Genomic DNA, 57,671 nt, shown 5'->3' with positions numbered 1-57,671 from the left:
GGGTTATCCATGCGGATTTGGTCAAACCCGGCTTCGGCCTGCAGTTTTGGCAGGAAGCAGTATTTCTGATCACGCCGTTCAATCAGGCCAAGCTGAACCGCACTGTCGATAAAGAAGCGGATTTGCGGGCAATTGAGCTCAAAAATGCCGACATAGTCCGCCGGATTACGCATGCCGCGATGCAGATGGACGTTTTCGGCCTGCTGGATGTTCTTGATTGCCAGATAAAGTGTTTTGTCAAAGTGGCTGATATCAATTTCCGTTACGCCATCATCAAGCCACATCATGATCAGGCGTGATGCCAGATGGCTGACATTGATCGTCAGGTTGGAATACATCACCGACATGCAATGGTCGCGAAGCGGTCTGATATGGCGGGTGATGGCAAATTGCGGGACGCGTTCAGTGATTTTCTCAATGGTCTTGGCCGGTTTAAAAAGGTCATCAACGCTTTCGGCCTGTTCGACCCGTTTGGCAAGCAGCCGACGATCCAGCCAATTGAACTGATCGCGTGGATTGACTGGATTTCCCAATCGGATGTCCATGTCGGTCTTCTTGAACATCAGGTTGCCTTCGATGATCATTTCCTCGGCCATTTTGGGGCTGAGCCCGCCGCTAAACATGTCGGCTGCCCGCGCCAGCAGGTTCTGATCAACGCGGAGCGGATGGAAGGTGATGTTGGCCGGAAACATCAGGGTCGGCTTGGCAAGGGTTTGGCGCAGATCATCTTCACTGCGTTCCAGAAGGTCCGCCCAACGGCTGAGTTCATCAGTTTTGCCCTTATCAATCAGGGCCGATAGACCGATTTTGAAACCATCAATGCAAAGTCCAAGCAACGCCGCCCCGGTATGATGGGCGCGTCTTGTGTCAGCCGATCTGGAATAGATGCTGTAATCGGGGCGTTTGGGATGCGGTCGCACATCTGTCAGAACCCGACGATCCTTGACCATACCGCCTTCGGGAAAGACGACAACCTTGCCGCCGCGCAGAACTTCCTCGGCCAGAAATGGCAACAGGCGTTGATAATCGTTGGGCACCCCGCCAAGGGCGCGGAGATAACGCGAGAAGGTATTGTCCTGGGCAAAGAACTCGCCCGACGCGATGGACCGGCAATAAACACCGGTTTCAAGCGCGATCAGGAATTGCGGGATAAAGGTTTCAAATCGGGCGAAATGGTTGAACATGAAGATGTCGCCCTGCGACAGGTGGTCGCGTGGGCCGTGCATCTTGATGTTGATGTCGATATTGGCGCGCAACGCCATCATCGCGCGAACGGTCCATTCGCAGGTCTTGGGATTGATGGCGAATTTTTCGCGTTCGATATCGCGGAATGTCTGAACCATGTGCGGCAATATCCCTGCGTGCGATAAGGCGTTGGTTTCTTGGAACGTTTTATCAGTTTCTTATAACGTTTCGATTAAGATAGATATGTGTTGCAATTCCCGGTTTTGGAAGGCGTGCCGACTTCGATTTACCAAGATTTGATGCCAGTAGGGTCTGTCTTTCGTATAATCCCTGACCTATTCGCCGCCCCGGCCTTAAGCGCCGCGCCCTCATCAACTTGACCATCAACGTATCGCCACCCTTTGATTGGAGGCCTTTTGCCCGTTCCTGCCCCGGACCCGGATCAAAAAAAGTCTGATTCTGCTGCTGTCTCTGAACAGGATGGAGCACAAAAATCGATCTTTGCGGATCGCAACTTCCTGCTGTTTCTTGTCGGGCAATGCATCACGACACAAGGATTGTGGATTCAGAAAATTGCCATGTCATGGCTGGCTTGGTCGCTGACCGGATCGGCCTTCTGGACCGGGGTGATTGCCGCTCTTAACTTCGCGCCAGCCTTCTTCCTTGGGCCGATTTTCGGGGTAATGGCTGATCGGGTCGATTTGCGGCGGACAGCCATGCTGCTTAATCTTGGGCAGGCGGGTGTGTCTTTCCTTCTGATGGGGCTTTCCTATGCTGACATGATGACCCTGCCCTGGATGGTGGTGCTGGCAGGTTCGATGGGGATTCTTGGTAGTGCGATGACGCCCATTCGCCTGTCACTGGTGCCGGTGATTGTTCCGCGCGCTTTCATGAACCGCGCGGTGGCTTATGCGGCGATGAATTTCAATATTTCGCGGCTCGTCGGGCCTGCTGTGGGTGGGGTGGTGATTGCCACCTGGGGCACCGGGGCTGCGTTTATGATCAATGCGATCAGCTATCTGCCGATGGTGTTCGTCATCTCGGTCGTGACCATTCATATGGAACGCGCACCCGATGCCAAAAGTCGGCGCATCTGGACGTCTCTTGTTGACGGGGCAAGCTATGCACTGAACCACCGGATGATCCGGTCCGTCCTTGCACTGTCCTGCTTTGTCTCGCTGGTCGGAACCGGCATGGTCGAGCTGATGCCGGTTTTTGCCGAGGCAGTCTATGGCCGGGGGGTTACCGGACTTGGCATGCTGGCATCGAGTGCCGGGATCGGGGCAGTGACATCGACATTTATCCTGTCGCGCATTTCATCGGAAGCCCTTGCCTATCAACGGGTGACCATTGTGGGTGCATTTGCCGCGGCCATTGGCATGACCGGACTTGGATTTGCGCCGTGGTATGAGCTGGCGGTTGTTCTGGTGGCTCTTACGGGCGGCGGTTTGACCCTTGTTGGTGTGGGATCGCAGACAGCCTTGCAACTGACCGTCGATAACCGTCTGCGCGGTCGGGTGATGAGTTTCTGGAGTGCGACCAGCTTTGGCGGTATGGCGCTTGGCGGGACGTTGCTTGGCGCAATTTCCGAGGCTGGTGACATTCAATATACAGCGCGTGGGTCGGGCGTTTTGATTCTGTGTGCCGCCTGTGTCGGGCTTTGGCGGCTTTATCGCATCGGCGCGCTGCCACGTCCGGGTGCGTTGCGGTAAAGGATTATTAAGGCCCGCCATCCTATGGTGATCCATCGTGAGAAGATGGGGATTTCCAGATGCGTTTGCTTGGTATTGTCGGACTGTGTTTGCTGCTTTCGGCCTGCTTTAGCACGGGCAATACCGCAAGTCGCCCAAGTGGCCCGATGCCAAGTGATACCGTCCAGTCGCTTGCCAGCGTCAAAATCCCGACCTCTCCCCTGAATAATTTCGCCCCGACCAACAAGTTCCTGCAATGCGTGCCCTATGCCCGCGAAGTCTCCGGGATTCAGATCTATGGTGATGCCTGGACTTGGTGGGGACAGGCCGGTCAGAAAAACTTCCAGCGTGGCAACCGCCCGCAAGTCGGGGCTGTTCTTGCCCTGCGCAAGACATCGCGTCTGAAACTGGGCCATGTTGCGGTGGTGTCAGCCATCCTTGATGATCGCAAGATCCTTGTGAACCATGCCAATTGGGGCAGCGATTCACGCACACGCGGCAAGGTGCATTACCGCCAGCCGGTCGTGGATGTCTCGCCCAACAATGATTGGTCGCAAGTGCGGATGATGAACACGCTGGGAAGCTTTGGCAGCGTGTATCCGGCGCACGGCTTTATTTATCAGCCCCGCGAAACCGCCGAGGCGAACTAAGCCACCGCTTAAGGTGTCCGAAGCGGCGCCAAACATCCTTCCAATATCCCAAAAGAAAAATGGCGAAGCCCCCACGGATAGAGAGCTTCGCCAATTAAACCCGTGCGGGCGGCACGGGTTCGGGGGTTGAACCCGACAAGCGTGGCTGGAAGATCTTTGACAGGGACAGCATCATTGCGCGGTGCGATTACCGATGTGCATTTCTATGCGACTTTTACGCCGCAGATGTGTGGTCCCAATCCTTCTTCGCGCAGCTTGAATTCAATATTATCTATAAAATAACGTTTTCTATATCAATTACGCCGCGATCTGGCGTTGGAATCAACGCCAAAATGAACCTTCAAGCGCGGATAAGGTCAATTTTTTGAGGGTTTCTTTCTAAATCATTGTTTTAAATGGATAAAAATTATCTATAAAATAAGAAAATTCGCCATGCTGTGGTCGCCTGAGCACGTACTCAGGCCTCGATTCCACCTGAATCGGGTTTGCCTGGCTAACTGAAGCCGCAATCGGGGTGTCTGATCAGGGGGATTGAGACAGGTGGACTTAGTTCTGCGTTTGAGGACGCCCGACCTTGCCGGATTTGTTGCCGATCCATTTGACGTGCCGGGCAAGGGTGGCAGCGGCGACATCAATCTGATTGCTGCGCAGTGCCGCAAGGATGGCACGGTGGTCCTGATCGGTCGGGGCTTCCCATTCCATACGAAAACCCGAAAACAGAAAACGCGCACTTGCGGCATGCAGATCGTCAATCGCAGAAAGCAAGCGTGGCATTCCACAGGGTTCAAGGATCACACGGTGAAACGCCTTGTTGGCTTGTTCCCATGCCTGGACGTCGGCGGCGTTTTCGCCGTCGCGGTTATGCGCCTCTGCTGCGTCAAGAATATCGGGTGTCAGATTGGGGGCGGCGTGGCGAAGGGCTAGGACCTCAAGAGATGCGCGCATTTCTGCCACTTCACGCACTTCGGCAATGTCAAAGCTTGCGACCCTGACCCCGCGGCGCGGTTCACTCACAGCAAGACCTTGTGCTTCCAGGCGGCGGAAAGCCTCGCGGACCGGGACGTGACTGGCGCCGAATTCCTCGGCGAAATGGTCCTGACGCAGTTTCATGCCCGGTTCGAATTCACCGGAAATAATCCGCTCTGCCAAGGCGCGAGTGATACGGCCCGCCACCGTGGTGTCTGTGCTGCTTTTTTTCATGTTTTATAGATAATTTGTGACAATTGATTTGTCGATCAGTTTGATGTGCAACAATGTTGTGCGCTGCAATATAATCTAGAAGTATTGGAGTTTCCGATATCGCCAAAAGAGGCTCGGAGGGTACCATCATGCTGGACCAAACTGCCAAACGTGATTTTCCCGAAATTGACCCGTCATTGCTTCGTACAGATCCAGAAGTTGGTCTTGCACAGGACGAAGCAAAGCGCCGGACCGAGCAGTTTGGTGAAAATCGCCTCCGCGATGATCAGACCAGCCCGCTTAAAAAGCTTTTGTCATTCTTCTGGGGTCCGATCCCGTGGATGATTGAGGTTGCTGCGATCCTGTCAGCCGTGGTGCAGCATTGGTCAGACTTTGCAATCATCATGGTGATGCTGATGCTCAATGCCGGTGTCGGCTTCTGGCAGGAATTCAAGGCGGACAATGCCATTGCCGCTCTTAAACAGCGCCTTGCCCCGGATGCACGGGTTTTGCGCGATGGCGCGTGGTCTGATCTTCCGGCCCTTGAACTGGTGCCGGGTGACATTATTCGCATCAAGCTTGGTGATATCATACCCGCCGATGCAAAACTGTTGGCAGGTGATTATCTGCGTGTTGACCAGTCCGCGCTTACCGGTGAGTCGCTGGCGATTGATATGAAAATCGGGGACGAGGTCTTTTCTGGTGCGGTGGCCCGTCAGGGGCAAATGACGGCCATGGTGACCGCGACCGGCATGGCAACCTACCTTGGTCGGACGGCAAGTCTGGTCAAAAATGCTGGCAAACAATCACATTTTCAGCGTGCAGTGCTGCGCATCGGTAACTTCCTGATCCTGATTACGCTGGGGCTGATCGCGCTGATCATGACCGTCGCCCTGCATCGCGGTGATCCGTTGATGGAAACCTTGTTGTTTGCATTGATCTTGGCCGTCGCGGCTATTCCGGTGGCTTTGCCTGCGGTTCTTTCGGTGACGCTTGCGGTCGGGGCCGAGAAACTGGCGCGCATGAAAGCCATCGTTTCAAGGCTTGTCTCGATCGAGGAACTGGCCGGGATGGATATCCTGTGTTCGGACAAGACCGGCACATTGACGCAAAATCATCTGACGGTCGGAAAACCGGTTTTGATTGATGCCGCAGATGAAGATGAATTGATCCGTGCTGCTGCACTGGCGTCAGAAGCCGACAGTCACGACCCTATCGACAGCGCTGTTTTCACAACCCTTGGCGATCCGGCAAAGCTGGATGGTTTTGACGTCACCACGTTTCGGCAGTTTGATCCGGTCCGCAAACGTGCGGAGGCCGAAGTAAGCCATGGCGGAAAGACCATCTTGGTGGCCAAGGGGGCGCCGCAGGCGGTTTTGGCCCTGCTGTGCGAAGATGAGGCATCTGATATCGAAAGTGTCGCAGCCTATCGCCCGGTGATGGACGCGATCAAAACCATGGCAGAGCACGGATACCGTGCCCTTGGCGTGGCAAGCACGGATGCGGACGGGAATTGGCAGTTTCTTGGCCTGTTGCCGCTATTTGATCCGCCCCGCGAAGATGCGGCATCAACGATTGCCGAGCTGCGCAGCAAAGGCGTTGATATCCGCATGATCACCGGCGATCACGAGGCGATTGGTCGCGAAGTCGCCAGCGAACTTGGGTTGGGCCAGAATATCCTGCCTGCTGACGCGGTGTTTGATCGCAACAATCTGGCACGCGATCCGGTCATGATGGAACAGGCAGACGGTTTTGCCCGGGTCTTCCCCGAACATAAATATGCGATTGTCCGACAGTTTCAGGATCGCGGTCATATTGTTGGCATGACCGGCGACGGTGTGAATGACGCGCCGGCGCTTAAACAGGCCGATATCGGGATCGCGGTTTCAAACTCGACAGATGCGGCGCGCGCGGCGGCGGATCTTGTGCTGACCGCACCAGGTATTTCCGTGATCACCAGTGCGATTGAAGAATCGCGGCGCATTTTTGAACGCATGGGCAGTTACGCAACCTTCCGGATATCAGAGACGATCCGGGTTTTGCTGTTCATGACGATTTCGATCCTTGTGTTTGATTTCTACCCGGTGACGGCGGTGATGATCGTGTTGCTGGCCTTGCTGAATGATTTCCCGATCATGATGATCGCCTATGACAATGCCGATGTTGCCGACGATCCGGTGCGGTGGAACATGGGCAATACATTGACCATGGCATCGCTTTTAGGCGCGATCGGCGTGGTTTCATCATTCACCTTGCTATGGGTTTCTGAAATCTGGTTGCACCTGTCACCTGAAGAGGTTCAGACGCTTGTGTTCCTCAAGCTTCTGGTCGCAGGCCACCTGACGATCTATCTCACCCGCCACAAGGGGTTCTTCTGGCAAAAACCCTATCCGAACATAAAACTGTTTCTGGCAACCGAGGTTACCCAGGTTATCGGGACGCTGGCAGCGGTTTATGGCTGGTTCGTGCCGCCGATTGGCTGGTATCACGCGCTGGTGGTCTGGGGCTATGCCCTTTGCTGGTTTGTCGTAGCGGGCCTGATCAAGGTCTGGGTCTTTCGGCTTTTGACCCATCGACATCACAGCCATCATAGCCATCTGGCACGTGTCGAGGGATCATTGCATCGCGGCCATTAAGGTGTGAAAGCCCTCAAAACAAAAAAGCCGGACTTGTGTGTCCGGCTTTGGTGGATCGTGCTTTTGGCGCTTATTCGGCGGCAACATCGCAATGTTCATCAGGCATGTCGGCAAAGGCATCACGAAGCGCATTCGACCATGCATCCGAAAGCGCGCGAAACCCTTGGTCATCGGCCTCGATCCGGCGGATTTCGGAGAACTGGCAAGCGTCATCGGGCAGAACAGCCAGATCAAGCGGCATGCCAACCGACAGGTTGGAGCGCAGCGTTGAATCCATTGAAAGCAACACGGCCTTGACCCCGTCATGAATCGGTGTGTCCGGGGTGATCACGCGATCAAGGATCGGTTTGCCGTATTTGTGCTCGCCAATCTGAAGATATGGCGTGTCGGATGTGGCTTCGATGAAATTGCCCGCAGCGTAGATAAGAAACAGGCGTTGATCGCCGCCCTTGCGCTGGCCGCCAATCATGATCGTGGCCGCACTGCTTTCATGATGCTGTTCAAGCGTATCATGGTACTTCAGCTGCACCTTCTGCATGGCTTCGCCGACCAGTTCGGCAACGCGAAACATGCTGGGCGCACTCAGAATACAGTCGCCCGCCTTTGTGTCGGGATCGTCGATGGCTTCAAACAGGGTGCTCATGACCGCTTGGGTGATGGCGAGATTGCCTGCCGAAAGTGCGACAATCGCGCGTTCGCCCGGGACTTCCCAGGTAAACATCTTGCGATAGCGGGAAATGTTATCAAGGCCCGCATTGGTCCGCGTGTCCGAAAGGAAAACCAACCCTTCGTTCAGCATCAACCCGACACAGTAGGTCATTTTTTTCGAGTCCGACTATTGTTGTGACTGCGCAATGACGACTGTTACATCCAAATTCTCATTTCCGCCACCAGTATGTACGCCGCGGACCGGTGTTGCGACCTGACCATCAAGTCCTGAGCCCAGCCGGATGTAATAATCGGTCGGGCAGCACTTGTTGGCCGCATCAAATCCGACCCAGCCGAACTCCGGCAGATGCAACTCCGCCCAGGCGTGTGATGCCTCATGCGGTTTGCCTTCATGATCAGCAAACAGATATCCCGATACATAGCGGGCCGGAATACCCAGATGGCGGGCAGCCGAGATCAGAACATGGGCATGATCCTGACAAACACCCTTACCGTCGGCAAGCGCGTCGGCGGCTGTTGTGTGCACGTGGGTTGTGCCTGGTGCAAATTCAATGGCATCGGCAACTGCTTCTGCAAGGCCGTGCGCAAGTTCCAGCATTGCGCCGTCCTTGTGTTTCTTCGCGACCTTGTCGGCAAGCTTGCGAATGGCGGCACTCGATTTGGTCATCGGGGTTGTGCGCAGGAAAACGGCGGGAAAGGCGCGTTCCTTGTGCCCGCGCAAAACGCCTGCGGTATCCGTTGTCTCGACCTCGCCGGTGACGACGATTTCAATCGCCTCGACCGGGCCGTTTGACGTCAGGGTACTGATGACATCGCCGTTGCCATCGGTGAATTCTGCACCAATGTTGCAGCCTTCGGCAGTGATCGACCAGTTCAGGACTTTCTGGCCTTCAAACTCCGCCGGAGTCAGCTTAAGGCTCTGTACCGCGTGATAGGCCGGGCTTTCGTAACGGTAATGAGTTCTGTGTTCGACGGTTAGGCGCATCTTACTGTCCCCCGAAATGATAGGCATCAGCAATGGCGAGCGACAGCAGGCGGTTGCGTCCTTGGAAGTCGGTCAGGAATTCGTGCAACCCGGTCGAAAAGATCTCGTCCATGTCACTTTGCGTCAGCAGGGAATACATATCGACCGCTTGGCGATGGACGCTGTGACGTTGGCCATAATGTCGGGCCAATCGTTCTAGATGCTGGGTAATCTGTTCAGCGCAATGGGCAAGTGATCGCGGGCTGAACGGATTGAGGATCAGGAAATGTGCGATCCTGTGTGGTGAATAGTCATCGCGATAGACCCAGTGGAAGGCACGCAACGACGATGCCGCGCGCAGAACTGTCGTCCATTGATAATTGTCCACACCATCGCCGACCATGCTGGTTTCAGGCAGCAGGACGTAATATTTGACGTCCAGAAGCCGTGCGGTGTTGTCGGCCCGCTCGATAAAGGTGCCAAGACGGATAAAGTCATAGCCGTCATTGCGCAAAATGGTGGAATCAGTCGCCCCTCTGAACAGGGCGCCTTGTTTTTTGACCCAGTCGATGAATTCCGGCAATTCGTTCTTGGCCAGATTGTGCATCGACGGGCGTCTGAGTTCCATCAGGGCATTGTTAAGCGCCTCCCACATTTCTGCGGTGATCGCGGTGCGCATGGCGCGCGCATTTGCCCTGGCATATTCAAAGCAATTGAGAATCGACGACGAATTGTCGCGGTTGAAGATCAGGAAATTGGCGACCTCTTCCTGGCGCAAGGGTGCATCGGGGTCATACCCGGCTGCACAGCCAGACGCGGAAAGAACCGATTCCCATTCAGACCGGTTACCGCTGGCAGCTGCGGGCATCAGCGCCATGCGATAGCCCATTTCCATCAGGCGGGCCATGTTCTCGGCCCGTTCAACATATCTCGACAGCCAGAAAAGGTTTTCTGCGGTACGACTAAGCATCTCTCAACCCTTTCCTTTTAATCGCTCATGATCCAGGTGTCCTTGACCCCGCCGCCCTGCGACGAGTTCACGACAAGTGACCCTTCGCGCATGGCGACCCGGGTCAGTCCACCCGGTGTCAGGCGCACGTTATCGCCGACAAGGCAGAATGGCCTGAAGTCGACATGACGGGGCGCAACGCCGCTTTCAACAAAGGTTGGGCAAGCTGAAAGGGATAATGTCGGTTGGGCAATAAAGTCGCCGGGGTCGGCTTCGATCCGTTTGGCGTAGGCTGCCTGTTCTTCCTTGGTCGATGCCGGACCAACAAGCATACCATAACCACCTGACCCGTGGACTTCCTTGACGACCAGCTCGCCCAGATGTTCGAGAACGTATTTCAGATCATCCGGCTTGCCGCATTTCCAGGTCGGCACGTTATTCAGGATCGGTTCCTGGCCCAGATAGAACCGGATCATATCGGGCACATAGGTATAAACCGCCTTGTCATCGGCAACACCCGCCCCGGGTGCCGAACAGATCGCCACCCCGCCGGAACGATAGACATTCATCAGACCAGGAATGCCCAAAACAGAGTCAGGGCGGAAGCACAGCGGATCAATATAGGAGTCATCAATGCGGCGATAGATCACATCAACCCGTGCCGGGCCGCGCGTGGTGCGCATATAGACCCGGTCTTCGTGCACAAACAGGTCCTGACCTTCGACCAGTTCAACACCCATCTGGTCGGCAAGGAACGAATGTTCATAATACGCACTGTTCATCGCACCCGGGGTCAGGACGACGATATTGGGTTCGCGGTCGCATTTGCGGGGCGCGATGCTCTTAAGCGTCTTGAGCAACATGTCCGGGTAACTTTCGACCGGCTCGATCCGCAGGCTTTTGAAAAGATCCGGGAACATGCGCATCATGATTTCGCGGTTCTCAAGCATATAGGACACGCCCGATGGTGTGCGGCAGTTGTCCTCAAGAACATAGAAATCATCTGGCCCGGTGCGCACAATATCGACCCCGACAATGTGGCTGTATACGTTGCGCGGCGGGTCGATACCGATCACGGCCGGTTCAAACGCGTCGTTGCGAAATACAAGATCGGCCGGGACGATGCCGGCCTTGATGATTTCGGCATTGTGGTAGACGTCATAAAGAAACGCATTCAGCGCACGGGCACGCTGTTTGACGCCGCGATCAAGCTTTCGCCATTCGCCGGATGTGAAAATACGGGGAATGAGATCAAATGGAATAAGCCGTTCGGGGTCTCCACCCTCGCCATAAACCGCAAATGTAATGCCGATCTTGCGGAACAGTGTTTCGGCTTCAAGGCGCTTTTGTTCGAGAACCTCGGGGCCGCTTGCTTCCATCCAGTCAACCAAGGCGCGATAAGGTTCGCGAATCTGGTCGTCCACACTCATCTCGTTGAACATGCAATCTCCCCTTTATTTCTATTTGATTAAAGGGTGCCGGGCAGGGCGGGGTCAAGGATGTTCACGGTTGAAATGACAGATTTTTCAGCAAATTGCTGTTCTGCCGAAAAAATAAACTTGTTGATCAGAGGGTTTGTCCAAAAAAAGGGCGAACATGAAGTTCGCCCGTTTTGATCATGCTTTGGCCGGGCGCAGAACATGGGTGTGGTCGGCGGCATAAAGTCTAGAGTCGGTAAAATCTTTTCGACCGAAAACTTCACCCACCATGATGAGCGCTGTACGCGTGATGCCGCTGCCTTTGACCTTGGCCCGGATATCGCCAAGCGTCCCAAATATGTACTGCTGATCGGGCCATGTTGCGCGATAGGCAATCACAACCGGACAGTCTTCCCCATAATGCGGGATCAGATCGCGCACCACATTGGCCAGATTATTGATCGACAAATGTACGGCAAGTGTCGCGCGTGATTTGCCAAGTTCCTTTAGGCTTTCACCATCGGGCATGGACGAGGACCGCATGGCGGTGCGTGTCAGGATTACGGTTTGGGAAATGTCGGGCAGGGTCAATTCCGCGCCAATTTCGGCAGCGGTTGCGGCATAGGCCGAAACACCCGGCGTGATGTCATAGGGAATGCCAAGATCATCCAGACGACGGATCTGCTCGGCAATTGCGCCATAAATCGACGGATCGCCGGAATGCACGCGTGCAACGTCCTGTCCCTTGGCGTGTGCGGCTTCGATTTCGGCCATGATTTCATCAAGGTTCATCGGCGCGGTATCAACAACATGCGCGCCATCGGGGGCTGCGGTAACGATTTCCTCAGGCACCAGCGATCCGGCATAAAGACAGACCGGGCATTTTTCGATCAGGCGCAAGCCGCGCACGGTGATCAGGTCCGGGGCGCCAGGACCGGCGCCGATAAAATGAACAGTCATTATTCTGCCCCGTCTTTTATGGAGATGTCGTTTTTGGATGTGTCAGTGCTGCTATGGACGGGCGCTTTCGCCGCATCCGGGCCCTTTTTGGCGTAACCGCGCGGGGTATAGACCCATTCGTTCTCGCCGCGCGTAATGTGGCGGCTGTTGCTTGATCCGACCAGAACGGTGGTCAGCATATCGACCATGTCGACTTCTAGTTTCGAAAGCGGAACGACTGTGATTTCCTCGTCCGGGCGCCCCAACTGACGGCCAAGTACCACTGGTGTATCTTCCTGGCGATGTTCAAGCAGGATATCGCGTGCCTTGGCCAGCAAATCACGGCGGCGTTTGGATACCGGGTTATAGAAGGCAATCACGAAATCGCCCTCGGCCGCTGATTTCAGGCGACGCAGGATATCTTCGCGCGGGGTCAAAAGGTCCGAAAGCGAGATCGCACAGAAATCATGGCCCAATGGCGCACCAATCCGCGATGCCGCCGCCTGCAGGGCCGAAATGCCCGGCGACACCTGAACTGCGACCCGGTTCCAGTCCGCGCGGTCTTCGCGATCAAGCAACTCGAACACAAGCGTCGCCAGCGCATAAATCCCGGCATCACCCGACCCGATCAGCGCGACATCCTTGCCAGTCGCGGCGAGTTCAAGCGCATGCCGCGCGCGGGCTTCTTCGGCACCAAGGTCGGAATGATGGCAATCCTTGCCGTCAATCAGCGGCCCCAACAGATCAAGATACATCTGATAACCGACAATATCGGTTGCCCGGCCAATCAGGGCGGTGGCCTCCGGGCTGCGCCAGCCGATCTGACCCGGACCAATGCCAACAATCGAAAGTCTGCCTTGGGCGGTCCCGACTTTCTCGGGGATGATGTCATCCTGAGACAAAGCAACCGCGCAGGTGGATTTTTTGGTCTTGTGTTTGGGCACAATCAGCTTGCCGTTTGGGCCGACCGTTGCCAGTGCCGCACCCTCGGCCACACCATGGCAGCCGGTTTCAGCAAAGACGACGTCTGATGGTGTCACAAGGCGGTCTGCCTCCGCCTCAAGGGTTTTGGCATCAAAGAAACGTGCCGGAACGCCAAGGCGGCGTGCCAGCTCATGGACTGCTGCTTCGTCGGCCTTGAGGTCAATTGATGTCACGCAGGCAATGGCCTTGGGGCTCAGGCACTGACCGGCCAGTGTTTCCATTACCAGATCATAAAGATCATCTACCGGACAGCCGCGTTCACACCCGACCCCAAGGGCCAGAACCGGCGGGTGATAGGTGATCGCGGTTTCAGTACCATCGCTGATCGCGTCTTCATTGGCACCCTCGCGGGCGGTTGCCGTGATCAGGATATTGCCGTCTTCAGACTGGGCAATCGCGCTGTTGGTCAGCCACGCGCTCGAACCTGCTTCGACCTCAATCCGGGCAGATGCACCGGCCAACAGGGCCGCGGTGGCGGGTTTGACGGTTTCGGGCGTACCAAGTGTCCAGCCAGCTGGCGGTTCATCAAGGGCAAGGCCCAGCATGGCATCGCCCGGCGTGGTAATGGCGGCATTGCCACCAAGACGATCAGCCAAATCGCGCGCCAGCCGGTTTCCACCATGATGCCCACCCAAAAGCGGGATGAAATTATCACCGGCTTCATCAACGGCAATCACGGCGGCGTCCTGCCATTTGCCCGCCAGAAGGGGCGCAAGGGCGCGGATCAAAATGCCCGATGCGCAGACGCCAATGATGACATAATCCGATGAAAAAGTTTGTTGCAGATGCGCAATGGTATCATCAAAGGCGACATCGACGTCATTAATCGACACGCGGGTACGCAGGCCGTGTACGGCGGCCCCTTGCAGGCTTGATGCAATCTTGCGTGCGGTCGGAAGGGCGCGCTGGGTCAGACAGATCACTGCTATCGGGGCAATTGGATCGGTCGGCAGTGCCGGATTGTTATTGTTGTTTTGGGCAGTCATCGCCATGCGTCTCCGCGACGGTGGATCAGAATCATGGAAAAATACGGGGCCTTGGCATCGCTCGGCAATTCACCAAGCGGCACCATTTTCTGGGTCTCAAGCGTGGCGCGTTCGATATACCGCGCCCGATCGGTCAGACCAAGTTCATCAATGACCGCACGCACCTTGGCAAAATGACGGCCCAGTTTGATGATCGCAGCGGCATCGGTATCGGCCAGCTGTTTGCGCAGCCGGTCTGCATCAAGTGGGCCTGGAATGACTTGCAAAACATCATTCTTGGCGGCCAGCGGTGCGCCTAGCTGGGCGGCACAGGCCATCATGGAACTGACACCGGGCACGGTTTTGACCGGATGACCGGCTTCTGCCAGTCGGCCAAACAGATACATGAAGCTGCCATAAAAGAACGGATCACCTTCGCACAGCACGGCCACTGTTTTACCATCTGCCAGATGCTTGCCGATTTCGATCGCGGCGGCGTCATAGATCGGGTCCGCCGACTTACCCATTTCAATGCGAATGGCGATTTCAACACGGCCTTTGGGGATATGCGGATCAACGATCTGACGCGCGAGGCTGACGCCGTCTTCAAGGGCGGGATAGGCAATCACATCGGCCTTTTGCAGGATATTATAGGCCTTAAGCGTGATCAGATCGGGTTCGCCCGGTCCGATGCCAAGCCCATAGGCCGTGCCGGCTTCAGGAAGGGGCGTTGCGGGATTTTCCGCACTGCTCATGCTTTTACTCCGAGGTAATGGGTGACCGGCGCCAGATTGCTCCAACCCTTGAAACCGCCGCGGGGAACCAGTCGGGAAACCGACAGGCGCGTCAGGCTGCCACCGTTTTTATTATAAAACCGTAATAATTGTTCTTCGCCTTCAAGCGTGACCGTATTGGCCACCAGCCGACCATGGCGCGGCAACAGATCCCAACAGGTATCGAGCAAGCCATCAATGGTGATCCCGCCGCCGATGAAAATGGCATCTGGTTTTGGCAGGCGATCAGCGAAGGCGAGCGCCTCTTCAATTGATTTTTGCTCTATCGCAAGGGTCGGAACGCCAAGACGAACGGCGTTTTTGCGGATCATGTCACAGCGTTCGACATCACGTTCAATCGCAACTGCCAGACCACCCATACGTATCCATTCAACCGAGACCGACCCGCAACCAGCGCCAAGATCCCACAGAACACCACCGTCAAAGGGCGCAAGTGAGGACAGGGTCTGTGCACGGATTTCCGATTTCGTGATCATGCCATCATGGACAAAGGCGTCATCGGGAAGGCCGGGGCCCTTTGGCAACGGTTTCGCGTTGGGGCCAGCTTCCAGGTCAATCATGATCAGGTTAAGCGGATCAATCGGCTTGATATCGGGCATGGATGTCGCCCGCGACTGCCATGTTTGCGCGGTCTGGGTGGTAATGCGTTCTTCCGGGCCGCCAAGGCGTTCGCAGACCGACATGCGGCTTTGATCAAATCCGGCTTCGCACAACATGACGGCGACCAGCGCCGGGGTCGCGCCATCGGCACTGAGCGCGATCAGTTTGCCATGTGGGCGCAAATGGGCGCGCAGGGTTTCGGGATCACGACCATGCAGCGTGATCACTTCGCATTCCGCCAGCGGCCAGCCAAGCCTGGATGCGGCCAATGAAATGCTTGATGGTGCCGGGATCGCGTAAATTGGTTCGGGTCCGAAATATTTAATCAGCGTATTACCCACGCCGAAATACATCGGATCGCCGCTGGCCAGCACGACCGGGTTTTGATCAAGGCAATCCTCGATCAGCGGCAGATTGGCTTCAAACGGCGTGATCCATTTATTTTGGGTCGCGGTGTTGGAGCCGGGTAGCATGGCAATATGGCGTGCGCCACCAAAGATGATGCTGGCCTTTTCAAGAATGCCCTGCGCCATCGGCGACAATCCGTCATAGCCATCCTCACCAATGCCAATGACCGTGATGCGGCCCTTGATCGGGGATTGTTCATTCATGACGGCCTGCCTTTCACACGACCCGCGGTGCCATCTGGTGTGGTGTCACCACCCTGCGCCATACGGGCGAGTGCGTTAACGGTGGCTGCTGTTACGGCACTGCCGCCAAACCGGCCGCGCAGTGTGACAAAGGGGATGCCGTTGGCATGCGAAATCAGGGCATCCTTGCTTTCAGCGGCCCCTACAAATCCGACCGGCATGCCGATGATCAGGGCAGGCTTGGCCATACGGCCATCCCGGATGGCTTCAAGCAGGTGAAATAACGCGGTTGGCGCATTGCCAATGGCAATTATTGCGCCTTCGATATGATTTACCCAACCCTCAACGGCGGCGGCAGATCGTGTGGTTGCCATATCGTCCGCCAGACTGTGCGTATCGCCGTCATTCAGGGTACACAGTATCCGATTGTTGCTGGGCAGTAGCCGGGAAATGATGCCGTGCCGGACCATTTCAGCGTCGCACAGGACGGGTTTTCCCGCCCGAAAAGCAGTGATTGCAGCCGTGGCGACATCCCCGCCAAAAGTGATCTGATCGGCCATCTCGACCATGCCGCAGGCATGAATGATACGGATGGCGATCGGGCATTCGTCCTCTGAAAAGCGCGCAAGGTTTGCCTCGGCCTCGATGGTGGCAAAGCTTTTAGCGTAGATTTCCTGCGGGTCACGCAGATAGTCGAACATTGCCGCGCCTTTCAGGGGACAGGATCGGCCGGTCAGGAACCGGTCGGCTTTTTCGCATCGTCGTGATCATGGGAATGGCTGTGCCCGTGATCATGACTGTGGTCATGTCCATGGCCGTGATGATGTCCATGAGCGTGGCCGTGGCCATGATGGTGGTGACCATGATCATGGCTGTGTCCATCGGTGCCAATACCCATCACATGATGGTGGTGACCGACCTGTGGGGTGCCAACATCGCCTTCATAGCCAATGATCTGCTCACGATATTTGCAAAGCTGGCAGTTCATGTTGTTGTCGCCGGTATCGATCTCGGTCAGGCGTTCGGCAAAGCTTTCAAGAACCATTGGATGGTCTTTGAGATAACCTGCCTTGATGAATTCGACATCGCCAAATTCAGCGGCAACTTCGTCGGTGTGGGTGTAGATGCGGTCAATCAGAATGCCGGCAAACAGGAAATAGGGGAAAACGACAACGCGCTTGTATCCCAGTTTCATTGCCTCGCGCAGGCCAGCATTGACGCGCGGATGGGCAACGCCGGAATAGCTGATTTCAGTTCGGCCAAAGCCCATGCCTTCCTGCAGCATACGGGCAACCTTATAGACGTTGGAGTTCGCGTCCGGATCATTGGTGCCCCGCCCGACCACCATCAACAGGGTGTCTTCGCGCGAAACGCTGTCATCAGCCCCTTCAAGGGCTTCTTCAATCCGTTGCTTGGCGGCCATCAAAAGTTTGGGGTCAATGGCAAGGTCGCGACCAAACAGAACTTCAATATCCGGGTTTTCGTGGGCAAAATTGTTTACTTCGCTCGGCAGGTCGTTTTTGACGTGACCAGCGGCAAACAGCATGCCCGGCAGGGCATAAATCTTTTTGTGGCCCATCGCTTTGAGCTTTTCAAAGCCGTCTCGCAGGATCGGGTGGGCAAATTCGAGAAAGCCGCTTTCGACATCGTACTCGGCCAGGTGGGTCTGTTTCATCGCTTCAACCATCGCGTTGAACTGTGAAACTGCGCGTTCGTCACGCGAACCATGACCGCAAATCATTACTGCGCCTTTGGGGGACATAAAAGGCTGCTCCTTTGTCTCTCTCTGATGGTGTTGCTCGCACGACATTTTTGCCGTGTGGTACCCGATGCCACCCCCGTTTTCACCGATTGGCCTGCGGAATGCAAGCGGCAGGTACGCCAAGATGATGTGTACGGGGCACGGGCGACGAAAATACTACTTGTTGTGGGCGGGTAATGGCCCAGTATGGAAGATGTTGTAGGGCGGTGGTCAGACTTTCGTTTATTAAGACGGCTGTTGTGTCAGTGATGGCGGGTATCGCGTGATGATGTTCTGCATACGCTGTTTTCGGCAGGCAGATTTGCAAACAGAAGTTATGATGAAATTACAATTTGTATGAAATTTCTTCTAGCAAACCCAAAACAGGTTGGCAAATTCCGTTATCTGGCGGGCACTTACCCTTTAGCCCGTCATTCTGATTGACGCTTAGGCGATCACCGCGCACATTGCCGCCATGGAACCGACATTCACCGATTTTCTGATCCCGGAACCTGCGTTTTTCGGGCCGCTTTTCACAATGCTGGTGCTGGCACTGGTGTTGGATGCGGTGTTTGGTGATTTCCCGTGGTTGTTTTCGCGGATCGGCCATCCGGTGGTCTGGATTGGAAATCTGATTGCATGGTTTGAAAAACGCCTGAACCGCACAGAACGCCGCAATGCCGACCGATTGTTGCGCGGCACGTTGACAAGTCTGGTCGTCATTGCGATTGCGGCCGCTGCTGGTGGTCTTGTGCAGTTTGTGTCCTCACTTGGTGATGTTTTCAGGGCGCCTGAAGTTCTTCTGGTCGCGGTTTTGATCGCACAGAAGGGCCTTTATCAGCACGTCAAAGCCGTTTCTGTTGCGCTTAAGAAGGACGGCATCGCTGGCGGGCGCAAGGCGGTTTCAATGATTGTCGGGCGGAACCCCGACACGCTTGATGAGGCCGGGGTCAGCCGGGCTGCCATTGAAAGCTGTGCGGAAAACTTTTCCGATGGCGTGGTCGCGCCGCTGTTCTGGTATGTGGTTGGCGGGCCGATAGGCATATGCGCCTACAAGGCGATCAATACGCTGGACTCGATGATTGGTCATCGCAACCCTCGCTACCTTTATTTTGGTCGTTTTGCTGCGCGCCTTGATGATGTGGCGAATTTTATCCCGGCTCGGATTGCCGGTGGCGTGATTTGCTTTGCGGCGTTCCTCGGTTCGAAAACCAGTGGCAAGTCGGCGTGGCTGACCATGCTGCGAGATGCCAAAAAGCACAAATCCCCCAATGCCGGATGGCAAGAAGCGGCCTTCGCCGGTGCGCTTGAAATCGCTCTTGCCGGACCGCGCCAATATGGCAGCGAGGTTGTCGATGATCCCTATATTGGCAATGGTCGTCAGGATCTGACAGCACTTGATATCGACCGCGCACTTCGGCTTTTCACAACATCCTGTCTGATCAATGCGGCATGGCCGATTATTCTTAAAGTCGTCTGGGTCGGGCTATGAGTGCCGGGCAATACGCCAGCGACATCCCGTTGGGCTGTGAATTTCTTGACGGCATCCTGCAAAACCCGATCAACCGCCTTATCCTTGACCGGTTTGCCACACTCGGGATCAAAGATTGGTGGCTGACCGCCGGATGCCTTGCCCAGACCATCTGGAACATCAAGGCCAATCGCGCGCCGGATGCGGATATCGCCGACTATGATCTTTTTTATTTCGATCCCGATACGGCATGGCAGGCTGAAGATCGCGTGATCACGCAAGGTAGTGAATTATTTTCCGATATCGCAGTTTCGGTTGAAATCCGCAATCAGGCGCGTGTGCCGATCTGGTATCCGGAAAAGTTCGGTGTTCCCTATGGCGCCGTGCATGCCGCAAGCGACGGCATTGATCGATTTGCCTATCAGACAAGTGCGATTGGTGTGTGCAAAGATGCTGGCAAGGACGGGCTGGATGCCTATCGGATCTATGCGCCATTTGGCCTTTCGGCTGTCATGCAAGGTCGGGTGATCCCGAATACCGTTTTGCCGGTCAAAAAGGTCTATGAGGCCAAGGTCGCACGTTGGCAGAAAATCTGGCCAGATCTGATCATCTCACCTTGGCCAGCTGACGACGGTCAGGGGCAGGACGCTTAGTCGTTAACCTTGTTCATCCGCGCGATGGTCGATGTGGTGGAAAAACCGTCTTCAAGATTGGCCAGAACTACCTTGCCGCCATACGACTGAACGATCTCGGCCCCGACAACCTTGTCGATTGTGTAATCCGCACCCTTGACCAAAATGTCGGGCTTGATCGCCGAGATCAGCTCAATCGGGGTATCTTCACCAAAAATCACCACACCACTGACGGTTTCAAGCGATCCAAGCACAGCTGCACGTGCAGCCTCGGATTGAACCGGGCGGGCTTCACCTTTGAGGCGTTTGACAGACGCATCGGAATTCAATCCAACAATCAGGCGGTCGCAATGCGCGCGCGCTTGCTTCAGCAGGCTGAGGTGGCCTGGATGCAACAGATCAAAACAGCCATTGGTAAAGCCGACCGTATATCCCTTGCGCCGCCAACGTTCAGCGCGATCAACCATGCGATCAAGCGGCATCAGTTTGGCTTCGCCAATCATAAGGTCATGGTGATGCAGGGTCGAAATCAGCTCATCCGGATAAACAACCGCAGTACCGATTTTGCCAACCACAATTCCGGCCGCGACATTGGCGATGCGGGCAGCATCGGCAAGGCTTGAACCCGCTGCCACGGCAGATGCAAGGCAGGCAACCACCGTGTCACCGGCGCCGGAAACATCAAAGACTTCACGGGCTTCGGTTGGCAGATGCAAAGCCTCGCCATCCTGCGTCACCAACGTCATGCCGTCCTGACTGCGGGTAAGCAGGACATTTTCGATACCGCAGTCAGCAATGATCTTGCGTGCTGCGGCGACAGCATCCTCATCACTATTGATGGCGATTCCGGTTGCCGCTTCGGCTTCTGCGCGGTTGGGCGTAACGATCGTCGCCCCACGATAGATGCTGTAATCGTTGCCCTTGGGATCAACGATGATCGGTTTTCCGGCGGTACGTGCGGCTTCAATCGCGGCGGCCACAACATCGGGATGCAAAACGCCCTTGCCATAGTCCGACAGGATGATTGCCGCGACATCGGGTGCCAACTGACCGGCCAAAGCCGAAAGGTTGCTAATGGTCGCAGGTGCGATGTCGCTCGTTGTTTCGTTGTCTGATCGCAACAATTGTTGTCCGCCAGCGATATAGCGGGTTTTGATTGTCGTCGGGCGGTTGCGCTCAGACTGGATATAGGGCTCGACACCACTGTCATTGGCGACATATTCCATGACTTCCCGACCGGGCAGATCATCGCCAACAAGGGACAGGAACTGAACCGACGCGCCAAGGGCCGTGGCATTGCGCGTGACATTACCCGCGCCACCCAGCATCGCGCTTTCGCGTTCAACCCGGATGACTGGAATGGGGGCCTCGGGCGAGATGCGGTTTACAGATCCGTAGACAAACCGATCCAGCATGACATCGCCAATGCAAAGAACCTTGGCATTGGTCAGTTGGTCTACCTGTCGGGCCAGATGGCTAAGATCGGTCATGGTCACAGTTCTTTATTCTGTCAGAGTATTCAGGTGGCTTTGGTGGGGTGCCAGTTATTTTTTCGTCAGGCCAAGCGTGTGTTCAAGGGCACCGACCAGCATCTGGCCAATCTGGATATGCATTTCCTGAATACGGGCGGTGGTGTTGCTGGGCACGATCATCAGCGGGTCACACAGATCGACCATGTCGCCGCCGGTCTTGCCGGTCCAACCGGTTGCAATCAGGCCCATTTCCCTGGCCTTGGCCAGGCCAAGATTGACGTTCTTGCTATTGCCCGATGTCGAAATGCCGATCGCAACATCGTCGGGGTTGCCAAGCGCCTCAATCTGGCGTGAAAACAGGTAATCAAACCCGAAATCGTTACCAATGGCAGTCAGTGCGGAGCTGTCTGTGGTCAGTGCAATCGCCGGAAGGGCACGACGGTCATTGATGTAACGGACGGTGAATTCGGTGGCGATATGCTGGGCGTCTGCGGCAGACCCGCCATTGCCGAAAAACAGCAACTTGTTGCCGTCATTCAGTGCATCGGTGCAAATCTCGACCAGTTCGATAAAGGCATCGCGCGTGGCTTCGCGGGTCTTGTTGACCAGATCAAGATGCTCGTCAAACTCACTGTCGAAAAAGGCTTTGATATCCATGGGTAATTCAGATCCTGCTCGCTAAATCGTCTCAGCCGTGTTTTGCAATCAGATTGCGGAAATATTCGATGGTGGACCCCAATCCGGTCTCAAGACCCACTGTCGGCTCCCATCCATCCAGTGTATTACGTGCGAATGTGATATCGGGTTTGCGTTGTAAGGGGTCATCTGCGGGAAGATCCTTGAAAATCAGCTTCGATTTTGCTCCGGTCATCTCGATCACGCGTTCTGCAAGCTCTCGGATGGTGATTTCATAAGGATTGCCGAGGTTCATCGGTCCTGTGATCGACTTGTCTGTCGCCATCAGTCTTACAAAACCCTCAATCAGATCCGTGTAGAAGCAGAAGGATCGGGTTTGCTCACCATCCCCATAAATCGTAATGTCCTCACCCTGAAGGGCCTGAATGATGAAGTTCGATACCACGCGACCGTCCTGGGGATGCATGCGGGGGCCATAGGTATTGAAAATCCGGGCAACCTTGATTTCAACGCCATTCTGCCGATGGTAATCAAAGAACAGCGTTTCAGCGCAGCGCTTGCCTTCATCATAGCAGGCGCGCGGGCCAATCGGATTGACGTTGCCGCGATAGTCCTCGGTTTGCGGATGAATTTCGGGATCACCGTAAACTTCGCTGGTCGAGGCTTGGAAAATCCGGGCGCCGACGCGTTTGGCAAGACCCAGCATGTTGATCGCACCATGCACGCTTGTTTTCGTCGTTTGGACCGGATCGTGCTGATAGTGGATCGGCGATGCCGGGCAAGCAAGGTTGTATATCTCGTCCACTTCCAGATAGAGCGGGAAGGTCACATCATGACGCATCAGCTCGAAATGCGGATTGTCGAGTAGATGGACGATGTTGTCCTTGGTGCCGGTGAAGAAATTGTCAACGCACAGAACGTCATTGCCTTCATCAAGCAGGCGTTCGCACAGATGAGAACCCAGAAAACCTGCACCACCGGTCACCAAAACGCGCTTGCGTCGCCACATATCGTCTTTAACCCTATCGCTCTGATATCAAAACGGGCTGAAACTAGCAGCTTGGTTGGTGGAAAGCTACGACTTATGTTTTCGCCGACAAGTCTGAAATTGCCCGCGATTCACGTTTGGTTTCAATGTATATGAGTGCTAAATACATAACCTGTTAATGCACGGGCGTTATTGTGGTCTGGGCAGATTAATGGCTGTGATTCCGTCAAAACAATCTTCTGGTTAATGCATTCATGTCTGATAGCTCGATTCCATCGCCCGAAGCCTTCCTCGTTGACTATGTGCGACGCCTTGAGCGGCGCAAGGACGGTGTTGGCGCGATCCATGTGCATTTTTCCAAATTGCTGCCGTTTAATCGGCGTGATCATCATATCCGCACGGCCATCACTGCTTTTGAAGAAATCGTTCCCGAAGTCACCGGGCGCATTTTCACCCTGTCAAATCAGGATCTGATTTTCATCTTTGATGCTGCCGAGATGGACGAGGTGAATGCTGTCATCTTCCGGCTGAAATTCCTGTTTAATGACGATCCGTTGATCAGTGACGGCAAGGATGAAAGTGGTGCACCCGCGACCTTCACCGACTATTACGATGTTGGTCAGCAATATAAGGAATTCCTGCATCTGACCCAGATGTTGGTGCGTTCGAATGCCAATCGCCCAAAAATCGTCAGCAAGGCAGCTGAACGCCACAATGACCATCCTGAACTAAGCGATGATCGCATGCCGCTGACCCCGAAAATTTTGGGGCGTATTGATGAATCCCTGCGGCGGGCGGACCTGTCGAACCTGATGCGCCGTCAGGCGATTTGTGCTGTGGTCGGTGATGCGCACCCGACCCCGGTTTTCCATGAATTGTTCATTTCAATCAAGGATTTGCAGGAAACTCTGCTGCCAGATGTCAATGTGCTGTCAAACCGCTGGCTGTTTCAGCACCTGACAGAAATTCTTGATCGACGCATGCTTTCACTTTTGACCCGGTCCAATGATGCGTCGGTGACAGGGTCGGTGAGTATCAACCTGAACGTCTCGACACTGTTGTCCCCTGACTTTCTGACATTTGACAGTAACGTCAAGGCGGGCCAGCGCGGGACGATCGTTCTTGAATTACAGAAGATCGATATTTTTGCCGATCTCGGCGCATTCTTCTTTGCCCGCGATTTCTGTCGTGATCGTGGCTATCGCATTTGTATTGATGGCATCAGCTATCTGTCGCTGCCCTATATCAACCGCAACAAGCTTGGCGTTGATATGATCAAGATGCTGTGGGATCCGGAAATGGAAAACATGGATGAAGAGCATCGTGACGCAATGCGCGCTGCTGTGGCAGAGTCCGGTGATACCCGTGTTATCCTGTGTCGATGTGATGACGAACGCGCCATTAAATTCGGTCATTCGATCAACATCACCATGTTCCAGGGCCGCCACGTCGAGCATCTGATGAACGAGCGGACAAAAAAATAGCGCCGGATATCCAGCGCTATTGGGTGGTTGAGAAGTTTAAAGTTCTCCTCAGGTGTCTTCCTTGCCATCAATCCCGGCTTTTTCAAAGGTTGCCATGCCGGTGTGACATTCTGCAGATGCCCGCAAAAGCGGGATGGCAAGGGCTGCGCCCGACCCTTCGCCAAGGCGCATGCCAAAATTGATCAGCGCTTCCTTGCCCAGTTTCTCGATCAGGCGCGCATGACCGGGTTCTGCCGACACATGCCCGACCAGACAGTGATCAAGGGCATCCGGGCGCATCGCAGCCAAAACCGCCGCTGCCGCACAGGAAACATAGCCATCAAGCAGTACCGGAACCCGTGAAAAACGTGCGGCAATGATAGCACCTGCCATCGCAGCAATTTCGCGACCACCCACACAGCGCAAAACATCCAGCCCGTCATGCATCTGGTTTTTATGCAGGATGATGGCATCCCCTACGACGCGGGTTTTACGATCCAGCGTTGCGTCATCAATCCCGGTTCCGCGACCGGTCCAGTCAGAGGCATTTCCGCCATAAAGCGCATGGGAAATGGCGGCTGCCGATGTCGTATTGCCAATGCCCATCTCACCGGGCACGAACAGATCCAGTCCCTTTTCAATGGCGCTCATCCCAAAGGCCATGGCCTCGGCACAGGCTTCGTCATCCATGGCCGGTTCATTGGCAAAATCGTTGGTGGGCACTTCAAGCGCGACTTCCATCACGCGGAGTTCCGCGTCAACAGATTTGCAAATCTGATTGATTGCCGCCCCGCCATTGATGAAGTTTTCGACCATCTGCTGGTTCACGCTGGCCGGAAAGGCCGAAACGCCCTGGGCGACAACGCCATGGCTGCCGGCAAAGACCGTGACACGCGGGCGCGACATGCGCGGGCGCGAAGTTCCCTGCCATCCGGCGAGCCACAAGCTGAAATCTTCAAGCCGTCCAAGCGATCCGGCAGGCTTGGTCAATGTCGGTTCGCGTGCCGCAACGGCGGCCTGCGCATCCTGATCGACATCGGGAAGCTCAGCCAAAAGGGCACGAATTTCCTCAAGATTTTGCGGCGGGTGTTTCGGATTGAACATGTGGGTCTCCGGCTGGCGGCAAAGGCGCCTGGTGTGTTCCGCTTGGATTCCGCGATGGTAAGGATTAGGCTCGGAAACCAATTGTTTAGTGCGGTTCAGGAAGTCAGCCCAAACTAGGCCCGGGCGCAACAGATTGCCAGTTTGAAAATCGGAAATTTATGGTGTCCAAAGATCATAACCAAAACGAAACAAACATGCAAAGTGCAGATTCAGCCACCAAAGACGGCTTGGATGCAGGTCCTGAAGCGGGGCCTGATGCCACTAGAAAGGCTTCTCCGATTTCCGATTTCTGGCGGGCGCTGGCTTTGCTGAGCCGCGTACCGGTTGCCGGTACGCACGACTTTCGGGCCGAGTTGATCGCAAGATCGGTCTGGTCGTGGCCGCTGGTCGGTTTGTTGCTGGCCGGGTTTGCCATGTTGCCAGCGATGCTGGTCTATCAATTGACCGAAAATATCCTGATTTTCGCGATTATAGCCCTGGCAGGCATGGTGCTTTTGACCGGCTCGATGCATGAAGATGGCATGGCCGATTGCGCCGACGGGTTTGGCGGCGGGTTTGAACGGGCGCGTAAACTTGAAATCATGCGCGACAGCCATATCGGTACTTATGGGGTTGTCGCCCTGATTTTGTGTTTTGGGTTGCGCCTAGTCTTGTTATCTGCGGCCGGTGACGGTGGACAGGCTGCAGTTCTTTTTCTGGTCATGGCCATTACATCACGCGCTGCAATGCCGGTTGTGATGCACATCCTGCCCCCGGCGCGCGACAATGGTCTGGGCAAGGGGGCTGGAACACCAAATCTGATGATGGTCGGACTTGCTGTGCTTATCGCGGCCATCCTGTCCTTTGTCTTGGCGGGGTTGATAACCACCATCGCGGTTCTGGCAGGTGCCATGGTGGCCATCGGCGTTATGACAGCGGTGGCGAAATGGCAGATCGGTGGTCAGACGGGTGATGTGTTGGGTGCTACCCAGTTGGTCAGCGAGCTTTTTGTCGGGATTGCCTGTATCGCCGTCATCTGATCATCGGGCATAAGTAAAAAGGGGGAATAAACCCAATGAGAACAACACGCTGGTGGCTGGTGCGACATGCCCCGGTCAAAAATCCCAAACGGCTCGTTTATGGCCAAAGTGATATGCCTGCTGATCTTTCCGATCAAAAGGCGCTTGGCGCGCTTGCCGGGCAATTGCCAAGCGATGCCGCTTGGGTGACCAGCCATCTGTCGCGTACCCACGATACGGCGCGCAGCCTTCAGAGTTTCATGGATGTAGACGTTGCGCCACAGGGCGAAAGCGGTTTTGCCGAACAGCATTTTGGTGATTGGGAACTGCAGAACTGGAATGATTTGCCAAAGGGGGAAACAACGCGTTTCTGGACCGACTTTGCGCGTCAGACCCCCCCGAAAGGTGAAAGTTTTGCTGACGTTGTCGGGCGTGTTGGCCCGGTCTTTGGTCGATTAAATGATGCGCTTGCCGGGCGCGACATTGTGGCCGTTATTCATGGTGGCACGGTGCGTGCCATATTGGCCAATGCATTGGGCTTGTCGCTTGAAACGGCACTGGCATTTCATGTGGATACACTGGGTCTGACCACGCTTGAATATATCGACGAGGTCGACGAGCCGGGTTGGCGCGTGACCGCGGTCAATCAGCGATTTTAAGCAAACCCTGTTACGCAGAGGCCAGTTCGATGTCTGATGCCATGTCATCAAGTGCATGTTCGGCCAGATAGCGGTCGACCATGTCCGGGCTTAGGTCATGTTGTTCGCAAATATCGAAAACATCACGCAAATAGGCCTGGTAATAGGGAACCGGGCGGCTGCGTGATTTGGCGCGCAGCTTGGCAACATTGGGGAAGTCCCCGGCAAAGGACGCGCTTTCGATCACCTGAATGATGGTATCGTCAATGATGGCGGCCGGCATGCCGCAATATGTTTTGCCACAGGCTGACAGCATTTTGCTTGCGGTCGGAACGGAAATACCCGGCTGAGAAAGCAGTTCGTTCAGTTCCTCCTGCCCGAAATCGGCAATCGACATCAAGGTCACCAAAGTTGGCATATCGCGGACAAGCAGAGACAGCGCATTAACGCGGATGCCACGTTCATGGGACCAGATAATGGTCGCGATCACGCCCTTTGCGGCATCCTTTGCGAAGATTTCCCGAACATCGCGCCGTGCCATCGTGATTTCGCCCTCGTTGGCATATTCCTCGAGAAAGTCCTGAAAGGACTGATCCGGGACATTCAGGCGACCAAGCAAACCCAGCCACATGTCCTTGCGAGACGACGTTGTCCAGGTTGGCGCATTCAACTGTCGGATTTTCGATAGGTGAGAGCGTATAGCCATGTCTTCTTGCAAACTTCCTGTTTACCCCAAGAGTTTTGGCGCAGATTTTTCTGCTGCCAGCCGGGTGTTATGTTTTCGATCCCGGGTTTCGCCAGATAGCGGATTTTTCCGTCTCTGGGGACCAAATTCATTCATATGATCATCCCGGTCCGCCGGTTTGTTCTCTCATATCAGTTGCCGGGGTGATCATATGAATGAGTTTGGTCCCCACCCAGCGCAACGCTTTTGATGTTGGCTGAAATGGTATGACCGCTCAAGCAGACAATTCTTACAAATACTGACCTTCCGGTTAGGGTGTGGGGATCACGGGGCCTGCGGCCTAGAATGATCTTTGGCATTTTTGGCAAACCTGATAGGTTCGGCGCACCGTTCGGTGATGGGAAATCGGTGCAAGGCCGATGCTGCCCCCGCAACTGTATCGGGTTGGGAGATCCGGGTCGGCGCCGTGGCGCCAGACCAGCCACCGGGCAACCGGGAAGGCGGATCGCTTTCATGCCCGCAGCCAGGAAACCTGCCGAAGGTGTCACTATTCTTTGGAAGGTGGCGACGCAATCGGGCCTCGGTGGGAGGCCATGGCGAGGAAGAAACGGGATGACCCAGACTTTACCCCCCCATGTATCCCTGGGCGGGACGCATCTAATCCTTGGCGGGGCGCGATCCGGCAAAAGCCGGTTTGCCGAAAACATCATCAATCAGGCGGGCGGTGGAACATATATCGCAACCGGTCGGGCCTGGGATGATGAAATGGCCAGCCGCATTGATCTCCATAAAAAATCGCGCGGCGATCTTTGGCAGACACTCGAAGAACCGCTTGAACTCCGTTCCGCCTTGCAGACATGCAATGTTGCGCACGGCAAGCCTGTTCTGGTTGATTGCCTGACCTTGTGGCTGACAAATCTGATGCTGGAAGGTCGCGACATTGATGCCGAGATTAAGGCGCTTTGCGATCTGCTGCCGACGCTTGTTGTGCCAGTACTTTTTGTCTCAAACGAGGTTGGCTTTGGCATCGTGCCGGAAAATGCGATGGCGCGTACCTTTCGTGATCACGCCGGACGCCTGCATCAGCGGATCGCCGAGCAGGCAGACAAGGTCACACTTGTGGTGGCCGGCATTCCGATGCAGGTCAAATAGCAACATAAAGAATTGAATTTTAAGGATTTTAGAAATGGCACAATTGGGCAAAATCCCGGCAACCGTTATTACCGGTTTTCTCGGGGCGGGCAAAACAACCATGATCCGCAACATGTTGGAAAATGCCGATGGCAAACGCATTGCGCTGATCATTAATGAATTTGGCGATCTGGGCGTCGATCGCGGCATTATCAACGGTTGTGGCATTGAAGGCTGCGAAGAAGATGACGTTGTCGAACTCGCCAACGGCTGCATTTGCTGCACGGTGGCGGACGACTTTCTGCCAACCATCCAGGGCCTGATTGATCGTGACACCCCGCCTGATCATATCGTTATCGAAACATCGGGTCTGGCGCTGCCAAAACCGCTGGTAAAGGCGTTTAACTGGCCGGAAGTGCGGTCGCGGGTGACCGTTGACGGTGTGGTGGCCGTTCTTGATGGTGCAGCGCTTCGTGATGGACTGTTTGCCCATGATCATCATGCGGTACAGGCGCAGCGGGAAGCCGATGACAACCTTGACCATGAAAGCCCGCTTGAAGAACTGTTCGAAGAACAGCTTCACTGTGCCGATATGGTGGTTCTGAACAAGACCGACCTTCTGAGCGATGCCGAACGCGCCAAGGTCGAAGCCGATATCCGTGCAGAGCTTAAAAAACCGTCGGTCAAGATCATCGCGACCGATCATTCGCGGGTTGAAAATGCCATCCTGCTGGGATTGGGGGCTGCGGCCGAGGATGATCTGGATAGCCGCCCGAGCCATCATGACGACGGTCACGAACATGATCATGATGATTTCGACAGCTTTGTTGTCTCGCTTGATAAAATCAACGATCCGGCCAGCCTTGAAAAGCGCCTGATTGATGTCGTTCGCCAGTTTGACGTGCTTCGGATCAAGGGGTTCCTTGATGTGCCGGGCAAACCGATGCGCCATGTGGTTCAGGGGGTTGGCGAACGGTTCCAGCGCTATTTCGATCGCCCTTGGGCGGACGGGGAAACCCGCCGGTCCGAACTGGTGGTGATCGGCCTGCATGGTCTGGATCGTGTCGCGATTGAGGCTGCCATCAAGGCCGCCTGAACCAATTCGCTCTGATCAAGCTCACCTGAAACCGGATGGAACAGCCATCCGGTTTCAGCGTCCTTTTTTCACATAACGACGCAAGGATACGGATTCCCCGATGCATCTATTGGCAGCCCAGCCTGGAATGGTGACAGACGGCAGCGAGGCCGTCGACCTTGGACAGCAACCCGGCGATGTGGTGATCCTGTCAGCCGCCGAGTCTGAACTGGCCTGTCTGGCCGGGGCGCAGGGGCGTCTGGTAGATGCATTTGGCGCGGAAACTCCGTCCTTGCGTTTGGCAAGCTTGCTGCAACTTGGCCATAACATGTCGGTCGATCTCTATATTGACGATGTGGTGTCCGAGGCCAAATTCATCATCGTGCGCATTCTGGGTGGTCGCGGCTATTGGGATTATGGCATCGAACAATTGGTTGCGCTTGCGCGGGCCAAGGACATCCCATTGGTCCTGTTGCCCGGTGATGATCAACCCGATGCGGAGCTTTTATCCCTCTCGACCGTCAAGGGGCGCGAATATCAGAATATCTGGCGCTACTTGATTGAAGGCGGCCCGCAAAATTCCGAGAATTTACTTCGTCTTATATACGAAAAGCTCAATTCGCACGTGAACTGGAACTGGTCGCCAGCTGCTCCGTTGGTCAAGGCCGGGGGCTATTGGCCCGGAAAGCCGCAGGCAAGCCTTGATGAAATCCGCGCTAATTGGGTTGAAAATCAATCTGTTACGCCAATCATCTTCTATCGTTCGCTGGTGCAGGCTGCCAATCTTGATGTCATTGATGCGCTGGTTGAGGAACTGGTTGCCAACGGCCTGAATCCGCTGCCGATTTTTGTCGCCAGCCTCAAGGATCCGGTGGCAGCCGCCTTGGTCGAGGACTGGCTGGCCGAAACCAACGCAGATTTGATCCTCAATACCACCGGCTTTGCGATATCTGTTCCGGGTTCAGAACGAAAAAACGGTCCGTTTGATGCGGTGGATGCGCCGGTCTTTCAGGTGGTGCTTTCTGGTGGTGGCGAAGAAGCCTGGCGCGAAGGTGTCAACGGCTTGGCCGCACGCGATATTGCGATGAATGTCGCCCTGCCAGAGGTCGACGGCCGTATCCTTTCACGTGCGGTGTCTTTCAAGGGATCGGCAGGCAAGGATGACCTGACCCAGATTGATCTGGTGAAATACATCCCGGTGCGTGATCGCGTCGACTTTACCGCCAAACTTGCCGCCAATTGGGTGCGGCTGCGCAAATCCGATGTGTCATCGCGCAAGGTGGCGATGGTGATGGCGAACTATCCCAACAAGGATGCACGTCTTGGTAACGGGGTCGGGCTGGATACCCCGGCGGGCATGGTCGAGACGCTGCGTGCCATGCAGGGTGAAGGATACGCGATCAATGATCTGCCTTCTGATGGCGATGCCCTGATCGCGGCGATCAAGGCCGGGCCGACCAACGATTTCAAATCGCTTGCCGACCGTGAGATCCGCGTAACCCTGAAACGCGAAGATTATCAGTCTGCATTTGATGCCCTGCCAAAAACCATCCGCGATCAGGTGTTTGAGGCCTGGGGCGATCCAAAGAATGATCCGTTTTATCTGCCGGATCGGGATGCCTTTGCCCTTTCGATTCTGCCGATGGGCAATGTGGTGGTCGGTCTCCAGCCTGCGCGTGGCTATAACATTGATCCGCTTGAAAGCTATCACTCGCCCGATCTGGTTCCGCCGCACAACTATTTTGCGTTCTATATCTGGCTGCGCCATGTGTTTGGCGTGGATGCCATCATTCACTTTGGCAAGCATGGCAACATGGAATGGCTGCCGGGCAAGTCGCTGGCCCTGTCCGAGGATTGCTTCCCCGAGGCGGTCTTTGGCCCGACCCCGCACTTCTATCCCTTCATTGTCAACGATCCGGGCGAAGGTACGCAGGCCAAACGCCGCGCACAGGCGGTGATCCTTGATCATTTGACGCCGCCATTAACACGGGCGGAAAGCTACGGACCGCTTAAGGATCTCGAAGCGCTGGTCGATGAGTATTATGACGCCGCCGCGGTGGATCCCAGGCGCCTTGTGATCCTTAAACGCGATATCCTTGAACTGGCGATCCGCATTGGCCTTGATCGTGATTGCGGCATCGAGGCCGGTGAGGACGAAGAAAGCGCACTGGCCAAGCTTGATAACTATCTGTGCGAGCTAAAAGAGCTTCAAATCCGCGATGGCCTGCATATCTATGGCAAGGCCCCGGAAGGCGATCTTCTGACCGATCTTCTGGTCGCCCTCGCCCGCTTGCCGCGTGGGGCGGATACCGGGCCAAAGGCATCGCTTCATCGTGCGATTGCCAAGGATATTCTGGGTGATGCGGAATTTGATCCGCTCGATTGTGCCTTTGCCGAATTCTGGCCCGGGGACAAGCCTGAAGTGCTGGCCGCCTATGACGCGGAGAATATCGGTCCATGGCGCACCACGGGCGATACCGTAGAACGGATCGAACTTCTGGCCCGTGATCTGGTCAAGGGCACCGTTAAGGCCGATCCGGCATGGTCGGCCACATGTGACGTTATTTCTGATATCGAAACGAATATTCGCCCTGCGGTCACTGGCTGCGGCCCGGCTGAGATCGACGGTCTTTTGCGCGGCCTTGCCGGGAAGTTCGTCGAACCCGGCCCGTCGGGTGCCCCGACCCGTGGGCGGCCGGATGTCTTGCCGACCGGGCGTAACTTCTATTCGGTTGATACCCGTACGATCCCGACCCCGGCGGCGTGGCAGTTGGGCTGGAAATCAGCCGAGTTGCTGCTGGAACGCCATGTGCAGGATCAGGGTGAGTGGCCAAGTGCGCTTGGTCTGTCGGTCTGGGGAACCAGCAACATGCGTACCGGCGGTGATGACATCGCGCAGGCGTTGGCGCTGATGGGCGTGCGTCCGACCTGGGACAGCGCATCACGCCGGGTGACCGGTTTTGAAATCATGCCAGCATCGGTGCTGGGGCGCCCGCGTGTGGATGTTACGTTGCGCATCTCCGGTTTCTTCCGCGATGCCTTTCCGGGCTTGATTGACCTGTTTGACAGTGCGGTGCGTGCGGTGGCCGATCAATCAGATGAACCCGATGATATCAATCCGATCGCCGTCCGTGTGAAGGCCGAGGCCGAAAAACTCCGCAGCGAAGGTATGGCTGATGACGATGCCGCCCGACAGGCAGGATTTCGTGTTTTCGGGTCCAAACCCGGTGCCTATGGCGCCGGGCTGCAGGCGATGATTGACGAGAAACTCTGGGAAGACGAAGACGATCTTGCTGATGCCTATCTGGCTTGGGGCAGCTACGCCTATGGCAACGGGGCCGAGGGAACGTCGGCGCGTGGTCTGTTTGAAACCCGTCTCGCCAAGGTCGATGCAATTGTCCATAATCAGGATAACCGCGAACATGATCTGCTGGACTCTGATGACTATTATCAATTCGAAGGCGGAATGACGTCAGCAGTGCGCAGCCTTTCGGGCAAGCAGCCAACCGTGTATCACAGCGATCATTCCCGTCCGGAAAGCCCCAAAATCCGTACCCTGGAAGAAGAAATCGCCCGCGTGGTGCGGGCGCGCGTGGTGAACCCCAAATGGATCAAGGGCGTGATGCGCCATGGCTACAAGGGCGCGTTCGAGATGGCGGCAACAGTGGATTATCTGTTTGCCTTTGCCGCCACGGCACGCTGTGTTGCCGATCATCACTTTGATCTGGTCTATGATGCTTATCTGGGCGATGCCGATGTGCGCGGTTTTATCTCCGATCATAATCCTGATGCGCTAAAGGACATCAAGGATCGCCTGCGTGAGGCAATTGACCGCGGCCTGTGGCAGCCGCGGCGCAACAGTGTTTCCATCGATCTGGGGGCGTAACCGGTCAACCTTTGTTTGTTGTTGGAATCACGGGAATTTTACTGTCGGAACAAACCGGGCAGTTGAAACGTTACGTTTTCGCACCATATCTCAATTAACCAACTGTTAATAAGTTGTGAGGGACGGGGCACCCCTATCGGATCGCCTGCATGGGAAGCAGGTTGATTGAACAGATCGGAGGCCGCGATGGATATCAAGACCAACGTTCGTTTGCCTGATTATCTGCAAACCCCTTTGCCTGCCCATAACCGGCATGCAGATATCATCAACTTCCTGATTTCAGATTTTGACATGCCCGACTGGCTGCGTGCCGACTTGCACGGAAATGGTCGGTATCGCCCGGCGCGCGGTGCCATTCGGGCGGTCCTTGATGTCCGCGAACGCTTTAATGGCGTCCATCGCCCGGTGACATTTGATGAATTCCATGCCGGGATGGCAGAGCTTGCCCATCACCTTCCCGGCCCCGATCAGACCAAGTTCGAAATTAATGCCAAGGTGAAGATCTACTGGCGTTATCTGCAAGGGGTCGAACGTCAGGTCTGGCGCACCGCGATTGCCGTGGCCCATCTGCGTCTTGATCATTTCCCGGTGGTGCGTGACCTCAGAACCCTGATCGAACAGGTCGCCATCAGCCGCGACTGGCTGGAAAAACGTCTTGAAGTGGTCGAAAAAAGCTTCCAAAGCCCGACAGGTGCGCGAAACGACGCGGTCCGCAAGGCGCTTGATCGTTTGCGCCGTATGTCACCCGGTGATCGCCTGCAATTGTTTAACAAGGCACGGATGCGTCGCCCGGAACTGCGCAACATCGACATGCGCGAACCCGATAAATGGGCGGATCTGGTGACCAGCGACCTTGGCCTGACAACCGGCCAGGGCACCAATTGGTAAAACAGGCACAGTCAAATTGACTAGAAAGCGCGATCTTTGAGGTCGCGCTTTTTTGTTTGCAGGATTGTCTTGGTTTGCTCGCGCGGGCAAACTCACTGCCCACCACTTCAGGGCAGATGCATCGCGTGAAGAACTCAATTCCCAAATCCTTTTGTCTGTGGGCAGGCATTCTCCTCGGCCTGCTATCGCATGGGCCAGACGCACAGGCAGATGGCGCAAAAACATGGGCGCCCGTCCCGAACGGCCCGTTTCACTGGCAGCTTCAAGACACACTTGATGTCGATGACACTATTCGCGTGGTCGGGGCCGATCTTTTTGATACGTCGGCCGATCAGGTCGCAGCGTGGCGTGCCGCCGGGCTATATCCGATTTGCTACGTCAATGTCGGCGCGGTTGAAGATTGGCGCGAAGATGCCAAGGCGTTTCCCGGCGATGTTGTCGGCGCGCCCTATTGGGGTTGGGATGGGGAAAACTGGCTTGATATCGCGCGGTTTGAACGGTTTGCCACGATCATGGAAGCCCGTTTTGATTTGTGTCGTGACAAGGGCTTTCTGGCCATAGAGCCCGACAATATCGATGCCTTTGAAGCCGATCTTTCCAGCAAACCCACCGGATTTGCCATCACGCGCGAAGATCAGCTGCGTTATGTCGATTGGCTGGTGGATCAGGCGCATCAACGTGGCCTCGCCATCGGGCAGAAAAATGCTGCCGAACTTGTCCCCGATCTTGTCGATGACATGGATTTTGCCTTGCTGGAATCTGCCTATCGGCTGGGTTTCATGCATGAATTTGACGTCTATGTCTCGCAAGATAAGCCGGTTTTTGCCGTTGAATATCTTGACGAAGGGGTCAATGCCAACGCCTTTTGCCCGGTGGCGAAGGAACACGGATTTCAAGGGGTGATTGCGCGTCTCGATCTTGATCAAACACCGCAAAACTGCCCTTGATCCCGGTAGGACTTTCGCCGCATTCTGGGACGGCATTTCAAAGGGAAGAAACAATGACCGATAAAAGCCAGCCAGACGTCGATATCAATGCGCGCCATGATGAAAAGATGAAGAAAATCAAGGCTGCGCGCGACAAGATGATGGCCCAGAAGATCGATAAAAAGGGCCTGATCATTGTCCATACCGGCAAGGGCAAGGGCAAGTCATCCTCGGCCTTTGGCATGGCAATGCGGTGCGTTGGCCATGACATGAAAGTCGGTGTGGTTCAGTTCATCAAGGGCGGCTGGGAAACCGGCGAGGCCAAGCTTCTGAAAAAATTCCCCGATCTTTGTGAATTCCACGCGATGGGGGCTGGCTTTACCTGGGAAACCCAGAACCGCGCACAGGATGTCGCACTGGCGCGCGAAGCCTGGAACAAGGCATTGGAAATGCTGCGTGATCCCAGTTATTCGATGGTGATCCTCGACGAAATCAATATCGTGCTGCGCTATGATTTCCTGCCGCTTGATGACGTGCTTGAGGCATTGGCCAATAAACTGCCCGATCAGCACATCGTGCTCACCGGACGCAATGCCCCCGATACCCTGATTGAGGCCGCTGATCTGGTCACGGAAATGACCATGGTCAAACATCCCTTCCGCGAACAGGGCATCAAGGCACAGATCGGCGTCGAGTTCTGATCTGGCATTGGTCGCTTACAGGAAAGTTTTGAAACCGGAATGAGTGCGCAATCTGTTCCCGCCCTGATGCTGCAAGGTACCGGTTCTGACGTCGGGAAATCCTTGCTGGTGGCCGGGTTGTGCCGGGCTTATACGCGTCGGGGTCTTCGGGTACGCCCGTTCAAGCCGCAAAATATGTCAAACAATGCTGCCGTCACCGATGATGGTGGCGAAATCGGCCGGGCGCAGGCGCTTCAGGCGTGTGCGGCAGGTGTGCCAACGACGGTGCATATGAACCCGGTCTTGCTGAAACCACAAAGCGACATTGGCGCGCAGGTGGTGGTTCAGGGCAAGGTCCTGACCAGTGCGAAGGCACGCGATTATTACCGCCTCAAACGCGATCTGCTGCCCAAGGTGGTCGAAAGCTTCGAGATCATGGCAAGTGATGCCGATCTTGTGCTGATTGAGGGGGCAGGGTCACCTGCCGAAGTTAATCTGCGGGCCTCCGATATTGCCAATATGGGCTTTGCCGAGGCCGTCCAGGTTCCCGTCATCTTGGTCGGTGATATTGATCGTGGTGGAGTGATTGCCTCTATCGTGGGCACGCATGCGTTGCTGTCCGAGGATGATCGTCGTTGGCTTAAGGGCTATGTGATCAACAAGTTTCGTGGCGATGTGTCGCTGTTTGAACCGGCGACCGGCATCATTGCCGAAAGCTGTGGGCTTGAAAGTTACGGTATCGCAACGTACTGGCCAAATGCCTACAAGCTGCCCGCCGAAGACGGTGTCGCCCTGGAAAAGGCCGGGAAATATCATCGCAACACAGGGGATGAAGATGGTGCTGTCTTGCGCATTGCCGTTCCGCATCTGCCCCGTATTGCCAATTTTGATGATCTTGATCCGCTTGCGGCAGAGGATGATGTCGAGTTGCTGGTGATCAAACCGGGTCAGGTGATCCCGGGGGATTGTGATCTGGTGCTGTTGCCGGGGTCAAAATCGACCATGGCGGACCTCAGGTTTCTTAAGGAACAGGGCTGGGATATCGATATTCTGGCCCATCACCGCCGTGGTGGTCACGTGATCGGCATTTGTGGCGGGTATCAGATGCTGGGCCGCATGGTGCACGACCCTGATGGTGTAGAAGGTGAACCCGGAAGTGAGGCTGGCCTTGGCCTGCTGGATGTTGAAACCGTCATGGCAGGCGACAAGACGCTGCGTAAGACAACCGGTCTGACGGTTGGCGACAACGCCGTTCTTGCCGCCGGAATTGGGGTGGATGGCTATGAAATCCATATGGGCCGGACGGATGGGCCGGATCGGGTGCGAAGCTGGCTTGATCTCAATGGCACTCTGGATGGCGCGATCAGTGCTGATGGCCGGGTTCTGGGCTGCTATTTGCATGGGTTGTTTGGCAGTGATGACTTCCGCCATGCCTTTCTGTCGGTATTACGTTTGGGCGATGCACACCAAACGACGCATTTCGAGGCTGGCATTGACGCAGCCCTTGATGAACTGGCCGATCATCTTGAAGCCTGCCTTGATCTGGATGGCATGCTGGAACTGGCAAAAAGCCGCGCGTGACGGGGCTTGGTTAAGCTTTCTGTCAGACATGCCCATTACGTATAGCAAAATTGCACTTCTGGCTGCTTGAAGGGCTTTACTTCGCACGCGTTGCGTGGTTTGAGATATCTTGCAGTTCCGGGTTGGAAACGAACCGGCTTGGTTGCGGTTTCTGGAATGTTTGTGAACCCCTGGCGGGTCTTTGCAAAACGTTCATCTTGGTCGGGTATCTTCACGCACATGCGTCAGTTATATCATTTTTGGCTATCACCCTTTTCGCGCAAAGTCCGTCTGGTTTTGGCCGAGAAAAAGCTCGATTTCGAACTCACGGCCGAACCGGTTTGGGAACGGCGTGACGATTTCCTGCTGCTGAACCCGGCTGGCGAAGTCCCTGTGCTCAAGGAAGAAGACGGGTCGGTACTTTGTGATTCCACCGTCATTTGCGAGTACCTGGACGAGGTTTACGAGGACGAGCCGAAACTGTTTGGCGACAATCCAAAGCAGCGCGCCGAAATCCGCCGCCTTGTCGCGTGGTTTGATGGTAAGTTCAATCGCGAAGTTACCGAGCATCTGTTGGGCGAGAAACTGCTTAAAAGGTTCTTTGCAACCGGCACCCCCGATACCAAGGTTCTGCGCGCCGGGCGCACCAATGGCGCCTATCACATGGATTATATCGGCTGGTTGTTTGAACGGCGTAACTGGTTGGCAGGCGATCATTTGACCATGGCTGATCTGGCCGCCGCCGCACAGGTGTCGGTGATTGACTATATGGGCGATATCAACTGGTCAAAGCATCCGCGTGCCAAGGATTGGTACATGCGGATCAAAAGCCGCCCTGCCATGCGCGATGTTCTGGCCGATCGGCAGGCAAGTTTCCCACCCTCCAGCCACTATGCCGAACTGGATTTTGAATGAAGAATTCATCCATATCAGATGAATTCTACCCCGCCGGAGGCCTGAATACGGCCAGTTACGATCTTCGCTCTGATCTTGATCGCAGGATTTTTGAAGATCCCATTCCCTTCTATTCCCGTCTGGCCACCAGTCTTGCCCATGAAAATGGTGTGCTTGAACTCGGCTGTGGGACGGGCCGGATCAGTGCCGCGATTGCCAAACTTGGGATTGCGGTAGAAGGCCTTGACTTGTCACCCGCTATGCTCGATCAGGCACGCACCAATTACCCCGATCTGACATGGCATCTTGGCAATATGTGTGACTTTGATCTGGGGCGGCAGTTTGATCTGGTGATCATTCCGTTTCGCGGCCTGCAGGAAGTCACTGAAGCCGGCGATCAGCAACGTGCCCTTGAACGGGCCTTTGCCCATCTGAAACCTGGTGGGGCGATTGCCCTTGATCTGATGGACCCCGATCTTCGTTATTGCCTGCCCGAAGGTGACCCGGAACATGTCGAACTGCCGATCTTTCCGATGCCGGTGGGCGTCGGGCAGCCGGGCAGTCGGCTTCGTATTACCGCGATGGAACGCACCAATGATCCGCTGACCCAGAAGTTCAGCGAACATTGGCGGTTTGAGGAAATCAACGATCAGGACGATGTCATCCGGTGCGAGGATTCATGGCATCATCTGCGCTGGGTCCATCGCAGTGAAATGCGCCTGATGTTGGAACTGTCCGGTTTTGTTTCGATATCGGAATTTTCTGATTTTCAGGGCAATCCGCCGAAATATGCCAGCAATCAGGTCTGGATAGCAAAACGGCCGGACTGATGCCCGGCCGTTCGTGTCAGCTATGCTTGTGTCGATCGGTTATCTGATCAATTACCGGCAAATTTCGCCGCATTGGTCATGGTCGCAGCACGTTCATCAGCGGTCAGCGGTACCAGACCGTTATCGGCCAGAAGACCGTCTTCACCAATGACGGCTTCCGACACATAGGTCGCGATGAAGTCGTCAAGGGTCTGAACCAGTTGCTGGTGGTCATCCTTGACGTAAAGATAAAGGGCACGCGATGCCGGATAGCTGCCATCAAGGATGGTTTCATAATCCGGCGCAATCGCGTTGATCGGAACACCCTGCAGGCGTTCACGGTTCCGTTCGAGATTGTTAAAGCCCATCACACCATAAGATGTCGGATCTTTTTCAAGCTTGCTGATCACAAGGCGATCATTCTCACCGGCTTCGATATAGGCACCGTCTTCGCGCAGTGTCCGGCACAGAAGGCGGAAACTGTCGGGATCGGATGCCTCAAGGCTTGCGATATCGGAAAATGTCGCACAGCCCTTATCAAGCAACAGCTGGCCCATCAGATCGCGCGTGCCCGAAGTCGGTGGCGGGCCATAAACGCGGATTTTAAGATCCGGCAAGTTGGGATCAATATCGGACCATTTTTCATTCGGGTTCGGCACACTCGCACCCTTGACCGGAATTGTACGCGCAAGGGCCAGATAAAGCTGGCGGGCTGTCAATTCCATTCCCGGTGCTTCGCGCGAACCCAGCAAGACAATGCCGTCATAGCCGATCTTGATTTCGCTGATATTGCGCACAGAGTTTGCCGCGCAAATCGCGGTTTCCGAACCGGTGATCGGGCGGGATGCATCGACAATGTCGGGAAACTGTTCACCAATACCCCCACAAAACAGCTTGAACCCGCCGCCCGATCCGGTGCTTTCAACGACAGGTGCCGGTTCGCCGGTGGTCTTGGCGAAATGCTCTGCGACCTTGGTGGTCAGCGGAAAGATCGTCGAAGATCCGACAATCCTGATCTGATCGCGGGCCTCTGCGGCTGGCGATGCCAGAAGTGCCATCGATGCGGCAAGAGTAGCCAAGGCAAGCGTGCGACGCATATCGTCCCCCAAAACGTTTCCGGTGATGATCCGGTACATGGTTCTACCGGTCATATACAAGGAAATCGGTCACCGCGAACCTGTTTTCTGAACTGAAGGTTCCCCATCAGTCCGATCCGGTGCGAACATCCATCTTCTCTATATTCGCTTTTGCCGCGTCGGCAACAGGGGTTCCATTTGAAAGTTCTATGACAGTTAGCCAGTCTTTGCGTGCAAGATCCTTGTCGCCGGCGATCTGGTGCAGCTTTCCGCGCTCGAAAAGGGCCTGAACATTCTGGGGTTCCCGACCCAGAACCTGCTGGATATCAGTCATTGCCAAATCGTAACTTTCAAGCAGCCGCCAGGCGGAGGCACGATAAATCAGGGCTTCGGTATAGTCGGGTTTAAGATCAAGTGCGGCATTGAGGTCGTCAATCGCCTCCCAATACTGCCCGGCAAGGCCAAGCGCCATCGCGCGATCCACCCAAAGCTGAGGGTTGTTGGGCACAAGTTCCAGTGCGCGGCTTTGATCGCGCCAGGCGAATTCCAGGTTTTCGGCCATCATCCAGGCCTGTCCGGCCTGCGCCAGCATCCCGGCGACCACGCCGGGGCCGGCTGTGCTGTCCTTGGCAAGTGCATCAAGACGGGTGGCGGCTTCTTCATATTTGCCAAGCGATATGAGGGCCACGGCAACGCAATGGCGGGCCGGTTCCCCGCCGCCCAGATCACGCCAGGCAATGGCACTTTCAAAACCGTCTTCGGGTTTGAGCTGCGCCAGTTTGATGCAGTCGCGATATTGCTGGCTTTCTTCGCTCGTCATGCCGCCGTTGCTTTCGGTCTGCGCATGGGCATCAGACATGGTTGCAGCCGAAATGCCAACCAACCCCGCCAAACACAGCAAGCCTGTGGCGCGCGTAATGAACGAGGTCGCGGAAAGTCGTGACATGAAAAGCTCCGTCTTGGGCAAAATTGCTGGCAGACACCTTAAAAGATCAAACCCCGGATCCACCATGGTTGAATGCGCATATCTGAAAACTCACACTATGAAAACGGCAAGATGATGATAGTTGTTCCCGAAAGCGCGTGTTCCGGGAACAAAGCTTGGGCCAAAAGGTTTTGTCTGTGTGTGGCAAGGCCGTTACTGTGCCCGTCACACGAATTTGCGCTGACAAAAGGTGCCTTGATGACCAACAAGCTGTTCTGTTTCGGATTGGGATTTTCTGCCCGTCTTGTTGCCCGGAAATTGCTTTCAGAGGGCTGGAAAATTGCCGGAACCACCCGCAGTGCCGACAAGGCCAAACAGCTGAAGTCTGAGGGCATCGAACCCTTCATCTTTGCCGATGATAAACCGATTGCCGATATTGCGGGCGCGCTTGAGGGCGTGACACATGTACTCGCATCCGCCCCGCCTGGCGCGATGGGGGATCCGGTGATCCATCATCATGGGGGCGACCTTGCAGCCCTGCCAGAAGGCACATGGATCGGCTATTTGTCGACCACCGGGGTGTATGGCGATCGTGATGGCGCCGAAGTCACCGAGGACGATGACCTTTTGCCAAGTGGCAAGCGCGGGCGCAGACGTGTCGCGGCCGAAAAGGCTTGGTTTGACCTTGGCCGTCGTCATGGCCTGTGTGTGCAAAGTTTCCGTCTTGCGGGGATTTATGGCCCCGGGCGTAATGCGCTTGAAACCGTGCGGTCAGGGCGGGCACGCCGGATTGTCAAACCCGGTCAGGTCTTTTCGCGCATTCATGTCGAAGACATCGCCCAGACGGTTCTGGCATCCATCAAACAGCCCAATTGTGGTGCGGCCTATAATGTCTGTGATGATGACGCGGCCCCGCCACAGGATGTCATTGCCCATGCCTGTGGTTTGCTGGGGGTTGATCCGCCACCCGAACAGGATTTTGCCACAGCCAAGCTGAGCCCGATGGCGGCAAGCTTTTATGAAGACAACAAACGCGTTTCAAATGCGCGGATCAAACAGGAACTGGGTGTCAAGCTGCGCTACCCGGATTATCGGGCCGGTTTGATGGCGCTTCATGATGAAATATTGGCCAAATTGCAGGCCAGGGACGAGAATGTTTCATAAAACCGCATTCTTGACCACAATGGCGGGTCGTATATAACCCAAGAGCTTGCGGAAAATCATATCGCTGTCTGTTTGGGCACCATATGATTGTCCGCAGGATCAGTTTCGGCCCGGATCGGCCCGCGTTCCGAATCCCAAGGCCACCGAATACCGGCAAATGATGTGGGCATCGCCCGCATATTCCCGACCGGCAAGGAGAGAGCAAGCATGGATCGTCATATCGTAACCGTCTTTGGCGGCACCGGATTTGTTGGACGTCATATCGTCAAGCGTCTGCTTGAGCGTGGTTTTATTGTCCGCGTTCCGACCAGAAGCTTTGAGCGTGTCAAAAAGCTCAAACCGATGGGCAATCTCGGGCAGGTCGTGCCGGTCCATTGCGATGTGCGTGATGAAGACAGCATCAAGGGTGCACTCGAGGGTTCCGAAGCGGTGATTAACCTGCTTGGCATTCTCTATGAACGCGGCAGCAAGAATTTCCTCAACATTCACGTCAAGGCGGCCAAACGCATTGCCGAGGAAGCCAAGGCAGCCGGTGTAAAAACCTTCCTGCACATGTCAGCTCTTGGTGTGGATAAAAACACCTCGGCCAATTATGCGACCTCGAAGCTGGCCGGTGAAAAGGCTGTGCGCGAAGTCTTCCCGGATGCGGTGATTTTCCGTCCGTCGGTGATCTTTGGCCCGAATGACAATTTCCTCAACAAGTTTGCCACCATGGCGCGCTTCTCGCCGGTGTTGCCGGCGGTCGGTGCGCCGGGTCTGCCGAAAGTTGATCTGGGCGAAGGCAAGGTTGATCTGCACGGTGAAGGCGGTCCGAAATTCCAGCCGGTTTATGTCGGTGATGTTGCCGATGCCTTTATCACTGCACTGACCGAAGGCAAGTCTGCGGGCAAAACCTATGAACTTGGTGGACCGGAAACGTATTCCTTCATGGCGCTTTTGCAGGACATGCTGCGCATCACCCGTCAGCGGGCGATTCTGATGCCGGTTCCGTTCTGGCTGGCGTCGATCAAGGCATTCTTCCTGCAGTTCCTGCCGGTGCCGCCGCTGACCCCCGATCAGGTGCGTCTGCTGAAAACCGATAATGTTGTCTCCGAAGGTGCAGAAGGCTTTGCCGAGCTTGGCATTACACCCAACAGCCTCGAGGCTATTGCGCCGTCCTACCTCAAACGCTTCTGCCCGCCGCGCAAATCCGGTGAGTTCCGCCGTTTCGTCTAAGCCGGACAGATGATCAAAATTAAAACCCCGCCAAATCATTGGCGGGGTTTTTTATTGGCCGTAATTGGCAAGCGTACTTGTCGCATTGCACCGATTGGTCAGGCTTTTTTGAGGATCTCGCGGACAGCATCAATGATTTCAGAACGTGACGGTGCCTGAGTGACCGGCTCGCCGCCGGGACGCTCAATGATGATGACCGGGATGCCAAGGTTGCGGGCCGCTTCGATCTTGGCAAAGGTCGCATCACCGCCGCTGTTTTTGCTGACGATTACATCGATGTCATATCGCTCAAGAAGCTCGGTCTCGCTTTCAACACTGAACGGGCCACGGGCAAACAGCCATTCCCCATATTCCAGATCGAACGGATCGCGCGGGGCATCGACGGTGCGCACAAGCAGCCAGGTTTTTTCCAGCCCTTCAAAGGCGTGCAGGTTCTTGGCACCACTTGCGATCAATGCGCGCGTGCCGACTTCCGGCAGGATTTTGGCAGCTTCTTCGATTGATTTTACCAAGATCCAGTTGTCATCTTCGGTCTGTTCCCAGGCTGGCCGGTGATACTGGATGCAGGGCATCGCCACGGCATGACAGGCTTGGGCGATATTATGGGAAATTTCGGTGGCATAGGGATGGGTGGCGTCAATCACCAGATCAATCTGTTCGTTTTTGATATGGGCAATGATGCCTTCCGGGCCGCCAAAACCACCGATGCGAACCGGGACGCCGTCAGGAAGACTTGGCGCGCTCGTCCGTCCGGCCAGTGAGAGTTGCAGGCGAATATCGCGACCGAATTCATGCATCAGGTCCTCGGCAATGCGGTTTGCGTCTCCAGTCCCGCCAAAAATAAGAATGTGTTTTGGGCGATTGGCAGGGCGGGAAAGGGACATGGGCAAAGGACCTTGTTGTTGCTTTGTAATCTCGGATGGACCGGATGGCTAGGATGCCACCGGTCGGAACTGATCAAAATCACCAATGCCATGGCGGGCAATGATGGTGCCGTCGCGGTTGGTGATGACGATTTCAACTGCACAGGCACCGTCAAGCGTTGCACGTGCGGATTCACAGGCCTGACGGGCGATGGTGTCTGCAATATGAACGTTTTGCGCCTGACAAAGTTCCAGAACCTGTTTGGCTGTATTGGCCGTGCGACACTGCTCTTGCAGCGTTTCGTCCCCGCCGCATGCAGAAATGGTATCGGCCAGACGATCAAAATCAACCTGTGATCGGCTTGAATGCAGATCAAGATGGCCTTGGGCAAGCTTGACCAGTTTGGCAAACCCGCCTGCGATGCTGACAAAGGGTACCGGGTTCTTGCGCAGATATTTCAGCATCCCGCCAACAAAGTCGCCCATATCAAGAACTGCTTCTTCGGGCAGGCCATAAAAGCTGCGAATGGCGGCGTCTGATGTTTTACCGGTTGCCCCGGCAACATGTTTGCGCGCCGTCGCACGGGCGACATCGACACCGCGATGGATCGAATGAATCCACGCTGAACAGCTAAACGGAATCACAATGCCCGTAGTGCCCAGAACCGATAAACCGCCGACAATCCCCAAACGTCCATTCCACGTCTTGGTCGCAATTTCAACACCGCCGGGAATGGAAATCTCGATCTCGACATCCGGGCTTGCGCCAAACTGATCACAAAGCTCGGTGATCTGTCCGATCATCATTTCGCGTGGCTTGGGGTTGATCGCGGGCTCACCCGGGGGCAATGGCAGACCCGGTTTGGTAATCGTGCCGACCCCGTCACCGGCATGGAATGAAATGCCGTTGCCCGGTGTTCCGATGCGCACGGTCGATATGATTTCTGCCCCGTGGGTGACATCGGGGTCGTCGCCCGCATCCTTGATCACGCTGGCCCGCGCCCAGCCATCTCCCTTTTCCGCCTTGATCAGCTTAAAGGACGGAGTTTCCCCGCGTGGCAGGGTAATGGTGACCGGATCAGGAAAATCGCCGGACAGCAATGCCTGCCACGCGGCACGGGTCGCAGCGGTGGCACAGGCCCCCGTCGTCCATCCCTTGCGCAGCGGTCCATCCGGTTTTCTGGTCATCAGTTGATTTTTTCCTGTCAATCCAGTCGATGTTTTCGGTATTGAGGTCACGGGTAACGTCCGCGATGGAAACTCAATTAAACATCATTATTTATGTTATTTGAAAAGTTATACTAAAAAATTTCGGAAATAAGTTGTGCGTATCGTTTGATTGCTGTTTAACATATCCTCTTGATGTGGTCCTGCACAGAGGTCTGCATTTCATTTAATAGAAGTACTGCGTGATGACTGGTCTTGGTGTTGATTTTCCGGTTTTTGAACCGGGTTGGGTATGGCTTGTTGGGGCGGGGCCCGGGGATCCCGGCCTTTTGACGCTGCATGCCGTCAATGCCATGCAGCAGGCCGATGTTGTCGTCTTTGATGCGCTGGTCGATGAGCGGATCTTGAATCTTCTGCGTCCGGATGCCGAACGCATCTATGCCGGTAAACGCGGTGGTCGTCCGTCCTCAAAACAAACCGACATTTCCTTGCAGTTGGTCGAGCTTGCCAAACAGGGGCTTCGTGTTTTGCGGCTTAAGGGCGGCGATCCGTTTGTGTTCGGGCGCGGTGGCGAGGAAGGTATGACCCTTGTTGATCACAATGTGCCTTTCCGGGTCGTACCGGGCATCACCGCCGGGATCGCAGGCGCAGCCTATGCCGGTATTCCGACCACCCATCGTGATTGCAATTCATCGGTCACCTTTGTGACCGGCCACGGATCCAGTGGCGAAGTGCCCGATAATATCAACTGGGGTGCCTTGGCGAAGGGCGCGCCGGTGCTTGTCATGTATATGGCGATGAAACATCTGCGCCGGATTTCTTCCGAACTGATGAAAAATGGCCGCGCCGGGGATGAACCGCTTGCGGTGATCAGTCAGGCGACCACGCCGGGTCAGGGTATTCTGATCACCACGCTTGAAAAGGCGGCTGATGATGTTGAACGCGAAGGCGTTGAACCGCCGGCGGTTTGCATCTTGGGCAAGGTTGTTGGCCTGCGTGATCGTTTGAACTGGCTGTCGCCGCAGGATGATGTCACGGCGGTGCGCCATGTGCCGTTCGAACAGGTGCTTGACCTGATTACGGCCCCGGCCGACCCTTTGAAAGCCTGATTTTGATCCTCCCTGATATCACTGCAACAGATTGATATATATCGTTGCCGGTGTGGTGCGCGGTTGTACAATCGCGCGCAATTGTTTTGACCCGGATGGATCATGGACGAACAGCAGGTATTGATACGCATCCTTGAAAGCGGCTGGGCGCAATGCGCCGATATCGTGCGCACGGATGGCGGGGTGCTTTTCACCGCCCTTGTGGCCGGTCTGGTTGGCAGTGCCACCCATTGCGTTGGCATGTGCGGCCCGTTCGTGATCAGCCAGGTCACCAGCCGGATGGAACAGCTCCCGGCTGAGAAAATGAGCGAGTTTCGCCGTCTGACCGGTGCCGCGCTTTTGCCCTATCAGTTTGGACGTTTGTCGACCTATTGCCTGCTCGGTGTGTTGGCAGGCTATTTCACCGACAGTATCAGCGCTCTGACCCGCATATGGTGGATTGGGCCGGTCTTGCTGATCTTGGCGGGCTTGTTTTTCCTTGTTTTTGGCATTCTGGGATTGATGCCCCATCTTGGCGGTTTGCTGCCATCCACGGGCGAATCACGCTGGTGGAACAAGCTGGTTGGCAATCATGCGCGCGGGCTTTTTGCGGCCCCCTATGGCTGGCGGGGATATTTACTTGGCGTAATGCTGGGCTTTATTCCCTGTGGTCTGGTTTACGGTGCGCTTGTCATGGCGGCTGCGACCGGGGCGGCGCTGAATGGCGGAGTCGTGATGCTGGTCTTTGGCCTTGGCACGGTCCCGATGCTGTTTGTCACTGGTTTTGTCGGCCAATATGCCGCCCAGCGTTTTCGCGCCCTGATGGTGCCGGTCGGGCGCGGGCTTATGATTGTTAATGGACTGATCCTGTTTACCTTGGCGGCGACTACGCTGGGTTAAGTTGTTTGCTGCTGGCCAAAGGCCTGTTTTTTCAGGGGATTGTGATCAAGTGTGAGCTTTCCCACAGGGGCCGCGCTTGCAAGAATAGCCGGGATATTTATAGTGCCCGGTCAGTTTGTGACGCACAAAGATCGGTTGTCCGTAACCGGCAAAGATATGAGGATGGACGCGTGAGCAAAAAGACGCTTTTGGCAATTCTGGGTATTGCCCTGGTTCTTGGTATTGGCCTGACCTATCGTCTGATGATGATGGGCACGGAAACCAATTCGTCTGGCGCGGCGTCCATTGGCGGTCCGTTCGAGCTTGTCAATCAGGATGGCGAAACCGTCACCCAGGATGACTTCAAGGGCAAATATATGCTGGCCTATTTCGGCTATACCTTCTGCCCGGATGTCTGCCCGACCGAATTGCAGGTCATGGGCACCGCCATGGATATGATGCCAAAAGACGTTGCAGATGACATCACCCCGGTCTTCTTCACCGTCGATCCGGAACGTGACACGGTCGAAGCTGTCGCCGAATATGTCCCCTATTTCCATGATCGCATGGTCGGTCTGACCGGCACGGTGGAACAGACAACTGCGGCGGCGAAGGCCTATCGGGTTTATTATGCCAAATCCATCCCGGAGGGGCAGCCGGAAGACACCGACACCTACCTGATGGATCATTCGTCATTTGTCTATCTGATGGACCGTGACGGGCAGTTTGTGCGCCACTTCAATTACGGCACAAGCCCCGAAGACATGGCAAAAGGCGTGACCGAAGCGGTTAAAAAGAACGGCTGATTATTGCCGCTGTCAATGCCATGATTGCGGCAGATGAAATCGGCTCTGTGAACCATTCACACCAAATGAATAGGTCCTGACCCTAAATGCCTGACACCATTCCGGGGATCGTGATTGCGGCGCCTGCGTCAAACAGCGGCAAGACCGTCGTCACGCTGGCTCTCTTGCGGGCGCTGACCCGCAAGGGCAACGCCGTTGCTGCGGCCAAGACAGGGCCGGATTACATCGACCCTGCTTTTCAGGCCGCCGCCTGCCGCGATACCTGCATTAATCTTGATCCATGGGCAATGACACCGGCCCAGATCAAGGGGCTGGCTGCCGATCACGTCAAAGGCAAAGCCTTTGTGATGTGCGAAGGTGTGATGGGTCTGTTTGATGGTGCGGCCAACGGCGATGGATCGACTGCCGATCTTGCGGCTTTAACAGGCTGGCCTGTTATTCTGGTGGTCGATGTCAAAGGCCAGTCTGCATCGGCTGCGGCGGTGATTTCAGGTTTTGCCAAGTTCCGCGATGACATCAATGTTGCAGGCGTGATCCTTAATCGGGTGGGCAGTGATCGTCACAAACAAATGATTGTTGATGCCTGCACCAAGCACCTGCCCGATCTGCCGATTCTGGGTGCAGTTCGACGCAGTGAAGACCTGATCCTGCCCGAACGTCATCTTGGTCTGGTGCAGGCGGGCGAGCATTCCGAACTTGATACGTTTCTTGATCGCGCCGCCGATATCATTGCTGAGGATGTCGATCTCGATGCGCTGATCGCCTTGGTCGATCACAAAGACGGCCAGTCTGAAAAACCCGCAAGGCAGACACCGACGATTGCCCCGCTCGGTCAAAAGATTGCGGTGGCGCGTGATGCCGCCTTTGCCTTTAGCTACTCGCATATTCTTGATGGCTGGGATGCAGCCGGGGCGTCGATTTCGTTCTTCTCACCACTGGCAAACGAAGCACCCGACCCGGATTGCGATGCGATTTATCTGCCCGGCGGCTATCCTGAACTGCATGCCGAAACACTTGCCAATGCCGATGCGTTTAAGGCCGGGATGCGGGACGCGGCAAAGCGGGGTGTTCTGATCTATGGGGAATGCGGTGGCTATATGACCCTTGGCAACGGGCTTGTCGATGCTGCTGGAACGCGACATGAAATGCTTGGGCTTTTGCCGCTTGAAACCAGCTTTGCCAGCCGCAAGCTTCATCTTGGTTACCGCGAAGCGCAGTTGGGCATGCCAACCCCGTTTGGCCCGGCCGGAATGAAGCTGCGCGGTCATGAATTTCATTACGCAACCACGGTTTCCGAAGACGGCATGCCGTTTTGTCGGATGAAGACGGCGACGGGCCTTGATCTTGGCCCGGCCGGTTTGGTGGAGCGAAACGTGTTTGGCTCGTTCTTCCATATGATCGCAGAGAATTGATCAAACTGTTGTCAGACTTGAATTCGACGCGGGCATATCTACGCGTTAGAATATGCCATGCCTGATTGGCGGCCCGAATGAGAGAGACAATGGACAAAAAAGACTGCGCTGCTTTACCGCCGGAACCGTTCTGGGAAACCAAGACGCTTGCTGAAATGACACAGGACGAATGGGAATCTCTGTGTGATGGCTGCGGGAAATGCTGCCTGCACAAGCTTCAGGATGTCGAGGACGATTTCGTCTACTACACTTCCGTGGCTTGTCGTCTGCTTGATTGTCACAGCTGCCGCTGCAAGGATTATCCCAACCGCACCCAGCACGTGCCCGACTGTGTGCAGCTTTCCAAAGACAATGTCGGAACTCTCTCCTGGATGCCATCAACCTGTGCCTATCGCCTGATCGCAGAAGGCAAACCATTGCCTGATTGGCACCCGCTTAAGACGGGTTTGCCAGACTCGACCATTATGGCCGGCATGTCGGTGCGTGGTATGGCCATTCCCGAAGACGAAGCTCATCCCGATCTGACGCGATATATCGTTAAGTGGCCTGCCTGACACTACGTTTGCTTGTAAAACACTATTGATCTTACCACCTGACTCCAGAGACGCGCTCGTATTTGGCGACTTCTGGCAATTCAAGGGGTAGGCAATGTTTGGCAAAAGCAGTGGCAATAAAGATGCACAGCAGATTTTTGATGCGTTGAACAAGTCTATGGCTGTGATCGAATTTGAGGCCGATGGCACCATCATCACTGCAAACGACAACTTTCTGAAAACCATGGGATACGAGCTTTCAGAGATTGTTGGTCAACATCATCGAATGTTCATGCCAAGTGAGCTTTTCGATCAGGCTGAATATGACAAGTTCTGGGCCGATTTGCGGTCTGGAAAATTTGCATCAGGTGCCATGGCGCGCCGAAAAAAGAACGGCGAGATGATCTGGCTGGAAGCCAGTTACAACCCGATTCTCGGCTCTGATGGCAAGGTCAAAAGAGTTTTCAAATTTGCCTCTGATATCACCGAGCGCCGGGTTGAGCGCGCCATGTGGCAAAGTGTTTTCCGCGCAATTGAAAAGTCACAGGCAACCATCGAGTTCGAGCTCGACGGCACAATTATTTCGGCCAACCAGATGTTTCTTGATGTGATGGGTTATTCCCTCGACGAGATCAAGGGCAAGCATCACAGCATGTTTGTCGAACCTGAAGAACGCAACTCTCAGGAATACAAGGATTTTTGGAAAAATCTCAATGACGGGAAGTACAATTCCGGCGAGTACAAGCGCATTGGTAAGGGTGGCAAGGAAGTCTGGATTTCCGCGTCTTATAATCCGGTTCTTGATCCGGTCGGCAAGCCTTTCAAAGTGGTCAAGTTTGCGACCGATGTGACAGCGCAAACGCGCCTGCTGATCGACCTTAAAAATATCATCGACACCAACTTCGGTGAAATTGACGGCAATCTGGGTGAGCTCAATCGTTCGACCGATCAAAGCGTTTCGATGTCCGAGGAAACATCCAATACGGTGCAGACCGTCGCCGCCAGCGCCGAACAGATGGCATCATCAATCAGTGAAATTTCACGCAGTATGAGCCAATCGCGTTCGGAAACGGAACGTGCCTTTGAAGAAACGGTCAATGCCAATGAATCGACCCAGCGCATGGCGCAAGTTGTCGACGCCATGGGTAACATTGTTGAGGTCATCCGCAGTATCGCGGGCCAGATCAACCTTTTGGCACTTAATGCAACGATTGAAAGTGCCCGCGCCGGTGAGGCTGGCAAGGGGTTCGCTGTGGTCGCCAACGAGGTCAAAAACCTTGCCAATCAGGCCGCCAAGGCGACCGAGGATATCTCGGAAGAAATATCAGGTATTCAAGCAATCTCGGGTGAGGTTGTCGGTGCACTTGAAACCATCCAAAAGGCCGTTGAAACAGTGCGTGATGGTGTCACAAGTATTTCCTCTGCGGTTGAAGAGCAAAGTGCCGTGACAAGCGGCGTGACCGAGAATATGCGAGCCATGTCTGCATCCGTCGAAGGGCTTACAGCCAATCTGGAAAACATTCGGGCGTCCACATCCCAAGTAGCAGACTCAGTCAAAACGACCCGCGAAGCCGCATCTGTTCTGGCCAAATAGGCTCATCAACATTTCAAGCCGCCTCTTATGCTGAAGCCTTGGGCGTCGCCGCAGGTCCGTTCAATCCTGCTTGCGCGGGTCTTTCTTGTTCCTGCCACGACAGGCAGCAAACCAATCATGCAAGACATCTGTGTGGCCTGACCGGCAGTCTCGGAATCCAGCTTATGGCGGGTTACGAGGAGAGACCTTTCTGTGCGCTATCCGAAGGAAGTGGACGTAGGGGAACAACGGCCTCTGATTCTACTGCGGTGTGGCTATCTGCCTGGGGCCCCGAACATCAGTTCATGATAAAAACTTAATTAACCTATTGTTAAATAAATCAAAAATGGCATCTGTTTGGGTGTTTCTACAGATGGTTGTTATTCTGGGTTGTTTTTCTGTTAGGGAAATTTCAATTTTTCTTGAACTACACTTACGTATATGTTCTGGTCCTGCGATCAATTGTTCTGGGTGGGCGTAATTGATCAAATTGAGGTTTTTTTATCTCTTCGTTTTGCAGGGCGGATCATTTTGCAGGCTTGGCGGAAAGGTCGGAAAACGGCCAACTTTCGCGATGATTGCCTGATCAACCCGATCGCGTTGATAGACGGAAATGATCTTTTCTGCGGACCAAAGCGTATTGCCTGTATCGGAAAATGAAACAGCAAAGGCTGTAATCCCGATTAAAGGCCAAACTGCAAGGGGCTTTCATGGATTGCCAGAGGTTTGGCCAAACAGTTGAAAAAATCCTGCGAGACTGACGGGAACGAACGGGTTTAACCCGTCTAAACAAAGGGTACAAAAGTGGGTATTGGAATTTTTGGCGGCGACAAGACTGCGCGGAACGAACAGCAAGTGACGGCTGCGCTTGGACGATCAATGGCACGCATTGAATTTGACTTGAATGGCAACATTTTGGATGCCAACGAAAACTTCCTTGAGGTCATGGGGTATTCTCTGCCTGAACTCAAAGGCAAACATCATTCGATTTTTGTGCCAGAGGCCATCGTCAAGGACGCATCCTACGAGGAATTCTGGACAAAATTGCGGGCGGGGGAGTATGCGTCCGGGGCGTTCCAGCGTGTCCGCAAGAACGGGGACAAGGTCTGGATCGAAGCGACCTATAACCCGATCTTCGATGAGCGCGGCAAACTGGTCAAAGTGGTCAAGTTTGCTTCTGACATCACCAAAAGACGTCAGGAAGCCGCAGTCAAGGACGGCACGCTTCAGGCAATTGACCGTTCCCAGGCTGTCATCGAATTTGATCTGGATGGCACAATCCTGACCGCAAATGCCAATTTCCTGAATGCGCTCGGCTACGAACTCAAAGAGATCGTTGGCAAGCATCATAGCATGTTTGTGGAATCCGATTACGCCAAGAGCGCCGAATACTCGGCATTCTGGGAAAAACTGCGCCAGGGGGAGTTCCAGGCTGCACAGTTCAAACGGATTACCAAAACCGGCGAGGAAATCTGGATCGAGGCATCCTACAACCCGATCTTCGATCAGGATGGCAATCCGTTCAAGGTTATCAAGTTCGCAACAGATATCACCGATCAGGTAAAGCTATTGGTTGATCTCAAAGAGATGATCGATACCAACTTTTCCGAGATCAATCAGAATATCCAACGGCTTGACGGGGCTGCGCATAGCGGTGCGAATTCGGCCGAAGAGACATCAGCAACGGTTCAGACCGTCGCTGCAAGTGCCGAGGAACTGGCAGCTTCAATTAGCGAAATTGCGCGCAGCATGAACAAGTCGCGCGATGAGACGGAACGTGCCTTTGAGCAGACCCAGTCTGCGAACGGATCGACACAACGCATGTCCGAAGTTGTGGCTTCCATGGGCAGCATTGTTGAAGTCATTCAGGGCATCGCTGGTCAGATTAATCTCCTGGCCCTGAATGCCACCATCGAAAGTGCCCGTGCTGGTGAAGCCGGCAAGGGTTTCGCCGTCGTGGCCAATGAAGTCAAAAACCTTGCCAATCAGGCGGCAAAGGCGACTGATCAGATTTCCGAGGAGATCTCTGGTATTCAGGGAATTTCAAATGAAGTGGTCGATGCGCTTCAGGGAATCAGCAACTCCATCGAAACTGCACGGGACAGTGTTGCCAACATCGCATCTGCTGTCGAAGAACAAACCTCGGTTACCGATGGTGTCTCGCAGAACATGCAAAGCATGGCTGTTGCGGTCGAACAGCTTTCGACAAGCCTTGGTGAGATCACTGATATGTCTGGCTTGGTCGGGGATTCGGTTGGTCGGACCCGAACTGCCGCGGAAGTACTTGCACGCTGATTCCCCGGAAAATCAGGAAGACCTGTCAAATCGGGGCGGAACTGCGTGGTTCCGCCCCCTTTTTATGTTTGTGACAGTTTAAAGATGTTCGCTTGCCCAATGCCCGAACGCGCTTGCGTTTGAGGTGATGAATTCACAACAATGTCGCTTCGGTGCTAGAGTCCGGCGTTCACAGGGGAAGTACGGGGCGATAGGGCAATGAACAGTGACCATCTGCGCATTGATGTTCTCGGTGTTGGTGAGGCGTTTGATCCCAACTTTGACAATTCATCCATTGTCGTGTCTGCGGGCGACTTTCGTCTGCTGATCGATTGTGGCGCGACCGTTCCAGGGCATCTCATGGGGAAGTTTCCGGATCCTGATGCCATTGATGCGATCTATTTTACCCATATGCATCCCGATCATGTTTTCGGTCTGGTGCCGATCATGCTGAACTGGCGCGATGACGGACGCTCCAAACCGTTGCGCATCCTGTGCAGTCCGCAATTGCGCACCCATCTTGAAAAACTGATGGAGCTCGGCTTTACCGGTCTGGGATCGGCATGGCCCTTTACCATCATTTGGCAGTCCATTGCCGAAACGGAAACGATCGGCCCGTTTGAATGCCGGTTCGCGCGGTCAGATCACAGTGTTCAGAACCACGCAATTCTGCTGCGCTATGCAGAGAAGGGTTTTGCCTATTCCGGGGATGGTAATGTCACGGCTGATACGGCTGCCCTGTTTACCGGGGCCGATCTTGTGTTTCAGGAAACCTACCTGATCACACATGATCCGCAACATGCAGCCCATTGTGATCTTGAAACAGTTTTGAAGCTGGCATCCGATATGCCCGGTGTGCGGTTCTGGCTTTATCACGTCAAGCGTGATGCCCGCGCCGAAATGGCCGGTCTGATCAAGAAGAACGAACAGGTTCGCATGGCGACCCCCGGCGAGGTGATTGAAATCCGCTGATTTTTTCTTTTGGACGAAAATGACGCCCATAAACACAAAGCGCCCGGTAAAAACCGGGCACTTTTAAATATCGACCATGCAATTGGCTGTTAGTGAACCGCGCGGGGTTCCATATCGTGCTGGCGGATGGCCGCATCGGCAACCGCATGGTTTTCGAACGACGCAATATGCGTTCCATCGGCGGTGAAGACACCATAGACCATTTCGTCACTGTCTTCTTCGGTGTTGGGTACCGGACGGATATAGGCAAAGTCGTGAATACCCAACAGAGCGAAATCACCATTGGAAAGAAGGCCGGTATCCTGGCCGATCCGCTGATCGCTTTTGGTATCGTGGTTGGCTGTTCGATTTGTCATTTGAACCACTCCTTGGTTAGGCTTTGCCGTCTTCTTTATTGCCATCGCTGTCCTCTTCCGCGACTTTCATGTCGATGGTTTTGGACGGTACGGCCTTTTTCTTGTTTGATCCAATCGCGATTTCACGCACGACCGGTTCCGGAAGCGGCCTGTTCAGGTCAACATGCAAAAGACCGTTATCCAGGTGCGCACCGACCACTTCGATGCCTTCGGCAAGCACGAAGGAGCGCTGGAACTGGCGTGACGCAATGCCACGATGGATATAGACACGTTCGCTGTCATCATCGGTATGTTTACCGCGAATGATCAGCTGATTGTCTTCTGTGGTTACCGACAGATCGTCTTCGGCAAATCCGGCAACCGCGACCGTAATGCGCAGTTTGTTTTCACCGATCTGCTCGATGTTATAGGGCGGATAGCCTTCGGCCTTGGTTTTCGACACCTGATCAAGAACGCGTTCGATCTGGTCAAAACCCAAAAGCAACGGGCTGTTGAACATTGAAATTCGCGACATTTGCAGCACCTCCTCCGTCAGAGCGAGTGTGGTTATATTCGGATCCCACGCAATCTGCGTTCTGGGCATCCCGATGTTCGACCCGAGGGATTCGGCACCGAACGTTTCATATATTCAAATAAATGTGGTTTTCGCGCCAATAGTCAAGCCTTGCCTGCATTGCACAGCCTGCATGTCGCCTATTTGCCACCCTGTGTCAGGTCCGGCATGGCATCAAGCGCATAATAGGCCACCGACTGGTCCTTGCCGCGCAGCGCAACTTCATGCATCACCGCATTTTCCGGCAGGGGAATCGGCCCGTGATCAAACAGTGTCTTGGAAATCACCAGCGGTACGCCATGCCCCTTGGTCTGGGCTTCCAGACGCGCGGTGGTGTTGATGGTATCGCCAATCGCACTGATGTTTTCGCGGCCCGGCGGGCCCATTTCCCCGACAATTGCCTTGCCCATATGGATGCCAATGCCGATGCGAAGCGGGTGGGGCAATTCGGATTTCAAGTGTTCGTTCAGGCCCCCGATCCGGCGCAGCATCTCAGCAGCCCCTTCAAAGGCCTGCATGATCGTGCGTTCCGTATCATCACTTTCATGCCCATACAGCGCCATCAAACCGTCACCGGTAAACTGCGCGTAATATCCACCGGTGCCACGCAGGGCTTCGGTCATCTCGGCAAAGAACTGGTTGAGGATGAAAAGCACATCATAGGGCATCTTGCTTTCGCCAAGTTTGGTCGAATCGCGCAAGTCGATAAAGATGCAGACAACCTGTCTTTCGCTGCCCGAAAGCCCACCGGGACGCCGGCCGTCGCGTGCGGTGGCGTTGGGTGGCAACAGCGGCGCGACCGCCAGATCATTTTGCGGCCGGATCTGACAGGCAAGGCGCATGCCCTTTGGCGCCTGAATGCTTGTCAGGGCGGCGGCCTCAATCGGACCGGGTTCTGCCAGCTGATCAGTGCCCGATCCACAAT

Annotated in this window: 51 protein-coding genes and 1 riboswitch (2 of these 52 only partly in view); of the genes, 27 read left to right on the top strand and 24 right to left on the bottom strand. The window is 55.1% G+C overall.

Features of this window, described 5'->3' with window-relative positions:
- Positions 1-1,343 carry the 5' portion of an alpha/beta fold hydrolase gene (locus HED22_RS04820; RefSeq protein ID WP_167719704.1) on the bottom strand. It extends 1,009 nt beyond the left edge of the window, so 1,343 of the gene's 2,352 nt are visible here — the first part of the coding sequence; the start codon lies at positions 1,341-1,343; its stop codon lies off the left edge, out of view.
- 258 nt (positions 1,344-1,601) lie between these two features.
- On the opposite strand from HED22_RS04820, the gene HED22_RS04815 reads away from it, so the two are divergent.
- Entirely contained in the window at positions 1,602-2,897 is a 1,296-nt protein-coding gene (locus HED22_RS04815; RefSeq protein ID WP_254869778.1) for an MFS transporter, read from the top strand.
- A gap of 59 nt (positions 2,898-2,956) precedes the next feature.
- Entirely contained in the window at positions 2,957-3,526 is a 570-nt protein-coding gene (locus HED22_RS04810; RefSeq protein ID WP_167719702.1) for a CHAP domain-containing protein, read from the top strand.
- A 546-nt stretch (positions 3,527-4,072) separates the two neighbouring features.
- On the opposite strand, the gene HED22_RS04805 is transcribed toward HED22_RS04810, so the two are convergent.
- Positions 4,073-4,726: a GntR family transcriptional regulator gene (locus HED22_RS04805; protein WP_167719700.1), complete on the bottom strand. Its 654-nt coding sequence runs from the start codon at positions 4,724-4,726 to the stop codon at positions 4,073-4,075.
- A gap of 128 nt (positions 4,727-4,854) precedes the next feature.
- Here HED22_RS04805 and HED22_RS04800 point away from each other — a divergent pair, with 128 nt between their 5' ends.
- Positions 4,855-7,341: a plasma-membrane proton-efflux P-type ATPase gene (locus tag HED22_RS04800; RefSeq protein WP_254869777.1), complete on the top strand. Its 2,487-nt coding sequence runs from the start codon at positions 4,855-4,857 to the stop codon at positions 7,339-7,341.
- Positions 7,342-7,411: 70 nt separating this feature from the next.
- On the opposite strand, the gene HED22_RS04795 is transcribed toward HED22_RS04800, so the two are convergent.
- The 10 genes from HED22_RS04795 to HED22_RS04750 form a co-directional block, all read right to left on the bottom strand.
- Complete coding sequence (locus HED22_RS04795) at positions 7,412-8,161, bottom strand: proteasome-type protease (RefSeq protein WP_167719698.1); 750 nt, start codon at positions 8,159-8,161, stop codon at positions 7,412-7,414.
- A 15-nt stretch (positions 8,162-8,176) separates the two neighbouring features.
- Positions 8,177-8,995 carry a transglutaminase family protein gene (locus HED22_RS04790; RefSeq protein WP_167719696.1) on the bottom strand — a complete coding sequence of 273 codons (819 nt, stop codon included), beginning with the start codon at positions 8,993-8,995 and terminating at the stop codon, positions 8,177-8,179.
- 1 nt (position 8,996) lies between these two features.
- The gene (locus HED22_RS04785) at positions 8,997-9,944 is read right to left on the bottom strand and encodes an alpha-E domain-containing protein (protein ID WP_167719694.1); all 948 of its coding nucleotides are present in this window, start codon (positions 9,942-9,944) and stop codon (positions 8,997-8,999) included.
- Positions 9,945-9,961: 17 nt separating this feature from the next.
- Positions 9,962-11,365 carry a circularly permuted type 2 ATP-grasp protein gene (locus tag HED22_RS04780; RefSeq protein WP_167719692.1) on the bottom strand — a complete coding sequence of 468 codons (1,404 nt, stop codon included), beginning with the start codon at positions 11,363-11,365 and terminating at the stop codon, positions 9,962-9,964.
- Between the two features lie 174 nt (positions 11,366-11,539).
- Positions 11,540-12,301 (bottom strand): precorrin-4 C(11)-methyltransferase, encoded by a 762-nt coding sequence (gene cobM, locus HED22_RS04775; RefSeq protein WP_167719690.1) that lies wholly within the window; start codon positions 12,299-12,301, stop codon positions 11,540-11,542.
- A complete protein-coding gene (cobJ, locus tag HED22_RS04770) occupies positions 12,301-14,250 on the bottom strand; it encodes a precorrin-3B C(17)-methyltransferase (protein ID WP_368484473.1) in 1,950 nt (649 codons plus the stop codon). Before cobJ ends, cobM begins: the two co-directional genes overlap by 1 nt.
- A complete protein-coding gene (gene cobI / locus HED22_RS04765; protein ID WP_167719686.1) occupies positions 14,247-14,984 on the bottom strand; it encodes a precorrin-2 C(20)-methyltransferase in 738 nt (245 codons plus the stop codon). The genes cobJ and cobI overlap by 4 nt, the downstream gene beginning before the upstream one ends.
- Positions 14,981-16,234, bottom strand: coding sequence for a precorrin-6y C5,15-methyltransferase (decarboxylating) subunit CbiE (cbiE, locus tag HED22_RS04760; RefSeq protein WP_167719684.1), 1,254 nt, complete (start codon positions 16,232-16,234; stop codon positions 14,981-14,983). The genes cobI and cbiE overlap by 4 nt, the downstream gene beginning before the upstream one ends.
- On the bottom strand, positions 16,231-16,914 hold the full coding sequence (locus tag HED22_RS04755) for a precorrin-8X methylmutase (protein ID WP_167719682.1): 684 nt from the start codon (positions 16,912-16,914) through the stop codon (positions 16,231-16,233). Before HED22_RS04755 ends, cbiE begins: the two co-directional genes overlap by 4 nt.
- Positions 16,915-16,946: 32 nt before the next feature.
- On the bottom strand, positions 16,947-17,975 hold the full coding sequence (locus HED22_RS04750) for a sirohydrochlorin chelatase (protein WP_167719680.1): 1,029 nt from the start codon (positions 17,973-17,975) through the stop codon (positions 16,947-16,949).
- 454 nt (positions 17,976-18,429) lie between these two features.
- Between HED22_RS04750 and cbiB the strand changes: the two genes are divergently transcribed.
- The gene (gene cbiB / locus HED22_RS04745; RefSeq protein WP_217701857.1) at positions 18,430-19,446 is read left to right on the top strand and encodes an adenosylcobinamide-phosphate synthase CbiB; all 1,017 of its coding nucleotides are present in this window, start codon (positions 18,430-18,432) and stop codon (positions 19,444-19,446) included.
- The gene (locus tag HED22_RS04740; protein WP_167719678.1) at positions 19,443-20,078 is read left to right on the top strand and encodes a nucleotidyltransferase family protein; all 636 of its coding nucleotides are present in this window, start codon (positions 19,443-19,445) and stop codon (positions 20,076-20,078) included. The genes cbiB and HED22_RS04740 overlap by 4 nt, the downstream gene beginning before the upstream one ends.
- Here the strand turns inward: HED22_RS04740 and rfaE1 are convergent.
- Genes rfaE1 through HED22_RS04725 form a run of 3 tightly spaced genes read right to left on the bottom strand, consistent with a single transcriptional unit; the run spans position 20,075 to position 23,174 of the window.
- Positions 20,075-21,547, bottom strand: coding sequence for a D-glycero-beta-D-manno-heptose-7-phosphate kinase (rfaE1, locus tag HED22_RS04735; protein WP_167719676.1), 1,473 nt, complete (start codon positions 21,545-21,547; stop codon positions 20,075-20,077). The genes HED22_RS04740 and rfaE1 overlap by 4 nt on opposite strands.
- Positions 21,548-21,601: 54 nt before the next feature.
- Positions 21,602-22,186, bottom strand: a complete 585-nt coding sequence (locus HED22_RS04730; protein ID WP_167719674.1) for a D-sedoheptulose 7-phosphate isomerase — start codon at positions 22,184-22,186, stop codon at positions 21,602-21,604.
- A gap of 31 nt (positions 22,187-22,217) precedes the next feature.
- The gene (locus tag HED22_RS04725) at positions 22,218-23,174 is read right to left on the bottom strand and encodes a UDP-glucuronic acid decarboxylase family protein (RefSeq protein WP_167719672.1); all 957 of its coding nucleotides are present in this window, start codon (positions 23,172-23,174) and stop codon (positions 22,218-22,220) included.
- 233 nt (positions 23,175-23,407) lie between these two features.
- Between HED22_RS04725 and HED22_RS04720 the strand changes: the two genes are divergently transcribed.
- The gene (locus tag HED22_RS04720) at positions 23,408-24,637 is read left to right on the top strand and encodes a hypothetical protein (RefSeq protein ID WP_167719670.1); all 1,230 of its coding nucleotides are present in this window, start codon (positions 23,408-23,410) and stop codon (positions 24,635-24,637) included.
- A gap of 48 nt (positions 24,638-24,685) precedes the next feature.
- On the opposite strand, the gene cobT is transcribed toward HED22_RS04720, so the two are convergent.
- On the bottom strand, positions 24,686-25,720 hold the full coding sequence (gene cobT, locus HED22_RS04715) for a nicotinate-nucleotide--dimethylbenzimidazole phosphoribosyltransferase (protein ID WP_167719669.1): 1,035 nt from the start codon (positions 25,718-25,720) through the stop codon (positions 24,686-24,688).
- 194 nt (positions 25,721-25,914) lie between these two features.
- Between cobT and cobS the strand changes: the two genes are divergently transcribed.
- Together cobS and HED22_RS04705 are read left to right on the top strand one after the other, a co-directional pair.
- A complete protein-coding gene (gene cobS, locus HED22_RS04710) occupies positions 25,915-26,739 on the top strand; it encodes an adenosylcobinamide-GDP ribazoletransferase (protein WP_254869774.1) in 825 nt (274 codons plus the stop codon).
- A gap of 35 nt (positions 26,740-26,774) precedes the next feature.
- Complete coding sequence (locus HED22_RS04705) at positions 26,775-27,377, top strand: histidine phosphatase family protein (protein ID WP_167719665.1); 603 nt, start codon at positions 26,775-26,777, stop codon at positions 27,375-27,377.
- A gap of 10 nt (positions 27,378-27,387) precedes the next feature.
- On the opposite strand, the gene HED22_RS04700 is transcribed toward HED22_RS04705, so the two are convergent.
- Positions 27,388-28,062, bottom strand: coding sequence for a hypothetical protein (locus tag HED22_RS04700; RefSeq protein WP_254869772.1), 675 nt, complete (start codon positions 28,060-28,062; stop codon positions 27,388-27,390).
- Positions 28,063-28,404: 342 nt separating this feature from the next.
- Positions 28,405-28,596: riboswitch (cobalamin riboswitch) on the top strand.
- Positions 28,597-28,653: 57 nt separating this feature from the next.
- Between HED22_RS04700 and cobU the strand changes: the two genes are divergently transcribed.
- From cobU to HED22_RS04655, 9 genes are all read left to right on the top strand, one after another.
- Complete coding sequence (cobU, locus tag HED22_RS04695) at positions 28,654-29,193, top strand: bifunctional adenosylcobinamide kinase/adenosylcobinamide-phosphate guanylyltransferase (RefSeq protein WP_167719663.1); 540 nt, start codon at positions 28,654-28,656, stop codon at positions 29,191-29,193.
- Positions 29,194-29,227: 34 nt separating this feature from the next.
- Entirely contained in the window at positions 29,228-30,268 is a 1,041-nt protein-coding gene (gene cobW / locus HED22_RS04690; protein WP_167719661.1) for a cobalamin biosynthesis protein CobW, read from the top strand.
- Between the two features lie 100 nt (positions 30,269-30,368).
- The gene (gene cobN, locus HED22_RS04685; RefSeq protein WP_167719659.1) at positions 30,369-34,133 is read left to right on the top strand and encodes a cobaltochelatase subunit CobN; all 3,765 of its coding nucleotides are present in this window, start codon (positions 30,369-30,371) and stop codon (positions 34,131-34,133) included.
- Positions 34,134-34,319: 186 nt separating this feature from the next.
- Entirely contained in the window at positions 34,320-35,021 is a 702-nt protein-coding gene (locus tag HED22_RS04680; protein ID WP_167719657.1) for a hypothetical protein, read from the top strand.
- A gap of 125 nt (positions 35,022-35,146) precedes the next feature.
- Complete coding sequence (locus HED22_RS04675) at positions 35,147-35,968, top strand: endo alpha-1,4 polygalactosaminidase (RefSeq protein ID WP_368484472.1); 822 nt, start codon at positions 35,147-35,149, stop codon at positions 35,966-35,968.
- A 53-nt stretch (positions 35,969-36,021) separates the two neighbouring features.
- Entirely contained in the window at positions 36,022-36,648 is a 627-nt protein-coding gene (cobO, locus tag HED22_RS04670) for a cob(I)yrinic acid a,c-diamide adenosyltransferase (RefSeq protein ID WP_167719653.1), read from the top strand.
- Positions 36,649-36,687: 39 nt separating this feature from the next.
- Entirely contained in the window at positions 36,688-38,208 is a 1,521-nt protein-coding gene (locus HED22_RS04665) for a cobyric acid synthase (protein WP_167719651.1), read from the top strand.
- 219 nt (positions 38,209-38,427) lie between these two features.
- Positions 38,428-39,102: a glutathione S-transferase family protein gene (locus tag HED22_RS04660; protein WP_167719649.1), complete on the top strand. Its 675-nt coding sequence runs from the start codon at positions 38,428-38,430 to the stop codon at positions 39,100-39,102.
- The gene (locus HED22_RS04655) at positions 39,099-39,911 is read left to right on the top strand and encodes a trans-aconitate 2-methyltransferase (RefSeq protein WP_167719647.1); all 813 of its coding nucleotides are present in this window, start codon (positions 39,099-39,101) and stop codon (positions 39,909-39,911) included. The genes HED22_RS04660 and HED22_RS04655 overlap by 4 nt, the downstream gene beginning before the upstream one ends.
- A 47-nt stretch (positions 39,912-39,958) precedes the next feature.
- Here HED22_RS04655 and HED22_RS04650 read toward each other — a convergent pair whose 3' ends face one another.
- Both HED22_RS04650 and HED22_RS04645 read right to left on the bottom strand, forming a co-directional pair.
- Complete coding sequence (locus HED22_RS04650; protein ID WP_217701856.1) at positions 39,959-41,041, bottom strand: substrate-binding domain-containing protein; 1,083 nt, start codon at positions 41,039-41,041, stop codon at positions 39,959-39,961.
- Between the two features lie 52 nt (positions 41,042-41,093).
- Positions 41,094-41,912, bottom strand: a complete 819-nt coding sequence (locus HED22_RS04645) for a tetratricopeptide repeat protein (protein WP_167719645.1) — start codon at positions 41,910-41,912, stop codon at positions 41,094-41,096.
- A gap of 237 nt (positions 41,913-42,149) precedes the next feature.
- On the opposite strand from HED22_RS04645, the gene HED22_RS04640 reads away from it, so the two are divergent.
- Positions 42,150-43,055, top strand: coding sequence for an SDR family oxidoreductase (locus tag HED22_RS04640; protein ID WP_167719644.1), 906 nt, complete (start codon positions 42,150-42,152; stop codon positions 43,053-43,055).
- 207 nt (positions 43,056-43,262) lie between these two features.
- Positions 43,263-44,270, top strand: coding sequence for a complex I NDUFA9 subunit family protein (locus HED22_RS04635; RefSeq protein WP_167719642.1), 1,008 nt, complete (start codon positions 43,263-43,265; stop codon positions 44,268-44,270).
- A 98-nt stretch (positions 44,271-44,368) separates the two neighbouring features.
- On the opposite strand, the gene HED22_RS04630 is transcribed toward HED22_RS04635, so the two are convergent.
- Together HED22_RS04630 and HED22_RS04625 are read right to left on the bottom strand one after the other, a co-directional pair.
- A complete protein-coding gene (locus tag HED22_RS04630) occupies positions 44,369-45,154 on the bottom strand; it encodes a cobalt-precorrin-6A reductase (RefSeq protein WP_167719640.1) in 786 nt (261 codons plus the stop codon).
- 48 nt (positions 45,155-45,202) lie between these two features.
- Positions 45,203-46,321 carry a cobalt-precorrin-5B (C(1))-methyltransferase gene (locus tag HED22_RS04625; protein WP_167719638.1) on the bottom strand — a complete coding sequence of 373 codons (1,119 nt, stop codon included), beginning with the start codon at positions 46,319-46,321 and terminating at the stop codon, positions 45,203-45,205.
- A gap of 224 nt (positions 46,322-46,545) precedes the next feature.
- Between HED22_RS04625 and cobA the strand changes: the two genes are divergently transcribed.
- The 8 genes from cobA to HED22_RS04585 all read left to right on the top strand — a co-directional run bounded on the left by cobA (position 46,546) and on the right by HED22_RS04585 (position 55,837).
- Complete coding sequence (gene cobA / locus HED22_RS04620; protein WP_167719636.1) at positions 46,546-47,409, top strand: uroporphyrinogen-III C-methyltransferase; 864 nt, start codon at positions 46,546-46,548, stop codon at positions 47,407-47,409.
- A gap of 102 nt (positions 47,410-47,511) precedes the next feature.
- Positions 47,512-48,288 carry a sulfite exporter TauE/SafE family protein gene (locus HED22_RS04615; protein WP_167719634.1) on the top strand — a complete coding sequence of 259 codons (777 nt, stop codon included), beginning with the start codon at positions 47,512-47,514 and terminating at the stop codon, positions 48,286-48,288.
- 170 nt (positions 48,289-48,458) lie between these two features.
- Entirely contained in the window at positions 48,459-49,073 is a 615-nt protein-coding gene (locus tag HED22_RS04610) for an SCO family protein (protein WP_167719632.1), read from the top strand.
- Positions 49,074-49,159: 86 nt separating this feature from the next.
- Positions 49,160-50,485: a cobyrinate a,c-diamide synthase gene (locus HED22_RS04605; RefSeq protein ID WP_175581117.1), complete on the top strand. Its 1,326-nt coding sequence runs from the start codon at positions 49,160-49,162 to the stop codon at positions 50,483-50,485.
- 89 nt (positions 50,486-50,574) lie between these two features.
- The gene (locus HED22_RS04600) at positions 50,575-51,039 is read left to right on the top strand and encodes a YcgN family cysteine cluster protein (RefSeq protein ID WP_167719630.1); all 465 of its coding nucleotides are present in this window, start codon (positions 50,575-50,577) and stop codon (positions 51,037-51,039) included.
- Between the two features lie 94 nt (positions 51,040-51,133).
- Entirely contained in the window at positions 51,134-52,612 is a 1,479-nt protein-coding gene (locus HED22_RS04595) for a PAS domain-containing methyl-accepting chemotaxis protein (RefSeq protein WP_167719628.1), read from the top strand.
- Positions 52,613-53,395: 783 nt separating this feature from the next.
- On the top strand, positions 53,396-54,886 hold the full coding sequence (locus HED22_RS04590; protein ID WP_368484471.1) for a PAS domain S-box protein: 1,491 nt from the start codon (positions 53,396-53,398) through the stop codon (positions 54,884-54,886).
- A 198-nt stretch (positions 54,887-55,084) separates the two neighbouring features.
- Entirely contained in the window at positions 55,085-55,837 is a 753-nt protein-coding gene (locus tag HED22_RS04585; protein WP_167719626.1) for an MBL fold metallo-hydrolase, read from the top strand.
- An 89-nt stretch (positions 55,838-55,926) separates the two neighbouring features.
- Here the strand turns inward: HED22_RS04585 and HED22_RS04580 are convergent, their stop codons facing one another.
- From HED22_RS04580 to HED22_RS04570, 3 genes are all read right to left on the bottom strand, one after another.
- Positions 55,927-56,193: a DUF1150 family protein gene (locus tag HED22_RS04580; protein ID WP_167719624.1), complete on the bottom strand. Its 267-nt coding sequence runs from the start codon at positions 56,191-56,193 to the stop codon at positions 55,927-55,929.
- A gap of 16 nt (positions 56,194-56,209) precedes the next feature.
- Positions 56,210-56,707 carry an Hsp20 family protein gene (locus HED22_RS04575; RefSeq protein WP_167719622.1) on the bottom strand — a complete coding sequence of 166 codons (498 nt, stop codon included), beginning with the start codon at positions 56,705-56,707 and terminating at the stop codon, positions 56,210-56,212.
- 179 nt (positions 56,708-56,886) lie between these two features.
- Positions 56,887-57,671, bottom strand: the end of a protein-coding gene (locus tag HED22_RS04570) for an adenylate/guanylate cyclase domain-containing protein (protein WP_167719620.1). It continues 886 nt past the right edge of the window; only the last 785 of its 1,671 coding nucleotides appear in the window; its start codon lies beyond the right edge, outside the window — the gene reads right to left on this strand; it ends in the stop codon at positions 56,887-56,889.

The organism is Thalassospira sp. HF15 (assembly GCF_011806525.1).
Taxonomy (GTDB): domain Bacteria; phylum Pseudomonadota; class Alphaproteobacteria; order Rhodospirillales; family Thalassospiraceae; genus Thalassospira.
The sequence above is the reverse complement of the archived record's forward strand: the minus strand, read 5'-3'. Positions and strand labels throughout refer to the sequence as shown.

Excerpts from the sequence above, each read along its gene's own strand:
- HED22_RS04575 (WP_167719622.1), bottom strand. The coding sequence starts at position 56,707 with ATGTCGCGAATTTCAATGTTCAACAGCCCGTTGCTTTTGGGTTTTGAC.
- cbiE (WP_167719684.1), bottom strand. The coding sequence starts at position 16,234 with ATGAATGAACAATCCCCGATCAAGGGCCGCATCACGGTCATTGGCATT.
- HED22_RS04600 (WP_167719630.1), top strand. The coding sequence starts at position 50,575 with ATGGACAAAAAAGACTGCGCTGCTTTACCGCCGGAACCGTTCTGGGAA.
- cbiB (WP_217701857.1), top strand. The coding sequence starts at position 18,430 with ATGGAACCGACATTCACCGATTTTCTGATCCCGGAACCTGCGTTTTTC.
- cobW (WP_167719661.1), top strand. The coding sequence starts at position 29,228 with ATGGCACAATTGGGCAAAATCCCGGCAACCGTTATTACCGGTTTTCTC.
- HED22_RS04645 (WP_167719645.1), bottom strand. The coding sequence starts at position 41,912 with ATGTCACGACTTTCCGCGACCTCGTTCATTACGCGCGCCACAGGCTTG.
- rfaE1 (WP_167719676.1), bottom strand. The coding sequence starts at position 21,547 with ATGACCGATCTTAGCCATCTGGCCCGACAGGTAGACCAACTGACCAAT.
- HED22_RS04635 (WP_167719642.1), top strand. The coding sequence starts at position 43,263 with ATGGATCGTCATATCGTAACCGTCTTTGGCGGCACCGGATTTGTTGGA.
- cobI (WP_167719686.1), bottom strand. The coding sequence starts at position 14,984 with ATGAGCAGTGCGGAAAATCCCGCAACGCCCCTTCCTGAAGCCGGCACG.
- HED22_RS04720 (WP_167719670.1), top strand. The coding sequence starts at position 23,408 with ATGTCTGATAGCTCGATTCCATCGCCCGAAGCCTTCCTCGTTGACTAT.
- HED22_RS04650 (WP_217701856.1), bottom strand. The coding sequence starts at position 41,041 with ATGACCGGTAGAACCATGTACCGGATCATCACCGGAAACGTTTTGGGG.
- HED22_RS04665 (WP_167719651.1), top strand. The coding sequence starts at position 36,688 with ATGAGTGCGCAATCTGTTCCCGCCCTGATGCTGCAAGGTACCGGTTCT.
- HED22_RS04780 (WP_167719692.1), bottom strand. The coding sequence starts at position 11,365 with ATGTTCAACGAGATGAGTGTGGACGACCAGATTCGCGAACCTTATCGC.
- HED22_RS04790 (WP_167719696.1), bottom strand. The coding sequence starts at position 8,995 with ATGCGCCTAACCGTCGAACACAGAACTCATTACCGTTACGAAAGCCCG.
- HED22_RS04605 (WP_175581117.1), top strand. The coding sequence starts at position 49,160 with ATGCCTGACACCATTCCGGGGATCGTGATTGCGGCGCCTGCGTCAAAC.
- HED22_RS04810 (WP_167719702.1), top strand. The coding sequence starts at position 2,957 with ATGCGTTTGCTTGGTATTGTCGGACTGTGTTTGCTGCTTTCGGCCTGC.
- HED22_RS04630 (WP_167719640.1), bottom strand. The coding sequence starts at position 45,154 with ATGTCCCTTTCCCGCCCTGCCAATCGCCCAAAACACATTCTTATTTTT.
- HED22_RS04730 (WP_167719674.1), bottom strand. The coding sequence starts at position 22,186 with ATGGATATCAAAGCCTTTTTCGACAGTGAGTTTGACGAGCATCTTGAT.
- HED22_RS04655 (WP_167719647.1), top strand. The coding sequence starts at position 39,099 with ATGAAGAATTCATCCATATCAGATGAATTCTACCCCGCCGGAGGCCTG.
- HED22_RS04740 (WP_167719678.1), top strand. The coding sequence starts at position 19,443 with ATGAGTGCCGGGCAATACGCCAGCGACATCCCGTTGGGCTGTGAATTT.
- HED22_RS04785 (WP_167719694.1), bottom strand. The coding sequence starts at position 9,944 with ATGCTTAGTCGTACCGCAGAAAACCTTTTCTGGCTGTCGAGATATGTT.
- HED22_RS04725 (WP_167719672.1), bottom strand. The coding sequence starts at position 23,174 with ATGTGGCGACGCAAGCGCGTTTTGGTGACCGGTGGTGCAGGTTTTCTG.
- HED22_RS04580 (WP_167719624.1), bottom strand. The coding sequence starts at position 56,193 with ATGACAAATCGAACAGCCAACCACGATACCAAAAGCGATCAGCGGATC.
- cobT (WP_167719669.1), bottom strand. The coding sequence starts at position 25,720 with ATGTTCAATCCGAAACACCCGCCGCAAAATCTTGAGGAAATTCGTGCC.
- HED22_RS04705 (WP_167719665.1), top strand. The coding sequence starts at position 26,775 with ATGAGAACAACACGCTGGTGGCTGGTGCGACATGCCCCGGTCAAAAAT.
- cobU (WP_167719663.1), top strand. The coding sequence starts at position 28,654 with ATGACCCAGACTTTACCCCCCCATGTATCCCTGGGCGGGACGCATCTA.
- HED22_RS04660 (WP_167719649.1), top strand. The coding sequence starts at position 38,428 with ATGCGTCAGTTATATCATTTTTGGCTATCACCCTTTTCGCGCAAAGTC.
- cobO (WP_167719653.1), top strand. The coding sequence starts at position 36,022 with ATGACCGATAAAAGCCAGCCAGACGTCGATATCAATGCGCGCCATGAT.
- HED22_RS04700 (WP_254869772.1), bottom strand. The coding sequence starts at position 28,062 with ATGGCTATACGCTCTCACCTATCGAAAATCCGACAGTTGAATGCGCCA.
- cobS (WP_254869774.1), top strand. The coding sequence starts at position 25,915 with ATGCAAAGTGCAGATTCAGCCACCAAAGACGGCTTGGATGCAGGTCCT.
- HED22_RS04755 (WP_167719682.1), bottom strand. The coding sequence starts at position 16,914 with ATGTTCGACTATCTGCGTGACCCGCAGGAAATCTACGCTAAAAGCTTT.
- cobM (WP_167719690.1), bottom strand. The coding sequence starts at position 12,301 with ATGACTGTTCATTTTATCGGCGCCGGTCCTGGCGCCCCGGACCTGATC.
- HED22_RS04800 (WP_254869777.1), top strand. The coding sequence starts at position 4,855 with ATGCTGGACCAAACTGCCAAACGTGATTTTCCCGAAATTGACCCGTCA.
- cobN (WP_167719659.1), top strand. The coding sequence starts at position 30,369 with ATGCATCTATTGGCAGCCCAGCCTGGAATGGTGACAGACGGCAGCGAG.
- HED22_RS04595 (WP_167719628.1), top strand. The coding sequence starts at position 51,134 with ATGTTTGGCAAAAGCAGTGGCAATAAAGATGCACAGCAGATTTTTGAT.
- HED22_RS04615 (WP_167719634.1), top strand. The coding sequence starts at position 47,512 with ATGGACGAACAGCAGGTATTGATACGCATCCTTGAAAGCGGCTGGGCG.
- HED22_RS04680 (WP_167719657.1), top strand. The coding sequence starts at position 34,320 with ATGGATATCAAGACCAACGTTCGTTTGCCTGATTATCTGCAAACCCCT.
- cobJ (WP_368484473.1), bottom strand. The coding sequence starts at position 14,250 with ATGACTGCCCAAAACAACAATAACAATCCGGCACTGCCGACCGATCCA.
- HED22_RS04750 (WP_167719680.1), bottom strand. The coding sequence starts at position 17,975 with ATGTCCCCCAAAGGCGCAGTAATGATTTGCGGTCATGGTTCGCGTGAC.
- HED22_RS04795 (WP_167719698.1), bottom strand. The coding sequence starts at position 8,161 with ATGACCTACTGTGTCGGGTTGATGCTGAACGAAGGGTTGGTTTTCCTT.
- cobA (WP_167719636.1), top strand. The coding sequence starts at position 46,546 with ATGACTGGTCTTGGTGTTGATTTTCCGGTTTTTGAACCGGGTTGGGTA.
- HED22_RS04585 (WP_167719626.1), top strand. The coding sequence starts at position 55,085 with ATGAACAGTGACCATCTGCGCATTGATGTTCTCGGTGTTGGTGAGGCG.
- HED22_RS04625 (WP_167719638.1), bottom strand. The coding sequence starts at position 46,321 with ATGACCAGAAAACCGGATGGACCGCTGCGCAAGGGATGGACGACGGGG.
- HED22_RS04805 (WP_167719700.1), bottom strand. The coding sequence starts at position 4,726 with ATGAAAAAAAGCAGCACAGACACCACGGTGGCGGGCCGTATCACTCGC.
- HED22_RS04640 (WP_167719644.1), top strand. The coding sequence starts at position 42,150 with ATGACCAACAAGCTGTTCTGTTTCGGATTGGGATTTTCTGCCCGTCTT.